General features: G+C 44.1%; 35 protein-coding genes (2 of these 35 only partly in view). 13 read left to right on the top strand and 22 right to left on the bottom strand.

The genetic code is table 11. The annotated features are described in order from the left end of the window. The 15 genes from susR to dapB all read right to left on the bottom strand — a co-directional run. Positions 1-1,361, bottom strand: the 5' portion of a protein-coding gene (gene susR / locus H8744_RS05155; RefSeq protein ID WP_262433812.1) for a SusR family glycan utilization regulator. Its footprint begins 274 nt before the window's first position; only the first 1,361 of its 1,635 coding nucleotides appear in the window; the start codon lies at positions 1,359-1,361; the stop codon falls past the left edge of the window. Between the two features lie 238 nt (positions 1,362-1,599). After that, positions 1,600-2,094, bottom strand: coding sequence for a hypothetical protein (locus H8744_RS05150; protein WP_262433811.1), 495 nt, complete (start codon positions 2,092-2,094; stop codon positions 1,600-1,602). A 37-nt stretch (positions 2,095-2,131) separates the two neighbouring features. Next, positions 2,132-2,686 (bottom strand): hypothetical protein, encoded by a 555-nt coding sequence (locus H8744_RS05145; RefSeq protein WP_262433810.1) that lies wholly within the window; start codon positions 2,684-2,686, stop codon positions 2,132-2,134. 1,010 nt (positions 2,687-3,696) lie between these two features. Further along, the gene (locus tag H8744_RS05140; RefSeq protein WP_262433809.1) at positions 3,697-5,985 is read right to left on the bottom strand and encodes an endo-alpha-N-acetylgalactosaminidase family protein; all 2,289 of its coding nucleotides are present in this window, start codon (positions 5,983-5,985) and stop codon (positions 3,697-3,699) included. A gap of 109 nt (positions 5,986-6,094) precedes the next feature. Then, positions 6,095-8,332 (bottom strand): T9SS type A sorting domain-containing protein, encoded by a 2,238-nt coding sequence (locus H8744_RS05135; protein WP_262433808.1) that lies wholly within the window; start codon positions 8,330-8,332, stop codon positions 6,095-6,097. 22 nt (positions 8,333-8,354) lie between these two features. After that, complete coding sequence (locus H8744_RS05130) at positions 8,355-10,343, bottom strand: retaining alpha-galactosidase (RefSeq protein ID WP_262433807.1); 1,989 nt, start codon at positions 10,341-10,343, stop codon at positions 8,355-8,357. Positions 10,344-10,346: 3 nt separating this feature from the next. Then, entirely contained in the window at positions 10,347-12,575 is a 2,229-nt protein-coding gene (locus H8744_RS05125; RefSeq protein WP_262433806.1) for a GH92 family glycosyl hydrolase, read from the bottom strand. A 26-nt stretch (positions 12,576-12,601) separates the two neighbouring features. Then, positions 12,602-14,269: a RagB/SusD family nutrient uptake outer membrane protein gene (locus H8744_RS05120; RefSeq protein WP_262433805.1), complete on the bottom strand. Its 1,668-nt coding sequence runs from the start codon at positions 14,267-14,269 to the stop codon at positions 12,602-12,604. Between the two features lie 13 nt (positions 14,270-14,282). Beyond that, positions 14,283-17,540, bottom strand: coding sequence for a SusC/RagA family TonB-linked outer membrane protein (locus H8744_RS05115; protein WP_262433804.1), 3,258 nt, complete (start codon positions 17,538-17,540; stop codon positions 14,283-14,285). A 204-nt stretch (positions 17,541-17,744) separates the two neighbouring features. Beyond that, positions 17,745-18,731: a FecR family protein gene (locus H8744_RS05110; RefSeq protein WP_262433803.1), complete on the bottom strand. Its 987-nt coding sequence runs from the start codon at positions 18,729-18,731 to the stop codon at positions 17,745-17,747. Between the two features lie 128 nt (positions 18,732-18,859). Further along, positions 18,860-19,384, bottom strand: coding sequence for an RNA polymerase sigma-70 factor (locus tag H8744_RS05105; RefSeq protein WP_262433802.1), 525 nt, complete (start codon positions 19,382-19,384; stop codon positions 18,860-18,862). A 223-nt stretch (positions 19,385-19,607) separates the two neighbouring features. Beyond that, positions 19,608-20,231: a WbqC family protein gene (locus tag H8744_RS05100; RefSeq protein ID WP_262433801.1), complete on the bottom strand. Its 624-nt coding sequence runs from the start codon at positions 20,229-20,231 to the stop codon at positions 19,608-19,610. A gap of 14 nt (positions 20,232-20,245) precedes the next feature. Then, entirely contained in the window at positions 20,246-21,181 is a 936-nt protein-coding gene (gene lepB, locus H8744_RS05095) for a signal peptidase I (protein ID WP_262433800.1), read from the bottom strand. Between the two features lie 35 nt (positions 21,182-21,216). Beyond that, positions 21,217-22,647, bottom strand: a complete 1,431-nt coding sequence (lepB, locus tag H8744_RS05090; RefSeq protein ID WP_262433799.1) for a signal peptidase I — start codon at positions 22,645-22,647, stop codon at positions 21,217-21,219. Between the two features lie 19 nt (positions 22,648-22,666). Beyond that, positions 22,667-23,395 carry a 4-hydroxy-tetrahydrodipicolinate reductase gene (dapB, locus tag H8744_RS05085; RefSeq protein WP_262433798.1) on the bottom strand — a complete coding sequence of 243 codons (729 nt, stop codon included), beginning with the start codon at positions 23,393-23,395 and terminating at the stop codon, positions 22,667-22,669. 84 nt (positions 23,396-23,479) lie between these two features. On the opposite strand from dapB, the gene H8744_RS05080 reads away from it, so the two are divergent. Together H8744_RS05080 and H8744_RS05075 are read left to right on the top strand one after the other, a co-directional pair. Further along, a complete protein-coding gene (locus tag H8744_RS05080) occupies positions 23,480-24,748 on the top strand; it encodes a DUF2851 family protein (RefSeq protein ID WP_262433797.1) in 1,269 nt (422 codons plus the stop codon). 54 nt (positions 24,749-24,802) lie between these two features. Next, entirely contained in the window at positions 24,803-25,357 is a 555-nt protein-coding gene (locus H8744_RS05075; RefSeq protein ID WP_262433796.1) for a hypothetical protein, read from the top strand. 274 nt (positions 25,358-25,631) lie between these two features. Here the strand turns inward: H8744_RS05075 and H8744_RS05070 are convergent, their stop codons facing one another. Next, positions 25,632-26,567, bottom strand: coding sequence for a tRNA-dihydrouridine synthase family protein (locus H8744_RS05070; protein ID WP_262433795.1), 936 nt, complete (start codon positions 26,565-26,567; stop codon positions 25,632-25,634). A 112-nt stretch (positions 26,568-26,679) separates the two neighbouring features. Between H8744_RS05070 and H8744_RS05065 the strand changes: the two genes are divergently transcribed. Both H8744_RS05065 and H8744_RS05060 read left to right on the top strand, forming a co-directional pair. After that, positions 26,680-27,321: a carbohydrate-binding family 9-like protein gene (locus tag H8744_RS05065; protein ID WP_262433794.1), complete on the top strand. Its 642-nt coding sequence runs from the start codon at positions 26,680-26,682 to the stop codon at positions 27,319-27,321. 246 nt (positions 27,322-27,567) lie between these two features. Beyond that, positions 27,568-31,578 (top strand): hybrid sensor histidine kinase/response regulator transcription factor, encoded by a 4,011-nt coding sequence (locus H8744_RS05060; RefSeq protein ID WP_305067446.1) that lies wholly within the window; start codon positions 27,568-27,570, stop codon positions 31,576-31,578. Between the two features lie 712 nt (positions 31,579-32,290). On the opposite strand, the gene H8744_RS05055 is transcribed toward H8744_RS05060, so the two are convergent. Then, complete coding sequence (locus H8744_RS05055; RefSeq protein WP_262433792.1) at positions 32,291-33,373, bottom strand: PDDEXK nuclease domain-containing protein; 1,083 nt, start codon at positions 33,371-33,373, stop codon at positions 32,291-32,293. Between the two features lie 524 nt (positions 33,374-33,897). Here H8744_RS05055 and H8744_RS05050 point away from each other — a divergent pair. The 5 genes from H8744_RS05050 (at position 33,898) to H8744_RS05030 (ending at position 43,032) form a co-directional block, all read left to right on the top strand. Beyond that, positions 33,898-35,265 (top strand): sulfatase family protein, encoded by a 1,368-nt coding sequence (locus H8744_RS05050; protein ID WP_262433791.1) that lies wholly within the window; start codon positions 33,898-33,900, stop codon positions 35,263-35,265. Between the two features lie 154 nt (positions 35,266-35,419). After that, entirely contained in the window at positions 35,420-36,499 is a 1,080-nt protein-coding gene (locus H8744_RS05045) for a glycoside hydrolase family 43 protein (protein WP_262433790.1), read from the top strand. A 23-nt stretch (positions 36,500-36,522) separates the two neighbouring features. Next, positions 36,523-37,998, top strand: coding sequence for a sulfatase family protein (locus H8744_RS05040; RefSeq protein WP_262433789.1), 1,476 nt, complete (start codon positions 36,523-36,525; stop codon positions 37,996-37,998). Positions 37,999-38,350: 352 nt separating this feature from the next. Next, positions 38,351-41,500 carry a SusC/RagA family TonB-linked outer membrane protein gene (locus H8744_RS05035; protein ID WP_262433788.1) on the top strand — a complete coding sequence of 1,050 codons (3,150 nt, stop codon included), beginning with the start codon at positions 38,351-38,353 and terminating at the stop codon, positions 41,498-41,500. A gap of 20 nt (positions 41,501-41,520) precedes the next feature. Then, positions 41,521-43,032: a RagB/SusD family nutrient uptake outer membrane protein gene (locus tag H8744_RS05030; protein WP_262433787.1), complete on the top strand. Its 1,512-nt coding sequence runs from the start codon at positions 41,521-41,523 to the stop codon at positions 43,030-43,032. 416 nt (positions 43,033-43,448) lie between these two features. Here the strand turns inward: H8744_RS05030 and H8744_RS05025 are convergent, their stop codons facing one another. Continuing rightward, entirely contained in the window at positions 43,449-45,095 is a 1,647-nt protein-coding gene (locus tag H8744_RS05025) for a glycoside hydrolase family 32 protein (protein WP_262433786.1), read from the bottom strand. Positions 45,096-45,642: 547 nt separating this feature from the next. Between H8744_RS05025 and H8744_RS05020 the strand changes: the two genes are divergently transcribed. Both H8744_RS05020 and H8744_RS05015 read left to right on the top strand, forming a co-directional pair. Next, a complete protein-coding gene (locus tag H8744_RS05020) occupies positions 45,643-46,440 on the top strand; it encodes a polysaccharide biosynthesis/export family protein (protein WP_262433785.1) in 798 nt (265 codons plus the stop codon). A gap of 22 nt (positions 46,441-46,462) precedes the next feature. Continuing rightward, positions 46,463-48,781 (top strand): GumC family protein, encoded by a 2,319-nt coding sequence (locus tag H8744_RS05015; RefSeq protein WP_262433784.1) that lies wholly within the window; start codon positions 46,463-46,465, stop codon positions 48,779-48,781. Positions 48,782-48,913: 132 nt separating this feature from the next. Here the strand turns inward: H8744_RS05015 and H8744_RS05010 are convergent, their stop codons facing one another. After that, a complete protein-coding gene (locus H8744_RS05010) occupies positions 48,914-49,324 on the bottom strand; it encodes a BT0820 family HAD-type phosphatase (protein ID WP_262433783.1) in 411 nt (136 codons plus the stop codon). 226 nt (positions 49,325-49,550) lie between these two features. Between H8744_RS05010 and H8744_RS05005 the strand changes: the two genes are divergently transcribed. Both H8744_RS05005 and H8744_RS05000 read left to right on the top strand, forming a co-directional pair. Then, entirely contained in the window at positions 49,551-51,086 is a 1,536-nt protein-coding gene (locus H8744_RS05005) for a sulfatase-like hydrolase/transferase (protein ID WP_262433782.1), read from the top strand. 20 nt (positions 51,087-51,106) lie between these two features. Continuing rightward, positions 51,107-52,096 carry a glycoside hydrolase family 43 protein gene (locus tag H8744_RS05000; protein WP_262433781.1) on the top strand — a complete coding sequence of 330 codons (990 nt, stop codon included), beginning with the start codon at positions 51,107-51,109 and terminating at the stop codon, positions 52,094-52,096. 927 nt (positions 52,097-53,023) lie between these two features. Here the strand turns inward: H8744_RS05000 and lpxA are convergent. The 3 genes from lpxA to H8744_RS04985 form a co-directional block, all read right to left on the bottom strand. Then, a complete protein-coding gene (lpxA, locus tag H8744_RS04995; RefSeq protein WP_262433780.1) occupies positions 53,024-53,794 on the bottom strand; it encodes an acyl-ACP--UDP-N-acetylglucosamine O-acyltransferase in 771 nt (256 codons plus the stop codon). Positions 53,795-53,884: 90 nt separating this feature from the next. Beyond that, the gene (locus H8744_RS04990; protein ID WP_262433779.1) at positions 53,885-55,270 is read right to left on the bottom strand and encodes a TolC family protein; all 1,386 of its coding nucleotides are present in this window, start codon (positions 55,268-55,270) and stop codon (positions 53,885-53,887) included. Positions 55,271-55,309: 39 nt separating this feature from the next. After that, on the bottom strand, positions 55,310-57,671 hold the 3' portion of the coding sequence (locus tag H8744_RS04985) for an efflux RND transporter permease subunit (RefSeq protein ID WP_262433778.1). It continues 842 nt past the right edge of the window; the window shows 2,362 of its 3,204 coding nt (coding positions 843-3,204); its start codon lies off the right edge, out of view — the gene reads right to left on this strand; its stop codon occupies positions 55,310-55,312.

Raw genomic sequence — 57,671 nt, 5'->3', positions numbered from 1 at the left:
TCAAAGCTTTCATAAAAGGCATCCAAGTCATTTTTCAGGAAAGAAGGCTTGCGGAGTGCCTTCATTACTTCGTTTGCTCCTCCGTTGCGGGCTATGTTATTCAGATTGTTCCTGTATTCTTCTACTTTGTTGATATAGGTAGAACATAAGTCCATATAGTAACCGATATACGCCTCTTTGATGTTGTTGGATTCTTGCAGGCACGTATTGGTATAAGTCAGTTTGCTGTTTACCTCTTTCAGTTCCTCGTTCACCTGGGCGAGTTGATGTTTGGCATCGGATACTTTCTTCTTATTTTTATAAACAATAAAAATGGTAACCAATAAGCAGACTGAAAGTAAACTGATACCAGTGATCAAAAGATAAAGTTGTCTGCGTTTCTCTTTCATCATCTGATCATGCGATTGCTGGATGATGGGAAGCAGGCGTGTGATGGAATGTATGTTCACTCTTGAATTTACGTTCAGTGCATCTCCCATGGCATAGTTGATATAACTGTATGCCCGTTCGATATCTCCTGTTTCGAAAAGCAAGTTTGCCAAGCGATGGAGGGAGGTATGTTTGTGAGTTGCCGTCTTTACATCATTGATAGCACTGAGTGTATAGTAATAAATCGTCTTCTCCGGTTCGTTTTGTTCCTGATAAGAAGAGGCGATCATATAGGCTAATACAGCCTGTTGCTGTAACGAGGTGCCCGGTTCGTGAAACCGTTGGAGCAGGAGTTCGATAGCCCTCTCGTTTTGTTGCTTGTTTTGCAATGCTTCGACTTCGGAATATAAGTAGTCGCTTGATTTCGGGTCTAAAATATCCTTTCTTTTCTGTAGGTATTCCAATCCTTTCTTCGTATAGTTCTTTTTCAACGAATCTTCTATGGCGATGGAGGCCATTGCCCGGTATAAGGAGCGGTACAGGTAATAATATTTCGGCAGCGAAGTAGAATCTACTTCCTCAGGAATGATTTTGTCCAAAACATCGGAACATTCCTTGAACATGCCGGCAATCAAGTGTACCTCCGCCCAGTCCAGGTCGCTGTCGATAGCCTGTTCGGTAAGTCGGTTTTTCGTCACCAGTTGCCGCTTGATGTTGGCATAAAAGAAGGCAGAGTCATTGTTGTAGTTGTAATAATCGGAATATAACTTATCCAATATCATATAAAGATTCTCCGGTGTGTTGGCATTCGCTGCCAATTTCTTGATGCTTTGCAGGTGTTGCTCTTTATTCTGCTCATAGTCTGCCTTATGGCTCAATGTTTCATCCAATTCTTTCAATGTAGCTTCCACGGGAAGCTTGTCTGAACTGGCAGGTGTACATGACACGGTAAAACTGGATAATATAATAAGTAGAAACCAGACGCTTTTCATCTTAAAAATATTAGTTCTGCAGTTACTTTGTTTTCCCCTTTTATCATTTGTTTAATACACATTGGAACAGTACTTTATTACTTCTTCTTTATGTGTCCGTAAAAGTATGAAATATTTTTCTATTTACCATCATTTCTCCAGTTCCATTTTATCAATATGACGGATTCTCACTTGGATTTCATTTATTATACCGTTCAGGGCAGATTGACGAGACTGGTAAAGGGATGGATATGAAGGGCTATTCGGAAACATCAAGAATTCCGTAATTATTTTCTATTATTGTATGTGAATTGAACGTGTTCTCCCATCCTTGTCCTTTATTTCCCAACAAATTAGTCCCTTTTAAAAAGATATTCCCGGTAACATGTACTTCGGCATCAAACTGGCAATCGAAAAAGTCCATAAAACCTTGAAAAACATTGTCTTTCATTATAAATGGCATTTGATTATGTACACCGGCTTCGTAGACAGCATCATTGGTAATCATATTCCCGGAAAAATCCAAACCTTGTCGGAACCAACAAAAATTCAGATATAAGGTATTGATGATGCATTTGTTGATTGTTACACTTGAATGTGTTTCTAATGCTACAAGATCGAGGGTTCCAATAATGGACTGTTCAATTACAATAGGAGAAAAGAAGTTATCCACCTTATCATATTTCATGTCAGGGAAGGTTTTCAAAGTTTCTCTATCGATTTTTTCTATGTATTGTTTCTCAATTCTTATCATAATATATTTCCATAATTTTAGCTGTGTATTTTGGAGACTATAAATAAACATTCTTAAAATACATTCCCTTTAATCCATAGGCTTTCATTGCAGTTACTGTGTCCAATCCAACAATTATTAATAGATTTTTCTGCCCATAGGAACCAAAAGCCCATTTAGAACGGCATATAAAATCATTGGTATCTATTGAAAAATCGGGAGCTTTATACGAGGGAACTGATCCGATAACCTCGTCATAGCTTCCACAGCAGTTTCGTTTATTAATAAATTCAACTTCTCTGCGGCTGTAATCTAATTCATAAATATCCTGTGGCATGAAAAAATAAAATCCTACAGATTTAGTTAATGCAATGAAAGTCAAATTTGGATATTCCCTTTCATCACAAAAGCTCTTAAACCTCTCAGACACGATACAAAATCCGTCATAAGTGTAAAACATATCTCCTTTTTTTTTCGGGACTTTGTACATGCTATCTGGTATTTTTTCAATTGTATTATGACAGACAGGACATGTACCTGGACGAGTTTTATTATCATCATACATGTGTTTAATATTATATGCATAAATTATATTTGCTACTAACTTTTCCATAATTGACATTTCTTGATTGATGTTATAATTAGACTATACTTTAATTTTTGTTTATTAAGGTCGCCACAGTTTTATAATATTATTGTTCCTGTAAAAATCTAGTCTTGCATCCCAATATTTGAAAAGTTAACGTTGTTTTCAAAATTACAAATAATGTATAAGAATTCCAATCATTTAGAGAACTAATTATGCTTTATTAACGCGGTGGAGGCCGATTAGGTTGTAAGAAGGGCAAATAGATACTTATCATATGCATAACTGCCCATTTACTATTGTCGATTTTAGTGGCAATAAGGAACGTTATAGGAGGGTAGAAATTCACTAAAAAAGGCTGTAAAAACTTGAACGGTACTTTGAACGGTCATTGCCCTTGCAATGATTTATATATCAGTGTATAAGAAGGAAACTTAAAAAAGAGTTTGAACGGTAGTCTGAACCAATAAAATATATATTAATATAAAGATATGTGCATTTTCGATGATCAAGATGAACAATCCCCGGAGAAAAACGGATTATTCCCCGAGGATAATTTACTTTCCTTTGAGGAAAAAATCAACTTGATTTGTGGTATTTCTATTGGAAAAAATGTGTTTTCACGATCATGCTTTTATAACTATTGACTGATTCTTAAAATACTTAATGTGCTGAATGATATGCTAGCATAAGACATATCTTTAAGAATGTTGTCGTAGGTTTTGTTTGACAGGTATTGTTATCCAAAACAACGATCCATAAGATGTAGCAAATGAAAGCCATATTACGGATATGTCAAGGATTAAATGGAATGTTCGGAACATCCCCATGTATTATCAAAAAACATCCGGGTGTTCTCTATCAAAACATCCCCATGTTTTGTATAAGAACATCCGGATGTTTTTGTTGTATGATAACCCTTTTTTAACTGTAAGATATGGATAACCAGTCTTTTATATATCCTTTTTTAGTCTGCTGAATTACTGCGTCTGAAAAGCCGGTGATTGGGGTGTCAACTGTCTCTTTATCAGATGGAATTAATATTGCATGAGTTTGCCTCCTTCCAGGAAGGTTTCCGTCCGAATGGTGTATAGATAAAGGCCATTGGGGGAATGACCTTTACTTATGTCCGTATCATGAAGGATGAATTCTACAGTCCCGGCACTACCGGCATGGCAGGAGGTCTGGAACAGGAGATTTCCCTGGGTGGAGTAAACCGAGAGCTGAATGCTCTGCGGTTTGTCCACGGTCACGTAAAAGGTGGTTTGCTCCTTGAAAGGATTCGGGTAGTTTCTTACTTTCACGGGATCGTTTGCCTCCGGTTCGTTGAGGTTTATTCCGGTGGAGTTGTCTTCGTCTATGAACACGCCTGAACAAACGGGGTAGGAGGGGTCGCTGTAATAATCGTAGAAGAAACGGGTAAGCCGTACCTGTAAATGACCTTTTATGGAATAGGACAGGTAGACACCTTCTGCAAAATCGTTCAGGAGGGTGGAGTGAAGCACCTTCTTGGTGTTCACATCAATGACATCTACCAGCATCTGGATGTTTTTGTTCTCATAATCGGCAAAGTAAAGAGAGATTTTTGAAGGTCTCTCTTCATTCACATTGATATCTATCAGTTGGTGCAGCTTTGAAGTCCTGACTGCCTGAATACGTTTGGAAGCATCTTCGGGACTGCGCAAGGCGTTGCTGCCGGCAGCATCCTTACTGGCGATAAGCAATTCATCGCCTATATAGTCGATCTTCACATTGTCTTTCTCCTGTCGGGTGTCGCAGCCGAAGATGTCATATCCCTGCGTGCCGTACCGGGTATTCCAGTCGCCCCGGGTCGTTTCGTCTTTTCCTAAGAATACGACATTGCCCGAAGCGGGTTTTGAATAGATGGTTTCTTTGGAAGCCATATTGGTTCCGGTGGGAACAATCAAGAGGGCTTTATTGGCTTCCATCGCGAGGGAGATTCGGTTGCCGGTTATGCTCCGTCCGGACTCTACAACGGTCAAACCGTTGAAACTCTCGTTGAAAGTGTATATATCTACTTTTTGTATTTGTGACCATTCTTTGGGGAAGTTCCAGTCGAAGTTGCCTCCGTTCAGCGAGTACGCCATGATCTCGGGATGATTCTGCCAGTATACGGGGAGGAATACGTCGTATCCTTCTTTTACCAGTTTGCCGTCACGGAATATCTTGTGTACGTCGTTGCTGTATTCACTGACCACATTGTCCGATAAAGTCAGGCGGTATAAGGAACCTTCCTGTATGTAGTTTTCGCGGAGTAAGCGGTTCAGATAGAAATAGGCGAGTGTGTGGTGGGTAAACTCCCTTACCACTCTGTCCGGATAGTACTGGAACTGGATATCTTCCAGTTGCAGGCTGGTTCCAAATACCTGCAAGTGGGGTTTCAGGTTGATTTGCTGACCGAGAAGGGTGTCGTGCGCAATGTCCCTGCCACCGCACATGATGTAGGCGGGAATCTCCATCTGGTTTACTTCGAGCGACTTGTTCCAGTCCCAGGTAATCCCTTGGGTAAGGAAGCCGTACAGCTTCGGGTCGGCATATTCACCGATCAGTTGGATGCCGTACTCCTGTTTCAGGTACTCGGTGCATTTCTTTACCGCATCCCGTTGGTCGTCTTTCGTGATGCCGTGATAAGGGCTGGCGGGATACTGCGTGATGTTGTCGAAATAGAGTACTCCCGTCTCTTTGACCAGGGGGACTTCTTTCAGGAATTCGTCTATCTTCTGCTTGGTGACTCCGCTTTCCCACTCTTTTACGAGATTGACCATATAGCTCTGACGGTTCCACCATACACCACCGGGAACGAAGCTACCCGACTCTTTCCGGCAGATGAGGTCTTTCTCCTGATAAAGTGCCCATTTGGGAGAGTCTTTGTAGGCATCGAACGGGTTGACGTGAAAAGTACAGTTTGTGTTGTAACGGCGTGCTTGTTGCATCAGCCACAAGAGGGCTTCCTTCCCGGTCAGTCCTCCGGGAGCTGTAAAGGTGTCATTGATGGGTGTCCACCACGGATATTGATGGTCGTGCCCGTCTTGCTGGAATCCTCCCAGTATGACTATCTTGGGGAGTCCGCGGGTGATGCAGTCTATCTGTTTGATGTAGTTCAATACCCGTCCCATATCAAGGTTCGATACGTCCTGAGGACGCGCACAGCGCAACATGATTTTGAAGGTGAGTGTTTGTGACAAGTCTTTGCCGTAGGGATATTGAGGATAGGTATATTCCATTCTTTGCTGTGCTACCACCGTTTGCAGGAATAGGGTGGACGAAAGTACCATCAAGAGTATGATTTTGGATATTGTTTTCATATAGTGTCTTTGCTTTGGTTTTCAGAAAGAGAGTGTGTGCCAGAAGTTAGTGCCTACCTTCTTTTCGACAGTGGCGTTTCGTTCCGGCACACTCTCAGGTTGTTCTCCTTTATTTAACAATCAATTTACCTGTGCGGACTGCTTGGTTCGTCTCTACCATAATAATGTAGTTTCCTGAGGGCAAGTACCCTTTGTATACGGCTGTGCCGTTGTCCATTTGCATAGCATCCTTTTGTACGAGCTGTCCCATATGGGTATAAATCAATATGCGGGCGTTGTTGGCTTTTCCGATGTTTGCTTTCACCGTAAAGTCACCCGTGGCAGGCATCGGGTAGATCAGCAACGATTCTGTTCCGTCAACGGTTCCGATCTCGATACCCGATTCGTTGGAAGGTTCGCAAGCTCCCATGCTTGGAGCCTCCGGGCGAGTCTTTCCCAATTGGTCTGTCGTTCCTGCCAGTGTGGGATTTCCCGTTTGGATGGCAGGGTTGTTGTCGCCCGTCAACAGATGTACCATCTGTGCGTTTACTTCTTGCAGTTCGCTGAGGGTAGTTCCGATCTGGATAGGAGTATCGGAGATGTCTTCGCCATAGTAATCGTCGGCATCGATGAAACGTTTGTCGTTCCAGATTGAATAAAGATGTACGAAAGACATGAAGTCTCCGGTCGAGTAATCCGTTTCGTCCGGATTTCCGCCTACGGTGTTCAGCGCATAGATTGCGTTGTTGAGGGTGATGGAACAGTCGCCTCCAGTCTTGAAGAAGCTCTGTTTTCCTTCGGCAGACTCGTTACCAATGATGGTGGCACCTATCAGGTTGATTTCCGAATAACCTTCCCAGTTACCGTTCATGATGGCTCCGTTATTGACCGATCTGTTACCGCTGATCGTGATGTTGCGGATGTCAGCGAAAGCATTCTGGAAAGCCAGTGCGGTGGCTGTGTTGTTGTAGATGGAGATGTTCTCCATGTTTACCCGTGATTCCCATCCGATGCCGAGAATGGAATTGCCCACATTCTCGAAGAAACGGCAATTGGAGACGGTCAGGTCTTTAATCTGTCCTTTGAAAGCTGTGCCTTCCGCATTTCCGGTACTGGTGTTCTTCCCGAAAGTACAATTGCTGACGGTGGCTACCTCTGCATCCAGCCATCCTCCGGCATGGTCTCCGGCAATGTTGTTATAGAAATCGCAATGATCGAGGTTGAACTTACCGTTGATGCGGAGTGCGCCTCCGGCATTCCCTACCGTATTTCCATCAAACTGGCAATTGGTGATTTCGATGGTAGAGTTCCATGCGGTATAGTTGATGGCTCCACCGGAACCGTTACCGTTCGATTTGGCATCTTTGTTCTTCGTAAAAGTACAGTCTTTCACCTGAATGCTCATTTCTGCCTCGTCAGCGTTGGTATAACGGATGGCACCGCCTTCCCAACCGGCATTCTCGTTGAATTGGCAGTTGAGTACGGTCATGTCCTGTCCTCCTTCTGAGAAAAGGGCACCACCGTTACTACCGGCAATGTTTTTCTGGAAGATACAGTTCTCCGCGCTGATGGTCGATTCATAAGCGGCTAATGCTCCACCGTTGTTTCCCGAAATCTCGGCGGTGTTGTTGATGAATTGGCTGTCTTTAAGTTTGATGTTATATCCCCATGCAGCGATGGCTCCTCCGTTCTGGTCGGATTTGTTGTTTGCGAACGTACAATTTTCCACTTCAAGCACCACTAACGCTTGCTGATTGTCGGGCCGTTGAAGTTTCAAGGCTCCTCCCCATGCAGCGGTATTGTTCTCGAAGGTACAGTTGGCAAGTCTCAGCCCCATTCCTGCGGGCGAACCTCCTTCAGCTTCACTTCCGCCTTTCAGGATGATGGCACCTGCGCCACCGCTGAAGTCACCGTAATGTTCACCGTTTTCACCGTTTCCGTTTTTGAAAGTAAAGCCGTCCACTACTGCCATCTGATCACCCAAGGTAACGTAGGCGATGGTGTATACACTGCTGCCATCATCGATTTGACCGTTCAGGGAAGTGACATTGGTTTGCGGGTCTCTTTCACCGTTGCCACTGGCCGGATATCCACCCAATAGGTTAACGCCTCCGGCAATTTTAAAGCGGAACTCCTTCGGATTGCTGTTCTCTCCTTTGAAATTCAGGGTCGGTTTATACTCTCCCGCTGCTACATGCACCGTCGATCCGGCAGTAGCATTCAACAGAGTTTTAGAGAGGTCACCGGAAGCTTGCTCCCAGGAATCTCCGTTGCCGGATGCACCGACTTTCACATAAAAATCTTTTGCAGACATACTGCTTGCCATGAATGATAGGCAACATGCGATAAATAAGTTAGAATGTTTCATTTTACTATGAATTAAAAGGTTATTAATTGGTTCTTCTGATGATGGCAGCCATTCCACCGCCCGGTGCAAGTTGCACTTTCAGTTTGCTTGCGGCATTCACGTTGAAGATTTCCCGTTTGTAGTCGTTACCATTCCGGTCGGCATTGATTCCGTCCTTGAACAGTTCTATCTGCCAGTTACCGGATTTCAGGAAAGAACAATCGATAATGATCTCCCGTGCATCCCAGTTGGTAATAGCTCCCAGATACCATGTACCCGCTTCCTCTCTGGCGGTGACAGCGTATTCTCCCACTTTTCCATCCAGGGCAACCGTCTGGTCGAATACGGTTGGTATCTGACGGATGAAATCGGTAGTCTCCTGTTCCTTCATGTAGTTGTTGGGGCTATCCGCCAACATGTTCAAAGGAGACTCAAAAACTACATATAAAGCAACCTGATGGGCGCGTGTTCCTTGGCTCATGGGCATTGCATGAATACCTCTGTAACTCTCTTTATTGGCATTGAACATGGCTCCCGGTGTGTAATCTACCGGGCCTGCCAGCATTCTGATGTAGGGGATGGTCACATCGTTGAAAGGCATGTCGGGATAGTCTCCTTTGAGATATTCCAGTCCGTAGACACCTTCAAAGTTGATGACATTCGGGTAGGTGCGTTGCAGACCGGTAGGTTTGTAAGCACCGTGAAAGTCGATGATGAGCTTATGTTCCGCGGCTTTCTTTGCCAATCGGTAATAGAAATCAACCATTTTCTGGTCGTCCCTGTCCATGAAGTCCACTTTAAAACCTTTGACTCCGAGTTTGGAATAATGGGCAAGGGCTTCCTCCATTTTCTGATTCAGGGGCAACCATCCTCCCCAGAGAAGGATGGACACACCTTTGGATTCGGCATAGCGGATGATGGCTGGAAGGTCGATCTCTGGTACTACCTTCATGATGTCGGTACTCACCGCCCAGCCTTCATCAAGCAATACGTATTCAATACCGTTTTTAGCGGCAAAGTCAATGTAGAATAGGTACGTATTCGTGTTGATTCCAGCGCGAAAGTCCACTCCGTAAATGTTCCATGCGTTCCAATAATCCCATGCCAGCTTGCCGGGCTTGATCCATGAAGTATCACCGATCCGGTTCGGGCTTGCCAGTTTGTATACCATGTCGTTGTTCAACAAATCTTTATCGGCAGCGGCAATGATAACCGTTCGCCAGGGGAAAGTCCTGTTACCTTTGGTCTTGGCGATGTAATCTGCCCGTTTCACTACGAGCGATTGCAGATTGTTGTGTCCTCCCTGCACCTCTTCGACTGGGTAGGGGGCAAAGTCGCCCGTCAGTCCCTGTCGGGTCTTTGGGTTGAGGCGGAGGAACATGCCCGGATAATCTTCCAGATCGGCTTCCGTGATTCCGCATTTAATGGTTCCCTGTTCCACCAATACCGGTGCAAAGGCGGGCCAGAAATCGGACATCTCTTTCAGGGGGATGTGTTTATAAGTGTTCTCGAAAGAACATGCATACACGTCCTGCTCTTTGGCATTGACATACCCGATATACGCTTTCGAGTCGTCTTTCGCAAAATTGAATTCCGCTTTTTCCGATAAGATAGTGATATCCCCCTTTTGTGAACTAATCCACCGGTAAGCTACTCCGTCATCGTAAACACGGAATTGAAGCGCGTAATTCCCGGTGAAGGTAAGGCTCAGCTCTTTGTAGTGGTCGGCAACTTCTTTCTTCTTATAGACCGGGGCTTCAATCGTTTCGTTGACGGTGCGGACATCCGATTTACGGATACGCGGCTCCTCTCCCCATGTCTTTTTATCCGTCCGTAAAGAGACGAAGGAAGGGGTGATGACGGGAGTGGAACCGTAGTTCACACTCCAACTGATCCCCTTGTCCACACTCACGTTCAACGTAATCTTGTTGTCCGGGGAAGCTACTTTGAAATCTTTGCTGTACAGGCTTGCAGAGCAAAGGAGGAAAAGCCCGATTAAATATTTTCCTTTATTTGTCATATGCTGTTTCATAAATTAGTTGGTAGACAAGGATGGTGGTAACTCTCCCGATTTCCCCCATTTGGAAGGTTTGCTGCCCATGATGAATTCAAGGCTTCCTCCGTTGGCGATGTCGGTATGGCGGAACCAGCATTTATCCAGTTCTTTTCCATTCAGTCTGACCGATTGTACATAAATGTTTTTGTCGCTTGCATTCTTGGCAGTGATCTTCAGCTCTTTCCCGTTTTCGAGTGAAAGGGTTGCTGCCTGGAACAGGGGGCTTGAAATCAGATATACATCCTGCCCCGCGTTAGGGTAAAAGCCCAGGGCATGGAAGATATACCAGGAAGACATCGAACCGGAATCATCATTCCCCGGTATGCCTTCGCGGGTTGTGTTGTAACGGGTGCGCAGGGTTTTGCGGACTACTTCTGCGGTTTTGTCAGGCCGTCCCGCATAGTTGTAGAAAGTAGGAACAAGGAATCCCGGTTCGTTGGAAATCTGGAACAATCCCATAAACCAGCGTTGATCCCAACGTTCATGGGTGAAGTAGGTGTCCAACCGGTTGATGAATTGTTTTTTCCCTCCGCATTTCTCTATTAGCTTGTTGACATCGTGGGGTACGTAGAAAGACATCTCCCAGGAGAATGTTTCATACAGGAAGTCCGGCCATGTGCCGCTTGTAAAGACAGAGAATTTATCTTCGGGGCACCAGCTACCATCAGCGTTCTTCGGCCAAAGGAAACCTTTGTGCCCGAGACTCTCAATCCCGTCGTTCCAGATGTTCTGCCAGTTATTGGAGCGTTGGTAATACTTTTCAGCGATCTCCTGTTTGCCGAGTCGTTTGGCTACCGTTGCTATTGCGAAATCGCAGTTGGCGTATTCGAATGTACGGCTTCCTGCGCGTTCGTGACGGGTCGACACGTATCCCAATGTGTTGTAATCGTCTATTCCTCCTCTGCCTTCTTTCCGTTCATCACCTCCCGGAGCGATTTCGGCATTCTTTATCATCGACTGCAAAGCGGTCTCGTAGTCAATGCCTTTCAGCCCTTTGACCATGGCATCGGCAATCAGGATATCACAGTCGCTGCCTCCCTGTACCCTGCCGTTGTCATTTCCGCTGCGAGCATCGGGCATGTAGCCGTCATGCTTGTATATGTCGATGAGGGAGCGTATCATATCCGTCTGTATGGAAGGAACCAGCAGGGTGAACAGGGGGTGGGTGGCCCGGAACGTATCCCAGATGGCAAAATAATCATCGTAATACGGTTCGTCGGAAGCCCATTTCGGATTCTCCCCGGTGCGGTTTACAGGTTGTAGGAAGCTATGATACATGGCTGTATAGAAGATTTTCTTGTTCTCTTCCGATCCTGTAAGTTGAACCTTTGATAGAATCTCGTTCCATTGGTTGACAGCGGTGTTCCTTACCTCCTCAAAGTTCCATGACTTCATCTCTTCCAAGTTGGCTTTTGCCTTGTTGGTTCCCATGAACGAAATGCCGACCTGCGCGCATACTTTCTGTCCTTTCACTGTCTGGTAGGTGAAATAAGCACCGGTCTTTTCATTCGTATCGGTTTGGGAGAGCTTACCCGGATACAACCGGTTGCTTTTCCAAGTTCCCGTTTCTTTGGCGGGGGTATCGAAGCGGGCATAGAAATAAACCGTATAGGGACCGCCTTCATTCCATCCTCCCCTGATCCGGGAGTATCCTTCCACTTCCGTATCCGAAAGTATCCTGACTTCCGATCCCACTAACATCTGTTTTTCATGGGACTGCAAGAAGCTACCCAGGTCGATGATAATTTTAGAATCGTTGCTCTCCGGGAAAGTATATTCATGGAAGCCACTTTTGGAAAGTGCGGTCAGCCGGGCTTGTGTATTATATCTGTCCAGTTTGACAGAATAGGAACTTAAGGCTATTGCCTCTTCCGAACGCGGGGAAGAATAATCGTTTAGTTGGATGGCTCCTGTTATCGGAAGCATCAGGATATTACCATACTTGCATCCTCCTCCCGTACCGCTGACGTGGACATGGCTGAACCCGTGTATGTTGCCCGTAGGATCCCAACCGGCATTCCAGTCCTTGTTTCCACAATCGGGTCCGAGTTTGACCATTCCGAAGGGTACACAAGGTCCCGGAAAGACATTTCCGCCTCCGTCCACTCCGATATACGGATCGACATATTTAGATAGATCTACCTGCGAACAGGCATATGACACCCCTGTAAACAGGGTTATAACGAATATTATAATTCTGTTCTTCATAAAAAAACTATATGTAAGTTAGTTATTTAATTCCAGCCCGGATTATTGGGTAATAAATGGGGATTAAGTTCGGTTTCTCTTTGCGGGATAGGCCATAGATAGTGCTTGTCCGGATTGAATGTCCGGATTCCGGCACGTACATGGCCTTCACTGTTCACGATGTAGTTGTCCGGGTTATTGAGCTTCATGCCCAATATCCATCCGTTGTTTCGGTTAAGGACCTCGTGGGCGATGTGCCAACGGCGTATATCGAAGAACCGTGTACCCTCGAAGGCAAGTTCCACTCTGCGTTCATCGCGGATGCGTTCTCTCATCTTGTTTTTATCAAGATCCTTTTCCAGCTTAGGCATCTGCACTCTGAGTCGTACGGCATTGACTGCATCGTAAACACTTTGGTCGGGTGCTGCCAGTTCCTCATTTTTGGCTTCCGCATAGTTCAATAATACCTCTGCTAACCGGATGAGGGGGAAATCTTTTCCGGTATCCCATGTGCCGAGTAAGGTCGGGTCGAGGAATTTCTTCCAGCCATAGCCGGTTTTTGTACCGTTATGCTGATCCATCCGGTCGGGGGCACCTTCTCCCGGCTGACTGTTGTAGGTCAACCCTTTCAGAGTCGTATTGCCCGGATAATAGACGGTCGCTTTCAGGCGCGGGTCTCTGTCTTCATACGGATTTTCGGGATCGTATCCCGAGCCTTCTTCATCGATGCGTTTCCCCGTACTTTTCATATAGTAAGCATCTACCATGTCCTGAGTCGGTGACCATGAATTCCATCCACCGTCACTGACGCAAGCCAGTTTGACGGTAAATCCGTAAAGCGGTCTCTCAAGGGTGGTGAATTGGGCTTCATAGATCACTTCCGAATTGGGTGCGCTGGCGTCGTTGTCGTAAAACAACTTGGCATAACTGTCGGCACCGGAACTTCCCTTTCTATAAAGTTGGTGTTTGCTCTCTTTCCATACTTTATAGGCGGCATCGGCTGCCATTCCCCAGTATTTACTGTCGGGATTCTCCCGGTAATCTCCTGCCATTAAGAGACATACTCTGCTTTTCAGAGCCAGGGCAGCCCATTTGGTAGCACGGCCGTCATCGTCTCCGCTATAAGATTCGGGAAGTACGTCGATAGCTGCATCCAGATCTTTGAGAATGAAATCGGCAACTGCTTCTTTGGGGGTACGGGTCACTTTACCGGCTTCCTGAATGGTGAGTGTCTTATCCACCAAAGGGACATCTCCGAACAGGGAAATCAGGTAATAATAGGCATAAGCCCTTTGGAAGCGTACTTCCCCGGTGTATCTCTCACGTAGGTTATCGTCCATGGACACCCTTGCTATATTTTCCATGAATTCATTGCATTTACGGATGCATTCGTAACGCAAATCCCACATTTTCTTGATAGCGGCATGATTGGACTCATACGCTCCGAGGGCGATTTGCTGGAAGTTGCCGAACTGGTTGCTATGCTGGTTGTATGAATTGTCCGAAGCCGATTCGTAGAAAAGCAAGTCCAATCCGTATTCGTCCGATTCGGGAAAAACGTATTGATAGGTAGCATTGACACCCTTCAATGCATCATCCGGTGTTTTCCAGAAGTTTTTGGAAGATATTTTATCTGTAGGATATAAATCTAATCCGTTTGTGCAAGAGCAAAATGCAAGGCATAGGCTCAGGCAAGTCAGAATGGTATGTTTCATAATATGTATCAATTTAATTTTTTCCGATTGTTATGTCAACGCCAAATGAGAAGGTTCTCAGTTGTGGATAATATGCCCCGCTCGAATTGCCTTCCGGGTCTACATAAGGGAACTTGGTAAGGGTGAACAGGTTGTTTCCCGAGAAATAGAAACGTACCTTTTCCATCGTTACCTTGCTTGTCCATTTCTTGGGAAGGGTATAACCTATCTGGAAATTCTTGAGTCTCAGATAAGCTGCGTTATGTTTCCAGAAGGTGGACATTTCGTAATTGTTTCCTTGGCCATCGGTCAGGCGCGGGTATTTGGCATGTTGCAGATTGTCTTCTACGGAACGGTTCGGGTTCCACCGGTCTTCCTGGATATGTTTGAAACCGCCACTCAGATAGATGATTTGTCCATGAACGTATTCGTCACGTTTGCCCACTCCCTGAAGGAAAGCACGTACATCCAGCCCTTTCCATTCGGCTGTCAGATCAAGCCCGTACATGAATCTCGGGGCACTCCATCCTACATAAGTCTTGTCATAACTGTCTATTTTACCATCGGGCACTCCGTTGGGGCCTGAGAGGTCTTTGTACTTGATGTCTCCCACCTTCAATTGGCTGGCGTAGCCTTCAAACTTCGGGCTGTTGGCTATTTCTTCTTCGGAAGTGTAGAAGCCATCGGCTACGTAAGCATATAAAGTATTCAGGGCATAACCTTCCTGAGTGATGGTGCGGTCGCCTTTGAAAGGACCGGTGCCTTTCAGGTCGAGAACCTCATTCCGCTGGTCGGAAAGTGAAAAGGTAGCACTGTAATTGAACTGGTTGATATGGTCTTTCCAGCCGACTAGCAGTTCCCATCCCCAGTTTTTCATCTTTCCTGCATTCTGTACGGAGACGGGGATACCGATGACGGAAGATACCGGAACATCTAGAAGGATGTCATTGGTCTTCTTGTTATACCAGTCGAAAGTAGCGGACAGGCGGTTATTGAAGAAGCCCAGATCGATACCGATATTGAATATGTTCGAGATTTCCCAGCCGATCTCCGTATTAGGCAGTTTGCCGATATACGATCCCGGAACCCATTTGTGGCCGAACATATATCCTTTGGGATCGGTGGTGATGACCTCCGCATATTGGTATAGGGAGATGCTCTGGTTTCCCAACTGTCCGTAGGAAGCACGCAGTTTCAGGTTATCCAGATACTTCCGGGAGAAGTTCATGAAAGGTTCTTCCGATATTCTCCATCCCACCGAACCGGAAGGGAAGAAAGTGTAATGATGTCCCGGAGCCAACCGTGATGAACCGTCGTATCTGAAGTTTCCTTCCACAAAGTATTTTCCTGCAAAGTCATAGTTTACACGGCCGAAATAGGAACGCATTCTCCATTCATCGGACGAACCCCAGGTGCCCTGTGCATCGCCTGAGCCGGTGGCACCGTCTATTTCTTCCATGTTATTGTCCGGTACATACCATCTCCATCCGCCTACCCATGAACTCGTATAGTGTTCGTCCGAGTAGCCGAGCAAAGCATGTACGTTGTGTGAACCGAATTGCTTTTCGTAATCCAGCAATCCTTGCAGGACGATCAGATTTTTGGTGATTAGCTGGCGGCTGACACCGTTCGGGTTGTTGATCAATGATTGGGAACCGTCTTCATTCGTCATTTCGATGGTCTTGGATATTTCCGTATGTCCCGGTGTCCAGTGATTGTAGGCAGCCTGTCCTCTCAATTTCAATCCTTTGAATATCTCCCAGTTTGCAGACATCGACATGGACAGGTTCTCATCATAACTTTTCCTGTAACCACCGTCTTTGATCCAGGCAATCGGATTGGTCGTCTCGTTGTTGAGGTGCCCCCAATCTCCGTTTTGCTTTTTTACGGGTACGTAAGGAGCCATGTTCATCACTTCGCCGAAGAAGCGGTCGTAATTGTAAGGCACTTGCGTCTCATCGCGGTAGTAGGAGATACTGGCGGAAGCGTCTAGGTTATCGATGATCTGGAAATTTAAGTTTGCTCTTGCATTGTATTTCTTGAAATCCGTATAGTCGATCAGTCCGGTTTGGCTGGTATAGCCTCCCGACACCATGTAGCTCATCTTGTTACCGCCCCCGGAGATTCTTAGGTTCACATTCTGCATGTCATTATGGCTTTTTACTGCTTGATCCCACCAATTCACATTAGAGAAGTTATCCGGGTCCATCCCGTTTTTCATCAGTTCTATCTCCTCCGGTGTGAACTGTATCATTTTGTCCGAATTGGTCAACTGTTCGTTCCGTAGTTCGGCATATTCCCATGAGTTCAGCATCTGAGGAACTTTGGTAGGCGCTTGTGAGGAATAGTTGTATGAGAAGTTGATGACGGGCTTCCGTTCTTTATTCCCTTTCTTGGTGGTGACTACCAACACACCGTTGGCTGCACGCGATCCGTAGATGGCTGCCGATGAGGCATCTTTCAATACGGAGATGGACTCGATATCGTTCGGATTGAGTATGTTGAAATCTCCTATTCCTGTTGGGATACCATCGATGACGACCAGAGGTTCCGTGCTGCCCAGCGTACCTTGTCCTCTGACGTTGATAGAGAGGGATGTGCCCGGCTTTCCTCCTCCATCGGTGATGATAATGCCCGGTACGCTCCCTTGAAGGCTTTGGGTGATGTTAGATACCGGCATCTTCTCGAGCGATTCGGATGAAATGACATCGATGGCTCCGGTTACATTCAGTTTTTTCTGAGTACCGTAACCTACCACTACTACTTCATCCAATGCTTTGGTGTCCGCCTCCAATATGACGTTGATTGTGTTGTTCTGACCGATCTGTAACTCTTTCGGATTCATGCCGATGTACGAGAACGCAAGCATGTTATGGTCGGAAAGGTCTCCGTTGAGGTGGAACATTCCATCCAGGTCGGTGACGGTTCCCATAGTAGTCCCTTTCACCAAGACACTGACGCCTATCAGGGGTTCACCCGTCTCGTCTGTAACCTTTCCGGTTAACAGACGTTTTTTGGTTACGGGTGCTTGTGCCTTTACTTTTTTCAAGACAATCTGTTTGCCTATGAACTCGAAAGTGATATCCTTATGATCGAGGGCTTTCTTCAATATGGAAGAAATGTCTCCGGATGTGGTGTTGACTTTTTGTTTCAGGTCGATGGAGCTGTCAAAGACAAAAGTAAAGTTTGTCTTGCTCTCTATCTCTTTTATCAGCTTGTCCAAAGAAAATTCTTTTGCCGAAAGCTGAACTTTTGTTGTACTTTGTGCCATTAACGGTACGGAACTTACCATGTAAAATAAGGTTAAAATACCGCATAATAACTGTTTGATGTTAGACATTGTAATTTGATTTAATGTATAATAAAAATTTAATATTACCTTTGCCTACAAAATACAATACGCTCTTTCCTACCACCATTGGCAGGATAGTATTTTGCTGAAAGTGTTTTGTGTTTAGAGCACGAGGGATGGCCGTCTTTCGTGCTCATCTTGTTTTTATTTGTATGATATATTCACCTCCTCTCCGTCTATTTTATAGTCGATCGGGGTTATCTTATTGATAACCTCAAGCATTTCGGTTAATGATTCTGTTTTAATGGTCAACCAGTAATGTTTATGTTTCGGAGAACCGGAGAGTTGGATGTGTACACCATACCAACGTTCCATTTTGTGCAATACGGTTTCCAAGGGTTCATTTTCTATTTTAAGTTTATTGTATCTCCATACACTTTCAGTATCGGCATTGCAGGCGATGAGCCGGTTCTGTGAAAAGTCATCTTTCCGGATGATGGCTTTCTGGTCGGGTTTCATGTCGGCTAACAAGTTTCCTTGGTCGTTGGCGATGCTCACATGACCTCTCAGGAGAGAGACTTCAATGGAGGCATCTTCTTTGTATCCGTTGACATCGAAAGCTGTTCCGTGAACGTTGATTTGGATGTTGCCCACACCAACGGTAAATGGGTTTCTGGTGTCCTTTGCCACATCGAAGAATGCTTGTCCTTCCAGTCGGACTTTCCGGTTACGGAAATTGTAATCTGTATTATAAGTCAGGGTTGAACCGGAATTTAGTAATACCACCGAACCATCCGGCAGGCTGATTTCCGCTTTTTCTCCCCAACGTGTCCTGAAAGTGATATTCTCTTCTGGCTTGCTGTCCGTTAAGGTGAAAAGCCAAGAGGCAGAAAATCCAATGATTAGAGCGAACATCGCTGCAATGCTTGCCGTGCGGATCAAAAGACGGTGGGTATAGGTTTTTGTCATCTTTACCTGTTTGATGTTCGTTGTTATCCGGTTCCATACTTTTTCTTTGTCAGGATAGTAAGGAGACGGAGCATCACCGTTTGCCAATTCCCAGCTTTCTCTGAGTTCCTGAAAGACTTTCTCATTCTCTCCGTTGAGTTTTCGCCAGTTTGCCAACTCGTTGTTCTCCGCTTCCGAGCTTTCGCCTGTTAGATATTTCGATATGATTTCGTATATGTCCATCCTATTTTTAGTTGCTTTTATAGAATAGACACATGACTTTGCAGATACCCCCAAAGAGAATTGAAAAAAAACAGAGAAAAAATGAAAGAATGTTATGATCTGTCTTTTGAAGACAGAAGAAAGGGAAATTAAAGGAAAAAGAAAATGAATGAGAACGAGTAAGATGTCATAAAGTCACGAATCTTCTTTAGAGCGATACCCATCTGGTTCTCAACTGTTTTTATGGAAATACCTTTCACCTCCGCTATTTGTTTGTAGCTTAGGTTTTCTTTGCGGCTCAGGATAAAGATCTCTTTGCACTTTTCGGGCAGGCAATTGATTGCCATGTCCAGTACGGAAGAGAACTTTTCCAAGTCGAAACATTCTTTGTTATGTTTGTCTTCTATCTGTTGGTCGAACCACCTTTCCAGAAGGTAATGCCTGTTTTGTTCATTCCGCAGATAGTTTAATATCTGGTTTTTGGCAGCGTGGAACAGATACGTTTTCACGTGTTCTACCTCCACGGAGTCGCGGTTCTCCCAAAGTTTTAGGAAAACTTCCTGTAGCACATCTTCAATGATCTGCGGATCGTGTGAATATAGATTCAGGAAACGGCACAATTGTTCATAATATGAATCGTAATACTTGCGGAATGATTCAAGATCAATAGTCATCTCTTTGTTTGTAAATTAAAATAGGATGGGCAAATTAAGGCAAAAAAAGTGGAACTAACAAATATCTCTTTGTGTACATGTGGTAGTCTATGGTGAATCTATATTTCACTTTCATACCATAAACATAATGTAGTTTCTTGGTTTATACTTCTACAGGTATAAATAATTTATAGAATGATATTCGATATTCGTTGAGATATAAATTAATCAGTCATAATGGGGCCTATTTTAATATCAGTAAACTTTCCGGTCCCATGTTAAACAACAGGTCGATGATGCTCAGGTTGGGACGGAATCCGTTGCGTGCTTCAAAAACTTGATAGTAAGGGCGGGGAATAAATTCTGGGTCTGTCAGGTGGTAGTCCTTTTTAGGATGGATCGCTTCCCGGAAGTCATATTCATCCGGAGTAAATGTTGTTTTATAATCTGAGGTTCGTTCCATCACAGGCTGGATGTCTATCAGCTCGCATACAAGGTTGCAAAGCTCTTCGTTAAAATCGGCTAAGAACTCGTATTTCTTTTCATAAAAAGGTTGGAAATCATCTTTATAATACTCAAAAAACGGAGTACTGTTATAAGCCGATTCTATGGAATTCCAGTGCAGATGCCGCCAGTTTCCGTGGTCGGATATGCGGATATCTTTCATCGGGCATTTCAGGCTATCCGGTTTCACAGTAGGAATGCTGAGGGCAATCTCGCCATCGGGACCGGCAATGGTGCAACGATTCCGGTAGGTTTGCTTCATATAATGATCATGTTGTTCGATGAAAATACGGTCGTATGTGAGCAACTTCGTGTAATACTCGACAGGAGCCAGGTAAGCGGAGGAAAGATAAGCTGTTTTCATTTACAAGGGTTGATTTAATGGATCGGGCGGAAGAAGCGGTTCCATCTGTATCCGTTGAAAGGGTTGGTTTGGTTTTCTTTGGAGAACAGGATGAGGGAAGCTTTTCCCAGGATATGGTCTTGTGGCACAAATCCGAAAAGACGTGAGTCGGAGAGGTTGACGGAATTGTTGGATGCCATCCAATAATAATCTTTGGTGAAATAACAATGTTGGGCGGGGGCTCCGTCAACATATAAAGTGTCATTTTTGATTTCTGCCTGTCTGCCTTCGTGAAGAACAAGCGTATTTCGCAGCAAGGTTCTGTTCCAAGGATACACGCGAACGGCTTTTCCCTTCCCGGGGATGACCAAAGGATAAGCAACGCTGCTTTCCGGGTTGGTTTGCAGAGGGTGTATCCAGTTCTTTCCGTTCATGGCTTGTTCCAACAGATAATATTCATAACGGCTGAAACTACGAACATGGTTCACCGAATCCTGCCCCATTAACTCATTGGGAGCGATAGAGAGGAGTGCTAAGAGTGAATCCAGTTGCTGCTCGCGCATCTTGGGATAGGCATACAATTGTTTCAGATCGGGTGCGGCTCCCTTTTGGGACGGAATAACCGTGAAGAGTGAGTCGACCAGTAAGGTGTCCCCCGGAGTACCTACGCACCGGCTGATAAAAACTTCCCGCTGGTCGATCACCGGTTCGGAGGTATTGGCGGGATTGTTGAAAACAACGATGTCTTCTTTCCGCACTTTCTTTTCACCCCATCTGTGGTAAGAGAAAAGCGATATGAAAGGCAAACGCAGTCCATAACTCCATTTATTGACTAATATCCGTTCGCCACGGAAGAGTGAGTTCTCCATGCCACTGGACGGGATGAGGCAGGAAGTAAAAGCGAAGCCACGGAGCAAAAGTACAATGACGATTGCTCCTGACAAAGCTATTGTCCACTTCCATCGCTTCATGCTGTTAAGCCTCTTTTATTTAATTGTTTCAAGGATCATCCCACCCATTTGAAAAGACGGTTCCAACGGATTTTTCCATTGAACCAACCACGGTCTTTATCCAATGACAACCATACGACAAGCGGTTTCCCTACTACATGGTCTTCGGGAACGAAACCCCAGTAACGCGAATCCTGCGAGTTGTGACGGTTATCGCCCATCATCCAGTAGTAATCCATCTTGAAGGTATATTTGTCTGTTTTCTCTCCATTGATATAGATGTCACCGTTTTCTTTTACCTCCAGCTTGTTGCCTTCATAAGCGACAATGCAACGTTCATAAAAGGGCAGATTGTCCATTGTCAGCGTGATAGTGGAACCTTTGGAGGGAATCCAGATAGGACCGTAGTTGTCTACCGTCCAATCAGTGTACTTGTTTAACGGATAGAGGTTATGTGCCGGTACCGGAACGATCGGCTCGATGGATGTTACCAGATCTTTGCGTCCTAAAAGTTTGTCGAATGCTTTTTTTGTGAGGGGCAGATAAAACTTTTTGGCATTCGGACTGTAAGATTGGAGGTCTTCGTTGCTCAGTCCTAACTCGTCATGAAAGAATTCATCCGGTATCAATTTACCCGTAGGATATACTTCGTACTGGAATTGAATATCTTCCGGTTCTTCTTGCGCTACACCATCGATGTAGATGATACGGTCTTTGATTTGCAGGGTATCTCCGGGGAGACCTACACAGCGTTTTACATAGTTCTCACGGCGGTCAACCGGACGGTAGACTATCTTATCGAATTCTTCAGGATGAGAATTGATATATTTTCTGCCTGCATCATAGTATAAATCATAAATGATGCGTTGTTGAATACTTGAAAGACTGTCCATGTTGATATCCTTGGAATAGATCTGTTTGCCAACATTATATATAAGGCTTTCATAAGATTCGGTTTGTTGATATTTCAATGAGACAGTGTCGCCTGCCGGGAAATTGAATACAACGATATCATTCATTTTCACTTTCCCGAATCCCGGAACCCGTTTGTATTTCCATTGTGGCCATTCGATGTATGATTTGGTATTGATGATAGGTAGCGTATGCTGAGCCAGCGGCATTGAAAGAGGAGTGTTGGGAACGCGGGGACCATAACTCATCTTGCTGACATACAGGAAATCACCTACCAGCAAGGACTTCTCCAGTGAAGAAGAGGGTATCTGGTAATTCTGGAATACGTATATATTCACAAAATAAACAGCTACCAATGCAAATACGATGGCATCCACCCAACTCATAATACTTCGTACAGTAGGATTCTTGGACTTCTTCCAGAACGACCAGGGAATTTTCTTCGTGATGTAGATATCAAAAATGAAAGGTACTACAATTAATCCCCACCAACTTTTTACCCATACCAGGAATGCCAGGTAGAGTATGATGGCGATCGTACATTTGATCCATTGCGCGCGCGTTGCTTTTCTCATGATTATCGATGTTTTATTATTAATCTTTTAGAAACGGAAACAGGTCGCTCATACCCAGGAATCCTTGTTTGTCTGACGTATATTCGGCTGCAAGGACTGCACCCAGAGCAAAACCTCCACGATTTTTTGCATCATGAGTTATTGAAATACTGTCTGCCACCGAATCATAACGGACGGTGTGGATGCCGAATACCTCTCCTTCCCGGACGGAACGGATAGGAAGTTCGTCTGCGGAAGTTGCCTCTTCCTTTACCCAACGGTCTTTACGATCCAGATTTTCCAGAATGCCTTCCGCCAGCGTGATGGCGGTACCGCTTGGCGCATCGAGCTTATGCACATGGTGTGTTTCGCTCATCGTTACGTCATATCCGGGGAATCGGTTCATTATCTTTGCCAGATACTTGTTCACTGCCGAGAAGATAGCTACCCCCAAACTGAAATTGGACGACCAAAACAATGTCTTTCCTTCTTTCTGGCAGAGTGCTTTTATCTCTTCACCATGCTCCGCCATCCAGCCCGTACTGCCGGAGACCAGCTTCACACCGGCTTTGAATGTGCGTATATAGTTATTGTAGGCTACTTTAGGATTGGTGAATTCGATCGCTACGTCCGCCGAACGGAAAGCCTCGGATTCAAAATCCTCCTGATTGTTGATATCGATGATGCTGACAATCTCGTGTCCGCGGCTTAGGGCTACTTTTTCGATCTCTTTACCCATTTTTCCGTAGCCGATTAATGCTATTTTCATTGTTTTACTGACTTATATTCAAAATAATAGTCGCAAAGATAAGATATTTATTACATTTGCCGTATACATTAACGTCTTGTTAACATGGAACATCTATTACACTATGTCTGGAAACACAAAATATTTCCTTTGAAAACATTGCAAACGACCGGTGGCCTGCCTGTTGAGGTGATCGATCCGGGACTGCATAATTCGAATGCCGGTCCCGATTTTTTCAATGCCAAATTGAAGATAAACGGAACGTTATGGGTAGGAAATGTGGAAATTCACTCCTGTTCATCGGATTGGTTCAAGCACGGGCACGATCGCGATAAGGCGTATGACTCGGTTATTCTGCATGTGGTGGAACAACCCGATTGCGAAGTAGTGCGTCCGAATGGCGAAACCATCCCCCAATTAGTGCTGGGCTGCCCGGAACATGTATCGGAACATTACGAAGAGCTTCGCCGGGCAGATATTTATCCGCCATGCTATTCCATACTCGGCTCCTTACCGAAACTGACGGTTCATTCGTGGCTGACAGCTTTGCAGACGGAACGCTTTCAACAAAAAAACGAAGCCATCCGGCAGCGGTTGGAGAGGTGCAATAACAACTGGGAAGATGCTTTTTTCATCACATTGTCCCGTAACTTCGGATTTGGCCTGAATGGCGATGCTTTTGAAACATGGGGTACTCTTCTCTCTTTCCGTGCGATTGATAAACACCGGAATGACTTGGCACAGGTGGAAGCTTTTTTCTTTGGGCAGGCCGGTTTGTTGGAGGATGAAGCGGTTGATGACTATCAGACGCGGTTGCAGGCAGAGTTCCGTTACTTGCAACGTAAATTTGAACTGCCTGCGCCAATGGATCTTTCACTTTGGCGTTTCTTGCGCATTCGTCCGGGTAATTTCCCGCATGTACGCCTAGCTCAGTTGGCATATTTATATCATAACGGATTTTCTCTTTTCTCTCGCGTGATGGAAGCGGAAACTTTGCAAGCGGTGAGGGAAGAGCTTGTCACCCGAACTTCCTCCTATTGGGAAGATCATTATCTGTTTGGCAAGGTGTCCCCGAAAAAAGAAAAGGCTGTGGGGCATGATTCACAGAATCTGCTTATCATTAATACGGTGGTACCTTTTCTTTACGCCTACGGTCTTCATAAAGCGGACGAAAGGCTTTGCGAACGGGCTTCCCGTTTTCTGGAAGAGTTGAAGGCGGAAAACAACCGCGTGACCCGTCTTTGGGATGGTGCAGGGCTGTCTGTACAGACGGCTGCCGATAGTCAGGCTTTGCTGCAACTTCAGAAAGAGTATTGCGATAAGAAGAAATGTTTGTACTGCCGTTTCGGGTATGAATATTTACGTAGGAAATGATAAAAACATCCAAACTTCTTCTATCTTTGCAGCCAATTCAAAACTCCTATTTTTATGAAAACGAAAAGGTTTGTATTATGTCTGTTTACAGCTCTCCTGTTGGCGGGCATTTGCTGTATTTCATGCGGAAACATTTCCCGGGCGAAAGCTGAGAATAACTCTTCTATGGAAGTGGAGGATTTCAATACCTTCCTTGAGAAATTTACCTCTAGTGCCGCTTATCAGTATGAACGCATCAAATTCCCTTTGAAAACCCCTATCACCTTATTGACTGACGACGGGAACAGTGAAAAGACTTTTCCGTTTACCAAGGAAAAATGGCCGCTTTTGGATGGAGAAACGTTGAAAGTGGAGCGTATCACTCAAGATGAGGGAGGAATCTACGTCTCTCAGTTTACGCTGGACGAACCAGCCCATAAGGTTTTTGAAGCCGGATATGAAGAATCGGAAATCGATCTGCGCGTAGAATTCGAGTTGATCGGTGACAAATGGTATGTGACCGATTGTTATACCGGTTGGTATGGTTTTGACCTGCCGATTAGCGAGTTGAAAGAAACGATCCAGCAGGTGCAGGAAGATAATAAAACGTTTAAAGAGATTCATCCGTAGTCTGTCAGAAATTGTTATCTTTCTGGCAACTGAGATGATTGAGCGATGATTGAGATTTAAAGTAAATCTTTGTGTTTGTAAGTGGTTGATAACCAATGTTTATGATGAGTCGTTTTTACCTCGGTGATCAACGACCTGTTCCTCGGTGATGAAGCCCCCCTTCATCGGTGAGGAAGGGGGACTTCATCGGTGATCTCCAAGGTGTTTCCCGGAGCTGGGAAATATTAGCAATTTTAGGCAGTAATTATGTAAGATAATCTTCCTTAATCCTTCCTCAAATCGTTCCTATTGCCGCCTGATACTTTGCAAGGCTTGTACTCTTATGGATCGTTTTCCATGCTTTATGGCCGATCTGAGGTTCCAGATATTCCCAGAATACTTTCATCTTATTGAGAAGTTGCGATTCTCCACCTTGAATTTGCGCGTCATAATCCTTAAATACGAGTTTGTGCAGAGTGAAGAGCTTCTCCTTCATTTCTTCCGAAGATAACACTCTTCCTTCTTTATATTCCAAAGCAAGTGCCGGATTCGCTAATAATCCGCGTCCTATCATGATGCCTGCCAAGGAAGGGAGGCGGTTTTGGATTTGTTCTATGTCTTCCAGCGTTTTAATATCTCCGTTGTAGATCAATGGATGGCGACAATCCTCTGCAAAAGCACGGAAGCTTTCGAGGTCTGTTTCACCTTTGTACTGTTGTTTTCCCAGCCGGGGATGCAGAGTGATATGTGTTAGCGGGAGTTCATTCAATATCGGAAGCAGGCGTATACACTCACCGGGATCTTCCCATCCCAGACGCATCTTTATGGAAAAACGGATTTCAGGATGCTGCCGTACCACATCCATTATTTTGTCAACTTCTTCCGGGAAAGGAAGTATTCCTGATCCGTTGCACCGTTTGGCTAAAAGGGGGAAAGGACAGCCCATGTTTATATCCGCCTCTTTATAATTCCTTTCGATGAATTGGCCCAAAATCTTCTCTATCTTGTCTTTTTGGGCACCGATAAGTTGAGGTACCAGATGGGGTACACGGTTCTGTGCCGGATCAATGTCCCGTAAGTCTTTATTCCGGAAATTTCCTTTCTCCAAACGTACAAAAGGAGTATAATAAGTATCTACTCCACCAAAAACGGTGGCATGTGCATTACGGTATATTGCCTCGGTATATCCTTGTAGCGGGGCAAAAAAAATGGGGAGTGCGGTAGCGTTCATTAGAAATTATTTTAGGAATAAAGAATGATTTTCTTCACTTTTTATGAGGTATTAAGATGAAACTAGTTACAAAAGTACTATTTTTGTCTGAGTTATTGAAATGGGAACTACTATGAAAGTAAAAAAAATAAGTGCTGCCAATGTGGAAGTAGATTCACTTCCTAAATTAATGGATAAAGAGAAGATCGCTTTTCAACCTGTCGGCCATGTAAATTGGAAGGAATATCCTTATCGTCCGAAAGTGGAATTTCGGATTGCCCACACGGATCGTTCGTTCCTTTTGAACTTCAGGGTGACAGAAAATAGCGTCCGTGCCCGTTATGGGGAGGATAACGGCTCGGTATGGACGGATTCTTGTGTAGAGTTCTTTTCTGTTCCTGCAGGAGATGATATCTACTATAATATAGAATGCAACTGTATCGGAACGGTTCTGGTGGGAGCCGGTGCCCAACGTAACAACCGCGAACACGCTCCGGCAGAGGTGACTGCACGGATTCAGCGCTGGTCGAGCCTCGGACGTACACCTTTTGAAGAGAGGATGGAAGATACCTCTTGGGAGGTGGCATTGGTGATTCCTTATTCGGTCTTCTTCAAGCATCAGTTAGACTCTTTGGACGGGAAGACCATTAAAGCCAATTTCTATAAATGCGGTGATGAATTGCGGACTCCCCACTTCCTTTCCTGGAATCCGATCAATATAGAGAAACCGGACTTCCATCGCCCGGATTTCTTTGGAATGTTAGAGATGGAATAATAACCAATTGTTTGTTTAATTTTTAATGGGTAATTGCCTTTGTGCAATGTGCTTTCTATTGTTAATGGAAATGCGGGGCTTCCTTAAGCGTTCTTTCTGAGATTGTTTTTTAGTTTATAGAAAGACGTATGATGATCCGGGTGATCCCCAAAAGGAAGTGCAAGCCCAAAAAGATAGTAAAAGGAAACCGAATAAAAAGCTTTGGAAAGAAAACTTAAACAGGCTAAGAATCTCCGAATACGAAATATGATTAAATCCCGATTTTTCTTTTTATTACTTGTTTGCATCTTCTCATTGAACGTGCAAGCCGTTTTGGCTGAAAGACAATATTATTTCCGTACGCTGGATATTAATAACGGACTCTCCCAAAACACCGTATATGATATCATTCAAGACCGGACAGGATTTTTGTGGTTCGCAACCGCCAATGGACTGAACCGTTACGACGGTTTGTCCTTTCAGGTATTTGTGAAAGAGAACGGGGGGCTTGGAAATAATTTTGTCACTGCCCTTTATGAAGATGCTTCAGGGCAGATATGGGTGGGTACGGATGACGGAGTGTATATTTATACTCCTGAAACGGAATCTTTCCGCTATTTTGATATGAAAAGTGATTTGGGCACTACTATGCGATCGACCGTTTCGGTCATCCAGGGAGATGAACAAGGAAACGTCTGGATATCTGTCAGTGCGCAGGGATTGTTCTGTTATAATCCTATAACGGACAAGTTGAGGGAAATAAAGATAGAGGATTACAAAGAACGATTGCTTCATGCCTCCAGTCTTCTGTTCCTGCCGGACGGGACGGCCTATATTGCTTTGTTCGGAGGAGGGATTTTCTATTCGAACGATAAGTTTAAGACGATGCATTCCTTTAAGGATCCGGACGGGAACGATCCTTTTGCCAATTTATTGGGACGGCAAATGACTCTTGGAAGATATAACCGCTTATATGTAGGTACGAATAAAGCCGGATTACTCGAGATTGACTTATCTACCAATAAAGTCCGTTCGTTGCTGCAAAAGGACGAGAATGGAGATGCTTTGTTTGTCCGTGAGATCGTGGAATATTCGGATGATGAACTTTGGATCGGTACCGAGTCCGGGTTGTATATTTACAATACTCGTACGGGACAGTCCGTACATCTGATGAAACAGATTGGTGATGCCTATTCCTTAAGTGACAATGCCATTTATTCGATCATTAAAGATCAGGAAGGAGCCATGTGGATAGGCTCCTATTTCGGTGGTGTCAACTACTATCCCAAACAGTATTCTTATTTCGAAAAACTCTATCCGAAAGACATGGGCATGGATGAAGTCGGTCAACGTGTTCGCGAGATAGTTGAAGACAATTCGGGCAATCTCTGGATTGGTACGGAGGACAAGGGGCTGTTTTGCTATGACCCGGTGACTCGTACGATGAAAGCGTTTCAACATCCGTCTATTTATCATAATGTACATGGCTTGTGCCTGGACGACAACTATCTTTGGGTCGGTACTTTCTCGCAAGGATTGAACCGGATCGATCTGCGTACAAAAAGCGTGAAAGCCTATCTCCGGGGCGATAACTCTTCTCCTCAAAGTGTAAAGGTGGATCACATATTCACGATTTGCCGTCTTGCCTCGGGCGATATGCTCATGGGTTGTCCCAACGGTATGATCAGATACGACCGGGCTAAGGATGATTTTTCTTGGATACCGGAACTAAAAGGTATCTTTTTTTATGATATACTGGAAGATTCGGACGGAAACATTTGGGGCGCTTCTTATGCACGGGGAGTGTTCCGGCTAAATGTGCATACGGGAAAATGGGAGAGCTTCACGCACGATGCGAAAGATCCCGACAGTCTGCCTTACGACAGGGTGTTGAGTGTCTTTGAGGATAGTAACAGGCAGATATGGTTCACTACACAAGGGAAAGGCTTTTGCCGTTTCGATCCGGTGAAGAAGGGGTTTGTCAATTACGACTTGGCGGATGACCTCGCAGGAAATGTCGTTTCGCGCATCGTGGAAGATGACCAGGGATTGTTCTGGGTCACGACGAATAAGGGCTTGGTACGTTTCAATCCTAAAACGGCTGAGATGAAGGTGTATACAACTGCCAATGGGCTGGTAAGCAACCAGTTCAATTATCAATCGGGCTATAAGGATAAGAACGGAACCATCTATCTAGGCAGTATCAAAGGGATCGTATCCTTCAATCCCAAGACTTTTACCGATAACACCTTTCTGCCTCCGGTGGTTATCACGGATTTTATGATTTTTGATAAGAAGGTGACGGTCGGTGCGGAAGGCTCTCCGTTGAAGGAAAGTATTACTACTTCCAAGGAAATCGAGCTTGCTTATGACCAGAACTCTTTCTCGTTCCGCATTGCCGCCCTGAGCTATCAGGCTCCGGAGATGAACAAGCTGATCTATAAGATGGAAGGGTTTGATAAGGAGTGGTATACGGCTATGGATCACAACCTGGTGACTTATTCCAATCTTCCTTACGGGGACTATACGCTTATGATCAAAGGCTCGAACAGCGATGGTGTTTGGAACAATGACGTGCGTACGCTGAAAATTCATGTCCTTCCGCCTTTCTACCTGTCCGTATGGGCCTACCTGTTTTATTTTGCATTGGCCATCGGAGGGATCGTTTTTGTAATAATCTATTTCAGAAAGCGTTCACAGTTGAAACACCAGATGCAAATGGAGAAGTTTGAACAGGAGAAAGAGCGTGAGTTCTATACCGCCAAGATTGATTTCTTTACGAATGTAGCCCATGAGATTCGTACTCCTCTGACGCTTATCAAGAGTCCCCTTGAGAACATCCTTCGTAAACATTCCTTTGCGCATGAAGTGGAAACCGATCTGAAAATCATGGATCAGAATGCCGAACGGTTGCTGAATCTGACCAATCAGTTGCTCGATTTCAGGAAGACGGAGAGTGGCGGATTCAGGCTGAATCTTGTGGAGAACGATATTGTGGCTCTTGTAGAACGTACCTTCGTTCGTTTTACACCGTTGGCAAAGCAAAAGGGATTGGACTTCACGCTTGAATTGCCTGAGACGGCTTTCTCGTCCTTGGTCGATCGTGAAGCTTTGACGAAAATAATCAGTAACTTGCTGACGAATGCTTTAAAATACTCCTCAACGTATGCACATGCACGCCTGTCGGTAGAAGGGGATGCTTTTTGTTTCAAGATTTGTAATGACGGGGAGGTGATACCTCGCGGGAATCGCGAAGAGATCTTCCAACCGTTTGTCCGTTACAAAGAGGGCAAGAATGTTGCTACGGGTACAGGCATCGGGCTTGCTCTTGCCCGTTCGCTGGCGGAACAGCATCAAGGAACCTTGAAGATGGATGACTGCGAGGAACGCAATTGTTTCCTGTTGATGGTTCCTATCCGGCATTCGGAAAGTAAGGAGGCGGATGATGCGGCAAAACCTGTATTGACCGGAACGGGAGAAGCGGTGGAAGAAGAACAAGTCAAAAAAGTAAATACGGGAGCTGACAGGAATCGCAAACCTATCGTATTGGTGGTGGAAGACAATCCTGATATGCTGTCATTTATATCCCGGCAATTATCGGAAGATTACCAGCTTCTGACCGCTACCAATGGGCTGGAAGGTCTGAAAGCATTGGAAGGCGAAGGGGTAAATCTGATTGTAAGCGATGTCATGATGCCGGAGATGGATGGACTTGAACTGTGCGAACGGGTCAAATCGGATATTAATTCAAGCCATATCCCCGTCATATTGCTTACTGCGAAAACATCGGTACAATCGAAAATCGAAGGTCTGCGAACCGGTGCAGATGCTTATATTGAGAAACCTTTCTCTGTGGAGCATCTGAAAGCCAACATTGATAACTTGTTGAATAACCGTGAAAAGCTTCGTCAGGCATTTGTCAATTCTCCTTTTATCTCCTTCAACTCGATGGCGATGACAAAGGCAGATGAGCTGTTCATAAAGGCATTGGACGAAGTAATGCAGGCGAATATATCCGAATCTGATTTCAGCGTGGACGATTTGGCAAGTGCCATGAATATGAGCCGTTCGAGCTTGAACCGTAAGATCAGGGGAGTTCTAGACATGTCGCCCAATGACTACATTCGTATCGAACGGTTGAAGAAGGCAGCTTGCTTGCTGAAAGAGAAAGTTTGCAAAGTGAACGAGGTGTGCTACATGGTTGGTTTCAATACGCCTTCTTATTTTGCGAAATGTTTCCTCAAGCAATTCGGAGTATTGCCTAAGGATTTTGAATAAAACCGAAGCCTGTTTATGTCCTTTGCTTTCTTTTACGGGAGCTTTTAGCAAAATGACACTTTGGGTTTTCGATATGCTCTACGCTGCGTTTTTTACGCCTCATAGTCCATCTGCCAGGAAAAAATGCAGTGTAGGGCCATCCGGTTTATCTGTTTTGTCAGCAAAGGTGGAGTAATGACTTGAATGTTGCCGGGTTTTCCTCCCACCCGTTGACAAGTGGTAGATTTTATGGCTCTATCGGTTCATTCTGTCAAAATAGAATGTGTCAGCTTTGAGTATGAAATAGAGATGAAAGCGATAAATAAAGTGTTTCCCGTCCAGAATAAAGTTTTAGTTTCAGGGAAAAGGTTGCTTTGTTTGTTGATAATGGTTACTTCATTCGTTGGCTACGGCTACTCAACCCGTTGGTGATAGCTACCCAATTCGTTGGCAATGGCTACTCCATCTGCTGGTAATAGCTACCCGGCACGCTGATTATTACTATTCCATCTGTTGAACAAGGTAATTTTATGCCTTAATCAGTATGATTCTTCCTTTTTCGATGCTGAAAATGACTTTATGCCAATCTGTTTCATCTTATTTTAAAGATGGATGGGTTAGTAAAAAGGAGATATAGGAAGCATATTGGCAGGTTAGAATGGATATTACTGTCAGTAAGATTAATGGGATTACATGTACAACTCATTGTTTTTGTAATCCCAATACTATGAGATCAAACCGTATCCTCGTCATTTTGTAACTCCTGACTGAGTTTACTTTCTAATTCTTCAATGGAAGGCAATCCCGATTTGATATTTTTAGGTAATATCCTTCCTAATTCGTAGTCAGAAATACCAATGGGCTTGTGTACGTCACGCAATGCATATTCAGCCATGATTCGATCTTTATTCTGACATAGGAGTAAGCCAATTGTTTGGCTATCCCCTTCCCGGCAGAGAATATCGTCCACAGCGGAACAGTAAAAGTTTAATTTTCCGATATATTCGGGCTGGAACTCACCTTTTTTTAATTCCACGACTAAATATCGGTGCATAAAAGCGTTGTACATAAGGATGTCGATGTAGAAATCTTTTTCAGACACTTCGATGTGGTACTGTCTCCCCATGAAAGCAAAGCCTGCTCCCATCTGAATAAGGAACTTTTCAATATGTTTGATTAAGCCTATCTCCACATCCCGTTCATCATATTCTTCCGTGAATGTCAGCATATCGAAGATATAAGGGTCTTTCAAGGTTTCTTTTACTTGCTTCGCTTGTATTTCGGGGAGCGTGGTGTCGAAATTATTTGCCAATGCACCGTAAGAGTTGTAGTAGTCCTGATTGATGGCTTCGATTAGAAAATCACGTGTCCAACCGTTTTTTAAGCATTGTATCATATACCAATACCGGGCTTTTAGGTCTTTAACTCTTTGCATCAGTGCAACATTATGTGACCAACTTAGTTGTTTGATGGGTAATGTTATAGCAGCCTTTTGTAAATGCGCAACGGCTCGTTGCGTATTTGTAAGTTGTTGATTATATTCATTATAGAACTGTATCATCACTTGACAGTTCCTTACGGAGAATCCTTTCACCTTCGGATAATCGTTCTTTAAGTCTTTAGAAAGCTGTTCGAGCGCATTGTTACCCCACCCAATCAGTTTCTGGCTTTCGTATAGTAGTTTGCCGATATCCCAATACATGGATAGCATTTCTTCATTAGCTGCATAAATAGCTTTTTTCTGGGCAAGTGCTACTCTTGCCTTAACCTCTTTAAGTAAGTGGGTGTAGTTGAAGGCATTGATTTGAGTTTCCATTTTATTGTTTTATTTGAGTTTAAATAGGTTAAGGAATCCTTTTCCCTTAACCTGATCAAGAAAAACAGCCGATCAGCTTTTGTGAAAGGACTGATTGACAAAGATAATGATAATAAAAGGATTACGGTCATAATCTTTGATGTTTCTCGCTATTCTTTCATCTATTTATCCACTTCCATGCAATCATTTGTAAATTACGGTTATTTAGTTCGTCTTCTGGAAATCATTCCATCCATCGTCCTTTTTGAGATATGAATGCCTTGATTACCTGGCTTATCATCAATGCTTCGAATAAAACCCCGGTTTCATTCGATTACCTGTAGTTTCTTACACTTAAGATGAATTCTTGACCGGATTATTCTATTTATTGGCTCGAACTTTTATCCTGTATACCTTGTGAACCGATAACTTTGCGTTCATCAAACCCGAAATTAAATAGATTATGAAAAACTTGAAGGACTCCTCTGAGGCAACCGTCTCGATCTTGTTCCCATCAAGGTATATAAAATGATAAGAGGAATATTATGAAACGATTTATTATGAGCGCTGCTGCCTTGGGATTGGCATCGGTCTCTTTTGCACAAAGTGCGGAAAAGCCCAATTTTGTCTTGTTCATAGCCGATGACTGTTCGCATTACGACTTAGGATGCTACGGCAGTCCGGATTCGAAGACACCTAATATCGACCGTTTTGCTACGCAGGGAGTTCGTTTTACGCAATGCTATCAGGCAGTCCCTATGTCGTCCCCGACGCGCCATAACCTTTATACCGGTTTGTGGCCTGTACATAGCGGTGCATACCCCAACCATACGATAGCCGATGAAGGAACCAAGAGTGTGGTTCACCATTTGGGAGCGCAAGGCTACCGGGTGGCATTGATCGGCAAATCGCATGTCGAACCGGAGTCTGTTTTCCCCTTCGATCCTTATGTGCCCTCCATAAAAGGAAATGATATCAATTTTGAAGCAGTTGAACAGTTTATAAAGGAATGTAAGGCAAGTGGTACGCCATTCTGTCTGTTTGTTGCCTCCCACCAGCCGCATACCCCTTGGAACAAAGGCGATGCCTCCCAGTTTGATGCCGATAAACTGACGCTTCCGCCTATGTATGTCGATATGCCCGAGACCCGTACGCAACTGACTCATTATCTTGCAGAGATCAATTACATGGATAATGAATTCGGGAAAGTGCTGGACATCATGGATAAAGCGGATGTGACCGATAATACGGCCACCGTCTATCTCAGTGAACAGGGAAACAGTTTCCCGTTTGCCAAATGGACTTGTTATGATGCGGGAGTACATTCTGCATGTATCGTACGTTGGCCCGGTGTGGTGAAACCCGGTACGGTCAGTGATGCTATGGTAGAATATGTCGATATAGTTCCTACGTTTATAGATATTGCCGGAGGGAAACCTGTTGCTCCCGTGGACGGTAAGAGTTTCAAACCGGTGCTGACCGGCAAGAAGAAAGACCATAAACAATATACGTATTCCATGCAGACTACCCGTGGCATCTTTCATGGAAGTGACTACTACGGCATCCGTTCGGTGGCCGATAAAGAATACCGCTACATCGTTAATCTGACTCCCGAGATGGAGTTCAGGAATGCTATGACGCACCTGCCTATTTATGATAAATGGCGTCAAAAGGTAGCGAATGATCCTAAGATGAAGCCCATTTTCGATAAATACCAGCACCGTCCGGCAATCGAACTTTATAATACGAAAGAAGACCCGTATTGCCTGAACAATCTGGCGGACGATCCTAAATATGCATCTGTTATAAAAAGGATGGACGGTAAGTTGAAAGCATGGATGAAGTCATGTGGCGATGAAGGGCAGCCTACTGAAATGCGGGCTTTGGAACATCAGGCGAGGAATAAAAAGTAAATAGGTAAGTGCATAGTTCTCAATAGGTTTTTATTCTGTAGCTTGCTCCCTTCACCATTCAGTTGTTTATTGATAAGTAAGACTGAAAGAGTGAAGGGGGTTCTTAAGTAATCCGAATATTTTTTATAAGGTATCAATCGATAAATTAAATGCTATGAGATATACGATTCATTTTTTTATGTGCTTTGTGCTGAGCTGCATGAGCCTTTACGGACAAGACAAAGAAGATGTCCTGATCTATATGAATCCTTTGTTGGACAGAGGACCCGACCCGTGGACTTGGTTTTATGAAGGCAAGTATTACTATATAAATTCCGGACAGGGTAAGTTATGGTTACGCGCTACGGAAGATATTACTGATTTGCGAAATGCCGAAGCGAAAGCTATTTGGACACCTACTGATCCGTCCAATTCAAAACATCTTTGGGCACCCGAGATACACCGTATTAACGGTAAATGGTATGTCTATTATGCTGCGGACGACGGCAATACGGATAATCACCAACTGTACGTATTGGAGAATTCCAGCAACGATCCTTTTGCCGGAGAGTTTGTCATGAAAGGACGTATCAGTACCGATAAAGATAATAACTGGGCAATTGATGGCTCCGTTTTTGAGCATAACGGTGAGTTGTATCTGGTGTGGTCGGGCTGGCAGACCAGAAGGGTAAACGTGGAGACCCAATGCATCTATATTGCTAAAATGTCAGATCCCTGGACGTTGAGTTCCGAGCGTGTACTTCTTTCCAAACCCGATTTGGAGTGGGAGAGAAGGTATATCAGTCCGAACGGCCAGAAGCCGGGGCATGTGATCTATGTCAACGAAGGGCCACAGCCTTTGAAAAGTCCGAAAGGTAAATATATTCATATTGTTTATTCAGCCAGCGGTTGCTGGACACCTTATTATGCGTTGGGAATGCTGACTGCCAGGACGGATGCAAATCTATTGGATCCTGGTTCATGGGAGAAATCGGTTGAACCCGTTTTTAAGCAATCGCCCGAGAATGGTGTATACAGTACGGGGCACAACAGTTTCTTCAAATCTCCCGATGGAAAGGAGGATTATATTCTTTATCATGCCCGTGACAGAGTGACCGAATCGCCTAGCTCCGGAGAAACACGCTCACCGCGCGCCCAGAAGTTCGTCTGGAAAGAGAATGAGTATCCTGATTTTGGCTCGCCGCTTCCTACCTCTATGAAGCTGCCAAAACCTTCGGGAACAAAAAGCAAATAACGGAACTTTTTAAAACAGATGTAATGAAATCATTCGCAAAAGTAGCGGGTAGCTTATCAACAATCGTCGTGCTGACGTTACCGTCAGGGCATGTAGCATCTCAGACTGTTCGTATGAACAAACCCAATATTGTTATTATTCTGGCAGACGATCAGGGTTACGGGGGAGTTAATTGCTATCCGCATATAAAAAGAATTGTCACACCGAATATCGATGAATTGGCTGAAAGCGGAGTGAAATGTATGCAGGGATATGCATCTGGTCACCTTTCAAGTCCGACCCGTGCTGGTCTTATGACCGGAAAATATCAACAGAGTTTTGGCTTCTATGGGCTGTCTACGCCACATGTGGGAGGTATTCCGAAAGACCAGAAAATGTTGAGCGAATATCTTTTGGAAAATGGATACAGCACGGCTTGTATCGGTAAGTGGCATTTGGGCGATTATATCCGGAGCCATCCTAATAATCGCGGTTTCCAGACTTTCTACGGATTCATAAACGGTTTGCATGACTATTACGACCCGCTGGTGGGTGGTTCGTGGGACGGAGTATACAGTGGATTGGCTTTTACTTTGGACAACATGGATCCGGTAGTCGATATGGAATACTCTACTTATGAGTATACCAACCGGGCTATCCGCTTTATTGAAAAGAATGTCGATAACCCCTTTTTCCTCTACCTGCCTTATAATGCTATTCATTCGCCTTTACAGGCACCTGAAGAATTGATAGGCGAATTGGCGAATAATCCAGCGGAAGTCGGTAAGGATGATATCGCCCGTGCTATGACTTTTGCACTCGACCAGGGAGTGGGTAAAGTGGTAGAAACTTTGGAGCGCCTCGGTTTACGAGAGAATACGATCATCTTCTATCTGAGTGACAACGGTGCGGTGGATTACAGTGATAAATGGGAATTTCGTGGGAAGAAAGGTTCTTATTATGAAGGAGGCATCCGTGTTCCGTTTATTGTTAGCTATCCGCCAGAGATAGCCAAGGGAACGGTTTATGATCAACCGGTGATGAGTATTGACATCGCTCCCACTATCATGGCTCTGGCTGGAATTTCCCAAGACGACATGCATGGAGTGGACTTAATGCCTTATCTGACTGGTAAGAATAAGGACGTTCCGCATGATGTCCTCTATTGGAGTACTGAAAAGGAAAGTGATACTCAAGTAGAGAAGAATTCGTTTGCCATCCGGCAGGGAAAATGGAAACTGGTTTCCGATCCCGCCATTGAAAAAGACTGTAATCTATACGATATCGAGACAGATCCTCAGGAAATGATCGGGCTTAAAGAAAAATATCCCGAAAAGTATAAGGAGTTATATGCTATGTATCTTGAATGGATCAATCAGATGCCCGATGAATTGGCTAATGGTGAAAATGCGCGGTTGAAAGGGATGGAATTGATGAGAAAATATCAGAAGAACTTGAAGAAAGCCGGTAAAAAGGCTGTTCCTTTATCATTTGGGGAACAGGTAAGTAGAAAAAAATAGAGAAAAAGGGTCGTCTTTCTCCTGACAGAAATCAGATAGCGGTTTTTATCCTATTCCTGTCTAAAGTGATTAATAATATCTGTTCAACTATTGTTTTTTAACACGTTAAAGGGCTTTTTGGCTTGTTTCTTCTATTTGTTGAACAGATATTTTTCTAATATTCAATCTTCATTGCCTATGTTTGCGATATCAAAAAGAAGTTAACTGCAAATACATATGTTTCATTTTAAAAAGGGGATGCCTATGAATTAACATCATATTGGATAAAACTACTTTACTGGATAATTATATTTATTATGCCAGTATCCACTAAGAAAATCAATTAAAGTTATTACTTATTATCTATACAATTATGAAAATAAAACATTTGGATGGATTATATAATAGATCCGTCTTCCGTATCATGACAATGATCCTGTTCTTTTTATTTCTTGGGGTCGGTAATACATTTTCTAATGTAAATGCTTCGAATGCTCCTGATGAGCAATTGCAACAGGGAAAGAAAATCAAAGGTGTTGTAAGAGATGAGACCGGTGAGCCTATTATCGGTGCCAATGTTATTGAAAAAGGTACCAGTAACGGTCTTATTACTGATCTTGACGGTGCTTTCTCTCTTGAAGTTAAGCCGGGATCGACACTCGTCATCTCATATATTGGTTATATCAGTCAGGAAATTCCGATAACAGACAATACCACTACGTTGAACATTAAGCTTGTGGAAGATTCAAAAACACTCGATGAAGTAGTGGTGGTTGGTTACGGTACGATGAAAAAGAGCGACTTAACAGGTTCCGTATCTTCTTTCCGTAAGAAGGATATGAATCAAGGTGTGAACTCTTCTTTGTCAGGATTACTGCAAGGTAAAGCTGCCGGTGTACAGGTGACTCAGGCAAGTGCCGAACCGGGTGGTGGTATCACTATTCAGGTGCGTGGTGCCGGTTCTGTGAATGCAGAATCAGGTCCATTGTACGTTGTCGATGGTTTGCCTATTGAGACAAGTAATGTAGTTTCCGGTAGTGGTAATGGTATGCCGGGTATGCGTGTGGCAAGAAGCCCCATCAGTAACATAAACCCTGCTGATATCGAATCTATCGAAATCTTGAAAGATGCTTCTGCAACAGCTATCTATGGTGCCCGTGGTGCGAACGGTGTTGTTTTGGTGACAACGAAAAAAGGTGCTTCCGGTAAGATGAAGGTAAACTATAGCGGTTTTGTTGGAATGCAGGTAAAGAAAGATATGATTGAAGTTTTGAATGCGGAAGATTACAAACGTATTCTCAACGAGATACAGGCAACACCGGGTTCCAACGTATCCGATAGTGAGATCGTAGGTGAAATACAAGATGGAGGTACTGACTGGCAGAACGAAATGTTGCGGACTGCTGTCGTACAAAGCCATAGCCTCTCGTTTACCGGTGGTACTGAAAAGACTAAATTCTTTACTTCTTTGAACTACTTCGATCAGGATGGTATCATGAAAAATACCAATTATAAGCGTTATGATGGTCGTGTCAATTTGGATTACAAAGAGGACAGATTCAACTTCGGCACAAATATCACAGCGTCCTATACGCATGATGACATTGTTCCGATCGGTTTCTCAACGAATGAAGAAGGTAGTGCGCTTTATGCAGCCAGAGGCTTTGACCCGACTTTAAGAACTTTCAATGATGACGGAACTTACCAGACTTCTTCACTGATCAATCTGGATAACCCGTTGGCTTTGTTGAATGGTAAAACTAGCCAGACATCAACTTACCGTACTTTAGGAACTGCTTTCTTGGAATATACTATTTTGAAGGGTTGGACGGTAAAGGCTAATTTAGGTTTTGACTATATAAACAGTCGCCGTGATTCTTATGTTTCTGAAATTACTAAATCGGGTAAGGCTAAGTCCGGTATCGCTTCTATTCTGACAGGTACACGTAGTAATTACCTGACTGAGTTTACAACCAACTATAACAGAGATCTGCCACATAACAGCAGTATTAATGCAATGGCCGGTTTCACCTACCAGAAGTTCTCTTATAATAGTTTTGATGGTAATGGTTCGGGTTTCCCGGTCGATGAAATCATGACAAACAATATGGGCATGGCCGATCCGTCTCTGTACGGCATGGGTAGCTCTAAAAACAATAACAAGTTAATGTCTTATATCGGTCGTGTCAACTATAATATGTTCGATGTGTTATTGTTCACTGCTACATTGCGTATTGATGGTTCTTCCCGCTTTGGTAAAAACAATCGTTTCGGTTATTTCCCTTCGGGAGCCGTTGCATGGAAATTGCATCAGCATGACTTTATCAAAAACCTGAATGTTTTCAGCAACCTGAAAGCAAGAGCTAGTTTCGGACGTACAGGTAACCAAGACATTGGTAATTTCTTGTCAATCGTTACTTACGGAACAGGAGCCAAGATGGTTTTGGATGGCAAACCAGTCGTATCATTCGGCCCTCAGCGTATTGCCAATCCTGATTTGAAATGGGAAACAACCGAGCAGATAAACGTAGGTCTGGATATGGGGTTCTTTGATAACCGTTTGAGCGTTTCTTTGGATTATTTCCAGAAGAATACATTCGATATGTTGTTCAACAAACCGATTCCTGCTTCTACGGGATATACTTCCATCATGCAGAACGTGGGTAACATCAGAAACCGTGGTTTTGAACTCACACTTGACTCACGGAACTTTGTCGGAGCATTCACATGGAATACCAGCTTGAACTTAAGTACGTTGAAGAACAAGGTAACTGATTTGTCCGGTCTGGCAGAAATTATCCACGGAGATGCCGGTCAGTCTACAAGTGATTTTGCCATTATCCGTGAAGGAGAAGCCTTGAACTCCTTCTTTGGTTACCAAACTGCTGGTATCTGGCAATCTGAAGAAGAAATCCAAGCTGCCGATCTGAAATATGCAGTGAAACCGGGTGACGTTCACTATGTTGACCAGAATGGTGATGGTGTGATTAACAGCGAAGACCGTGTGGTTTTGGGCAAATCTATCCCTTCATTCACATTCGGTTTGACGAACGAGCTTTCTTATAAGAATTTCACATTGAACTTCTTCATCGACGGAGCTACAGGCTTCAAGATATTGAATAATGCAATCGTTGAAACCCTTTATCCGGTCAGCCACCGTCGTAACCGTCTGGCAGAACCTTATCTGAACAGATGGACGGAGGATAATCCTTCTAATAAATGGCCTTCGTTTGTCAATCTTGCCGGTCGTCAGGGAGGTAAGGGTGTTTGCGACCTGAGTGTTGAAGACGGTTCTTACATCCGTTTGCAAACTGTACAGTTAAGCTACAATGTTCCATTGAAGAGCAATAAGATATTCAGCAAACTTGGTTTCTATATTTTGGGACAGAACCTTTTGACTCTGACTGGATACAGTGGACAAGACCCGACGTTGAACTCTAATGGAAACAGTACGTTGAAAGTAGATTTCAATGCTTATCCTTCTTACAGAACATTTTCATTTGGTGTAGAAATCGGTTTTTAATCTTAAATAAGTATACTATTATGAAACTCAAATATTTTTGTTTATCACTGTTATTGGGAAGCAGCCTTACATTTACCGGCTGTACTTCCTGGCTTGACGAAGATGTATATTCTCAATTAGGCAATGGTACGGTAGCCAATTCGTCCAATGCGATTGAACGTGTGCTTTTTGAAGCGTACCGTAATGCTCAGTTCCATGGGAACTTCGGTGGCAATATCGAATATCATGAAGAGTGGACTTGCGACCAGTTCTGGGAAACGGGTGGTGCGGTTAACAATCACGCATCAGTCATGTTGCAGTTCACTTGGGATGCTTCTTATCCCGATCATGCAGTGAATTTGTGGAATCAATGCTATCGTTCTATTCGTAACTGTAACCTTGTTTTGGAACTGATCGACGGTTCAACTTTGCCGGATGATGAAAAAACACGTATAAAGTCGGAGGCTCGTTTTATCCGTGCCATCGTTTATTATAAGTTGTATATGCGTAGCGGTGGTGTTCCTTTGCGATTGAAATCGGAGGGAGAACAGGCTTTGGCAAGAGCTACCGATGAAGAGATGAAGACTTTTATCGAAACAGAACTTTCGGAAGTCGCTCCATTGCTACCCGATAGGGGGGAATTGTCCAGCTATCAATACGGACGCGCTACCCGCGGTGCTGCTTATGGTTTCTTATGTAAGTTCTATCTGAATACAAAACAGTGGGCTAAGTGCGCACAAGCTGCTCAGGAAGTAATGGATCTTGAATTTGGTTATGAATTATGGCCGGATTACAATACGCTGTTTACGGTAGACAATAAGATGACTAATAAGGAATTTATCTGGGCATTTACTTGCAGTACTCAGGCTGACGGTTGTGAAATAATCAATGGTTGGTTCCCGGCCGACTTCAAGAGGGTTCAGACCAATACGGCAGTTGGTGAGATCGTGTTTACAAGCAATATGAGAAACTGGGCTCGTATGGACCGTATCTATGATTCGTTCTATAATTCTTTCGATCCGAAAGATAAGCGTAAGGATTTGATCATCACTGAATACGAAAATACAAAAGGAAACACTGTTTCGTTGTTGAACGATAATAATACTCGTATGTTCAAGTATGTTCCCGATCCGAATGCAGTGGAAAATGCGCATGGCAATGACATTCCTGTCATCCGTTATGCCGATATTCTCCTCTCACGTGCGGAAGCGTTGAACGAATTGAATGGTCCTACACAGGATATCTTCGACAACCTGATTCAACCTGTCAGAGATAGAGCCGGATTAACAGACAAACTGTATGCTTCGGACTTTACGAAAGAGACTTTGCGTGACTTCTTGCTGAAAGAAAGAGGTTGGGAGTTCTACGGTGAGAATCTTCGCAGACAAGATTTGCTTCGCCATGGTAAGTTCATCGAGCAAGCAAAAGAAAGACAAAAGATTGGCAAGCCGTTTGAAATCAAGGCAATCATTGATGATCATTTCAAACTGTTCCCGATTCCCCAGACTGAAATCGATGCTAATCCACTTTGTGAACAGAATCCTGGATATTAATATTGGCTGAGTAGCGCAATTTAATATAAAATTTAGAACCGGATCTCATATCAAAGAGAGGTCCGGTTCTTTTTGTTTTCATATTAGAGCTATTAGTTTAGACTTGTTACTTACGATGAATCTATTACTTTAAAAGGAATGAAGAAATACTACAGAAGACAAGAATAGCCGATTGAGAAGGAAGTTTCTCATTGGGGGGATGATAAGCACATCCACATTTTCAGAAATCCTTGCTTTCTTCCTTGCGGATGCAGGAAGGGAAAAGAAGGAGAAGGAAAGCAAAAGACAGAAGCGGAAAATAGGTGTGTCTTCCCATGATAGTCCTGTTTTAAGGTGTGTTGTAGAGAGAGTGGACACATCCCGGCTTTGAACGTCAGATGTCAGAGCCGGGGTGTGTGGATTTCCGGATTACCGTCTTACCAGATGGACTTCACGGCTTCTACTTCCAGGTTTTTAACCTCTATGCGGTTTCCCCAGAAGTGGAATCCTTCCTTGTTGTCTTCGTAAGGGCGGCGTTCCATGGAATAAGAGTACAGGCCTCCGTCGATAAATACCTCAATGGTAGTGCGGTCGATATAAATATCAGCGGAAAGTTCCATGCTTGTAGGATCTTGCGGGGAGTAAAAATGCCCGTTGATCAGATTGGAATTCATGTCATAGCCGATGATACGTTGTCCGAATAGGTTAAAGCCTGCGTCTGTGGCATGGGATAGCTTAAAGGTGGTTTTAATCCGGAGGCAATCGGCATCATAGAATTCTTTTAGTTTTTGGTTGGCTTCGTCCGAAGTCAAGGAGTGCCATTTGCGAATGGGCTGGAAGAGTTGTTCAGTCTCTTTTACAGGTACACTGACCAGGCGGATTCCATCTTTCGTGGTACGTAGCGTCAATTCTGTCGGGAGCATCATCATTCCGTTGAACGGCATTCCGGGATGGGAAACTCTTCCCCAGCCGATCTGAATCCGGCGACCATCGGAGGCAGGAATATTCGTGATGGTTTGTGCGGCATAAATGCTTCCCGTGGTATAGCAATACTTCCCAGCTTCGGGTTTGAACACTTTACCGTCAAATGAGCCGATCATGTATGTGCCTGATGCACCGTACATCACCCATTTCGTGTTGTCTTTATTACCGTCCACCGCTAGTTCGAACAGTTCGGGACATTCCCAGAAGCCTGTTACATGGCTTTCGTATTTCCAGTCTTTCAGGTTGCCGGATGTATATATGGAGTGCCCGTCACGTTCGTTCAGTACCAATACCCAGTGCTTGGACGGTGCATACCAGAAGACTTTCGGATCGCGCGTATCCCCGCTGTTCCATTTTTCCTTTGAATCGATCACCGGATTATGGGCATATTTGGTAAAGGTACGTCCGTTGTCGAGACTGTAAGCGATTCCTTGTACTTGCCTGTCGGGGCTGGCAGCCGTGAAAGCTGCTACCATGGCCGGTGTCTTGCCTTTGTTAAATCCTGCTGTGTTGTCATAATCGATAACAGCGGACCCGGAGAACATCGTTCCCAGATGATCGGGGTACAAAGCGTCCGGCAGCTCCTCCCAGTGTACGAGGTCTTTGCTGACAGCATGTCCCCAATGCATGTTTTCCCAATCTCTTTCGAAAGGATTGTGTTGATAGAACAGGTGGTATTCTCCGTCATGGTATATGAGTCCGTTGGGGTCGTTGATCCATCCTCTGCGGGTGGTGAAGTGGAATTGCGGGCGATTTTTCTCTTTATACAGACTGTCTTGTCCGGCTATCTCATCCGCCTGATAAATCTGGCTCAGTCCTTTTTCATTCCCCTCATAAGTGATCTTGACCGTTTTTCCCTTATAGGCGGACATATCCTTGAATACCCAGTAATCTGCTTTGTCTGGTGCCAGACGAACTACTACGGACAGTTTGTCTTTTCCATCCGCTTCGAAGGTCATCCTGCCTCTCTCCTGTTGGTGGGAGATAGGGAAGTTGAGGTATCTCTTCGTTATTTTGAAAGAGACGTCTCCTGCAAACAAGGTAATGTTTGCGAATAAAAGAATACCAATAGTTAATGTCGCTTTACTTAATGCTTTCATGATTTATTTTAGTTGGTTAATAAAACTTCTTGCACAAAGTTAAGCGGTTATTTTTATCCGTGATATAACAGACGATACAAATGTTATAAAATTGGATACATTATTTCCATTTATACATCCCTTTTGCTTGTTGAAGGGAGGAAAGCCATTTTATTCTATTTGGAGGGAGAAGGGTGCCGCAATTTTTTTCCGACATTTTTATATATGTATAATTGGCGTTTATGTTTTGTTTATTAACTTTGCAATCTCTTTAGAGAGCAGCTCTATTGTATCTAAAGAGATTTTTAATTATATAGTTAGAAGCGTTTACGATATTATTCTTGTCAAGGAAATCGCCAATTTCAAAAGAGACACGAGAATAATAGGCAACAAAACGCTCATGCTCGCTGTATATCTACAAATATATAGTTGGGCGTGGGCTGTTGTCTTATTATTTGTGTTTCGGGTGTTTGGCGATACCTCTTGACAGATAATAGCAACAGTTCCCACGCTTTTCTGTTAAAGTAACGAACCGAATAGGGAATGATCGGTTGAGGGATATACAAACATGAATAAGTTTTTTTATGCTGTCTCCAGCATGGCTTTCTGCATTCTTCTTTGTACTTCGTGTGCATCAACCAGACGTATCACTTACCTGCAAGTAGAACCTGGTGCGGTAAATGATACGGTGATTTCTTCTAATTTTGATGTGAAGATCATGCCGAAAGATCTTTTGACTATTTCGGTTAGCACTTCAGATCCGGAAGCATCCATACCTTTCAACCTGATTATACCTTCTGTTCAAACGAATAATACGACCAATCTATTGTCGCAACCTACCCTACAGAATTATTTGGTGAGTAGCCGTGGAGAAATTGTGTTTCCTGTGCTGGGAATACTGAAAATTGCTGGATTGACTACTCAACAGGCTTCTGATATGATTGTCAAGAGGCTGAAAACTTATCTGAAAGAAACTCCCATCGTTACCGTCCGTCTGGTAAATTATAAAATATCCGTCATCGGTGAAGTGAATCGTCCCAATGTATATACCGTCGATAATGAAAAGGTAAGCATCCTCGAAGCCATTGCGATGGCGGGAGACTTGACGATCTATGGAAAACGGGATAATGTGAAGATCATTCGTGAGGATGAGTATGCGCACAGGCATATCATTTCTATGAACCTGAATGACGCTAATCTCATTTATTCGCCTTATTTCTACCTGAAACAAAATGATATTGTCTATGTGGAACCCAATCGGGCAAAGAGGCAAAGTGCTAATATCGGTTCTTCCACCAGTTTATTGGTATCGGCTACGTCGATACTCATTTCTCTTGCCGGTCTTATTGTGAATATACTTCGTTGAATGCTTATTAAAAAATGATAGAATGGAAACAAGAAAGGATGAATCTATGCAAGAACAGGAAATAGACCTGATCGAACTATTTTACAAATTACTCATTCATTGGAAATGGTTCGCTGTAACAGTTCCTTTTGCGCTATTTATTGCACTGATTTATGTCAATTTATCTATTCCTATTTATAAGGCATCCGCTTCGATTATCATTAAGGATTCCGATACTAAAGACAAAATGCTGGATGAACTGTTTTCAACCAACAGCCCGGCCCTCTCTGCTGCGGGCACTCAAATGGAGGATGAGATGGAGATTATGCGTTCGCGTTCCATACTTTCACAGGTAGTGGATGAACTGAACCTGCATACTATTTATAAAGTGAAAAAAGGAGGCAGATACTTGGAAGAGGTCTATTGCCCGTTGCGAGCCACTCTCGATAAGGAAGCCATGGATACGCTATCAAGTACTTTGTCGATAGAGATAGAGGGAACAGTATCCGGATTCGAAGTCCGTTCCGAACAGGCGAACAAACAGCAAACAACTACTTTTACCGGATTCCCGGCTTTTATCGATACTCCAGCGGGTAGGCTTACTTTACGTTGTCTATCAGATGAAGAGTTTCCGGAGGAAATGGAAATTTCTATCCTCTGTTTGCCGGATGCCGTACGGGCTTGTTCCAGTAAGCTGACGGTGGCAACTACCTCCAAAAAGACATCTATCATTGGTTTGTCTTATACCGATATTGACAAAAGAAGAGCTGAGGCGTTTTTGTCGAAGTTGATTGAAGTATACAATCGGGATGCTTTGGCGGATAAGAATAAAGTGGCTGGAAACACGCTGGTGTTTATTGAGGAGAGATTGGATAGTATCAGTGGAGAGCTTGGTTTTGTAGAGAAACATATGGAGCAATACAAGGTACAGGAGCGGGTGAGCGATATAAAAACGAATATGGCACTTGATTTGAGTACTAATAATGAGTATGAGAAGAAACTGCTGGAAGTGGAAACTCAGTTAAATATGACGAATTCTATTTATAATTATGTAGAGAATAGTAAGCATTCATATTCTTTGTTACCGGTCAATACGGGGATTTCCGATACGGGATTGCTGAAGCTGATTGATGAGTACAACAAAGAACTTCTGGAACGCGAGCGGTTGCTGTATGCTATGAAAGATAATAATCCAGCGATTATCAATCAGAATATTAAGATAGATGTCTTGAAAAGAAATGTGGTCAGTGCTTTGGCAGGTGTGAGAGAAGGTCTGCTCATTGAGCGGAATGATATCATGCAGAAAACGAATTATTTTAATTCCAGAATCATGAGTATACCTAAACAAGAAAGAGAATTTAATAATATCAATCGGCAACAGCAGATTAAAGCTAACCTCTACCTCATGTTACTGGAGCGGAAAGAACAAGCAGCTATCTCGTTGGCAGCTACCATCAACAAGGCTCGGATCATTGATGCTGCATTGGCAGAAGATGTTCCGGTTTCTCCCAAACGTAAGGTGATTTATGTGGGTGCGGCTTTTTGGGCACTTTGTCTTACTGCGGGATTTATTTTTTTGAAGGATGCTTTCCGTACAAAGATAGGATCTGCCTCGGAAGTAGAAAAGACCCAACTGCCTATTATGGGGATGATACCGCAGATATCTGAGTCAGAAAAACAGGTGATGGAAGGTCGCAATAATATACTGGACGAAGCTTTCAGGAGAACACGAACCAATTTGCGTTTTATAACCGAAAGCGAAGAAAAGAGATGTATTCTGGTTACTTCTACTGTAAGTGGAGATGGCAAAAGTTTTGTGAGTATCAATCTGGCATTGACATTTGCGTTTATGGGTTGTAAAGTGCTTCTTGTCGGACTGGATCTTCGCAAACCGAGATTGGCTGAATATTTCGGATTGAATACGAAACAAGGCATGTCCTATTATTTGTCGGGCAATGAAACTCAATTGGACAATCTGATCCTGCCGTCCGGTCTACATCCTCTCCTGTCTGTGGCTCCGGCCGGACCTATTCCACCCAATCCTGCCGAACTTCTTGAGACAGATAAGTTGAAAGAGGCTTTTGTTTATTTTCGTGAGCATTTCGATTATGTGATTGTTGATTCGGCTCCTGTAGGAATGGTTAGTGATAGCTTGTGTCTGGGTAGAGTGACGGATTTCACATTGTTCGTTTGTCGGATGAATTGTACTCCGAAAAGTGCCTTGTCATTGGCTGTTGACTTAGATGTATCGGAGCAGATCAATAGTGTTTCTTTTATTATAAATGGATGTAAGGTTTCCGACAAAAAATACAGCTATGGTTACGGCTATGGATATAGCTATGGTTCTGGAAATACAAAATAATAAATACCGCCATTACCACCCAGAGTTTGATATAAGGAAATACTCATTACTCGTTGGGAATACGCTAAATGCTTGTGTGGCCAGTCTGTGTGCCATCGGATGAGATCAGGTGCTTGGTTTGTGTGGTATTTTTCAAAACCACCATTTTCTCTTTTTCTTTGTAGCACTACCGATTATCCATTTATCCGGATTTGTGGAATCGCTCTTCCCAATAATTGTTTGGTAGATTGTTCCCCAATCCGGAAGACCTCCAAAATTCCGATCATCGATAAAGATATCAGCTTTTATTTTTCTTGAATAATGCTCGTGATCTGCTTTCTCTTCAGGATAGTTTCTGTTGATCGCATAGAATTCGATCCCTCTTTTTTTGCACCAGTCAATAGCTTCCTCAAGTCGCTCTTTTTCGCGGACTGTCCATAAAATCAGGTAATGTTTCTCTTTCTGGAGAAGCTTTAGTGTTTCAATTGCAAATGGAATCTCTTTGCCTATACGAGGATAACAATCTTCTACGATGGTACCATCAAAATCTACTGCTATAACCATGCTTTGTATTCTACTTTATACAAATGTAATTAAAACGAACAGATAAACAAAGATTGTTGTTCGAAATGTTGAATATTTCTTCATTGATAGTTCTTCTCAAAGTAAATGGCTTCATCCTGTCTGGTAACTAAGCATTAGAAACTCATTTATTGTTTATCGTATTCCTCTGAAATAAAATAGTTTGTTTATCTTTGTCTGTCATAAATAAACCATAAAATAATAACCGATGAAAAGACATCTATTTTATCTGCCTGCCGTGGCCGCTCTCGCAGCTTGCGGCAGTAGCAATGAGGAAGCTCCCCAACGACCGAATGTGATTGTGATTCTTGCCGACGACCTTGGCTTTGGGGATGTAAGTGCTTACGGTTCCACTACTATCCATACTCCGAATATCGATAGTCTTGCCCATGGAGGCGTTTGTTTCAACAATGGTTATGCCACTTCGGCAACTTCTACGCCGAGCCGTTATGCCTTGATGACCGGAATGTATCCGTGGAAAAACAAGGATGCCAAAATCCTCCCGGGAGATGCTCCCCTCATTATCGGGGAAAACGAGTATACGCTTCCTAAGTTTATGCAGAAAGCGGGCTATCGTACAGGAGCCATCGGTAAATGGCATCTGGGCATGGGAAGTGGAAATGTGAACTGGAACGAGACCATCAAACCGGGTGCTAAGGAGATCGGATTTGATTATTCCTGCCTGATAGCTGCGACGAACGACCGCGTGCCGACCGTATATGTGGAAGATGGCAATGTAGTTGGTCTGGAGAAGGACGATCCGATCGAAGTGAGTTATGAACATAATTTCGAAGGAGAGCCGACCGCTTTGGATCATCCCGAAATGTTGAAAATGCAGTGGGCGCACGGACACCATAACTCTATTGTAAACGGTATTCCCCGCATCGGATTCATGAAGGGCGGGCAGAAGGCACGCTGGGTCGATGAGGACATGGCGGATTACTTTGTAGGCAAAGTGAAGAACTTTCTGGTTGAAAACAAGGACAATCCTTTCTTCCTTTATTATGGTTTGCATGAGCCGCACGTACCTCGTGCCCCTCACAGCCGTTTTGTAGGTTCTACGTCCATGGGACCCCGCGGTGATGCTGTCGTTGAGGCGGACTGGTGCGTTGGTCAGTTGATGGCTGAGTTGAAGGAACTGGGCTTGTTGGAGAATACGATGGTTATTTTTACGAGTGACAATGGTCCGGTTCTGAATGATGGTTATAAGGACGGCGCTCCCGAACTCGCTGGTGATCATAAGCCGGCAGGTGGACTTCGTGGCGGTAAGTATAGCTTGTTCGACGGTGGAACGCACATTCCTTTGTTTGTTTACTGGAAGGGAAAAATACAGCCTGTTGTTTCTAATGCTTTGGTTTGCCAGATGGACTTGTTTGCTTCTCTTGCCAAATTGATTGACCAACCGTTGGAACAGACGCTCGACAGCCAGGAATTGCTTGCCACTTTCATGGGTGAAAGTCAGAAAGGACGTGAAGATTTGGTTATCGAAGCTCAGGGTAAAATGGGGCTTCGCATGGGCGATTGGGTCATGTTACCTCCCTACAAAGGTCCGCAACGTAATGAAACCGGTAATGAATTGGGGAATATGCCTGAATTTACTCTGTATAACGTAACCAACGATCGTCAGCAGACTGAGAATCAAGCTGTGAACAATCCCGAACAACTTGAAAAAATGAAGGAACGTTTCTTTGACTTGACCAAAGGCTATTACAAGGCTGAAGTAGAAGAAGTGGAACTGAAATAAAACCCTATAAACAGAATTTTATGAAACTGATTAATTGGATGCTTGTAGGCTGTAGCTTGGCTATGGCTTCTTGTGCCCCACAGAAAGAGCAACAGCAAATCACCTTTGCCGACCCGACCATTGCCTGTTTTGACGGCATGTATTATATGTACGGAACCGAACCCAAGCCGCAGACGGGAATTCCTGTGTTGCAGTCGGCCGATCTGAAGACGTGGGAAGTACCTGCGGGAACATTGAAAGATGGGCACGCCCTTGAAGGGGGAGTGTCTGCATACGGAACCAAGGGTTTCTGGGCTCCGCAGGTAGTTGAGCATAACGGGAAGTATTACATGATTTATACTGCTAATGAGAATATTGCCGTTGCCAAGAGCGAACGCCCTATCGGTCCTTTCGTGCAAGATAGCGTAGCTGCCCTGAAGTCGGATGTGAATCAGATCGATCCATTCCTTCTCTTCGATACGGACGGCAAGATGTATCTGTATCATGTGAGGCTGCATGAAGGAAATTCTATCTGGGTAGCTGAATTTAAAGAAGATATGAGTGGTATTAAAGAAGAGACATTAACGCAATGTATCACTGCTACCGAACCTTGGGAGGATACACAGACTTTTGAATCGGCTCCGGTGATCGAAGGGCCGACAGTGGTGAAGCGTGACGGAATTTATTATCTGCTCTATTCTGCCAATCATTTTGCTTCTAAGGATTATGCGGTAGGCTATGCCACTTCCACTTCTCCTTACGGACCGTGGAAGAAACCTGACGGAAATCCTATCATCAGTAAGGAAAACATTCATCAGAACGGTACCGGGCATGGCGATCTGTTCCGCGATGCCAAAGGGGATTGGAAGTATGTATTCCATGTGCATAATAGTGATACCGCCATACATCCCCGCCGTACGTTGATGGTCGATGTAGAGTTTGCTCCCGATCAGGCTTCCGGTGAAGAGATCATACGGATAAAACCTGAAACCGTGGTTGTTCCTGTAATGAAACCTGCAGCTTCCAACTAAAGCTGCTTTCAAGATTCATCTTCCGTCCTTTTTGGTAAATCTATCCATGCTTAGATTTCGAAAAGGGCGGAAGATGCTGTTTCTTAGCCGTTCGGCTTTTCTATTCAGAGTCTTTTCTTCTTACCGATAATGATAATCAGGGATATCTTTCACAGAGATTACCTCTATTTCTACTATGATATAAACCTGTGAATATCAATACTTATACTCTTTATTATCTTTCAACTGGGTAATAGCTTTCCATTCGGTGAAATATAGCCATTCAATACTTTGAAAAGCAGATTCTTACAGGTGAAATATACTAATCGTATTAGAAAAACATGGGGATGTTGTATATCAAAACATCCCCATGTTTTGTACTAAGACATCCGGATGTTCTTAAGTAGGACATGGGGATGTTCTTGAATTTTGATCTTAATGTTCCATTTCTGCGAAATAGACCATCTTTCAATTGTCTATTGATGATTGGACACTCGGTTATTAATACTTTATTGTTCGTTTTCTATAAGTCAATATTTATTTCCTTTATTATAGTTCATTTTGTGGCGAAGGGTAAGATAAGTGATCTTTTTTAAGGGAAGTCGTATGTAATCACTTTCATTGTGTTATTCGTTTAGATGAAGTGAATCCGGAGTAAAGATGTGCCTTATACAGATAAAGAAAGGAAGAATTCACCTACAGATTCCCGATAGAGTGGTCTTGTCTGTATTTAAGTTTCGTAAAGATGGCATATTTTAGAAAGTACTGTTAGAGAGGGATTCTGAAGTTCTATTATTATCTATTTTCAGTGCGACGAATGGCGTTTGTTGTAGCATGTCTGGCTCTTCGGAGGTTGTTGCTCTTTGCAATTATCATTTTGCTAATAAAAAAGCTCCGTTTACCTCGAATGGCAAACGGAGCATGCTGTAAATAGATTTATACCTAAAACTATTTCACAATTCCTCGTTCAGAGTTTTTAACGAACTTGACAATGTTCTCTATTTCTTCACTCATAGGAACCTGGTCTACTATTTTCTGTACGGCATCTGTAACGCTGAAATTGCCTTGATAAATCAGACGATAAGCATTGGCGATGTGGCGCAGAATTCTCTCTGATGTCTTTTTATGCTGGGTCAACACTACTGCATTTACCCCATGATAGGTGGTCGGATTACCAGACATGATGATGTATGGAGGCACGTCTTTAGAGATGCGGCATCCACTTTGTATGAGTGTCCAGCTACCTACATGGCAATATTGATGCAGTATGACATTGCCGCTCAATATGGCACAATCATCCAAGGTGCATTCGCCTGCTATGGTAGTCTCGATACCCACTACGCAATTGTCTCCTATCTGCACATCGTGGCAGATATGCACCTTATCCATCAGAAAATTACCATTGCCGATCTTTGTTGCATTTTCTGAAAATGTGGCACGGCTGATAACTACATTCTCTCGTATGTGGTTGTTGTCACCAATGATCAGGTTGCTGTCCTCACCGGAATAATGGAAGTCCTGAGGTTCGGCACCCAATACGGCATGATGGTGAATGTGGTTACCTTTACCCATTCGTGTGCCTTTCAATACGCTGGCATAAGCCATGATTATACAGTCATCCCCGATTTCGACATCTTTTTCAATATAAGCGAAAGGTTGGATGGTAACGTTTTTACCAATCTTTGCTTCGGGATCTACGTAAGCTAATGGACTAATCATGATATTTTCGATTTATTCCCTATGGTGATGATCTCTACCGGATCATCACACATAAGTACGTTAACGATTTTACTATTGAAACACATTCACTTAGTTCTCTCTGCCTCCGCCTAAAGCACTGTAAAGGCTGACTATGGCCTGCATGCTGTCAAACTGGTCGGAAACCTGTGACAAGCGTGCGCTGAGCAGGGACTGTTCTGCAGACAATACTTCAAGATAAGTTGAATTACCCAACTGGAACAACTCCTTCGTATACTCGGAAGCTTTCTCTGCCGACTCTACCTGTAACTTGCGGGCAGAAGCCTTTTCGGAGGTTGTCTGATATTTTGATAGCGCGTTGCTGACTTCACTGCCTGCATTGAGAAGAGATTGCTGGAAAGCGAGTTTTGCCTCTTCCTGTTGCGCCTTAGCTATCTTCAGACGAGCTATGTTTGCCCCCCTGTAGAACAAAGGCTGGGTCAGTGAACCGATTGCTGATGCCAAGAGTTTGCCCGGGTTGACAATCACGCTACCTGCACTGTTTGTCCATCCGGCAGACCCGCTGAGAGTAATCTGCGGATAAAAAGCTGCACGGGCTTGGTTGGCGTTGTAATATGTGCTTGCCAGCGACATCTCGGCTGCTTTTACGTCCGGACGGTTGGACAATAATTGTAACGGAACACCTACGGAGAATTCGGTAGGCAATTGTTGACCGGCCAATGTGCTACGTTTGATGGCTTGCGGAGCTTGACGGAGCAACATGCAAAGTGCGTTTTCTGTTTCACGAATACTCTGACGGATAGCAGGGATGGAAGCTAGTACTTGTGCATAAGCGGCCTCACTTTGAGCGACTGCGGCTGCATTCGTCATGGCAGCATCTTTCATGGCACGCATGGTTTCCACATTGCGCTTCATGATGTCAGCGGTCTCTTCGGTAATGATCTGTTGCTGGTCGAGCATCAACAGTGTATAGTAGGTGTTGGCGATACCTGATATGATCTGTGTCTGTACCGCTTGACGATAGGCTTTGGTCTGTAACAAGGTCACTTGTGCCCCTCGTTTTTCATTCAGCAGTTTACCGAACAGGTCGATCTCCCAGCTTGCCGTGACGGGTAGTGAATAGGTTTTCGTTGCAGCACTTTTGTCGAAGCTGCTGATCGTTCCTTGCGGTGATAAAGCCAGCATGGGTGCATAAGCCAGCCGGGAAGTAGTTAATGCAGCTTTGGCCTCTTCTACTTTCAGAATTGCGGTCTGGAGGTCAGTATTATTGGCCAGCCCCTGTTCGATAAGCGCTTGTAACTGTGGGTCGGTGAAAACCTCTCTCCATGGCAGGTTGCCGAAATTAGCGGTGTCCGAGGCAAGCGTATCACCGGTAGACAGTGTGTCTCGATACAAGCCGGCTGTTTGTATATCGTCGGGTCTGTCATACGATTTATAGATGTGGCAACTACTCAGAAGAGCAGTTGCACACAACATGCATATAATTTGTTTTTTCATTCTTACAGTTTTTAGTAGTTAGGGCTCTGATTCCTAATCTTATTTAGCATATTGTTCTATTTCCGTTTCAGCATCAGAGTTGTCGATATCATCCCATTCCATCGGCTTGATCTTCTCTTGCAGATATTGGAAGATAACGAACAAGGCCGGTACTATGAAGATCTGGCAGATCATGCCTATGAACATACCACCTACGGCAGCTGTACCCAAGGCACGGTTACCATTAGCACCTACGCCCATAGCCAGCATCAACGGAATCAGTCCGACAACCATGGCGAGCGAGGTCATCAAGATAGGACGCAGACGGGCTCCGGCTCCCAAAACGGCAGCCCAAGTGATACTCATACCCATTCTGCGGCGGTCGAGGGCAAACTCTACGATCAAGATGGCATTCTTAGCCAAAAGTCCCATCAACATGATCAAAGCGATCTGTACATAGATGTTGTTCGTGGCTGCTCCCAAAATAGGAAGTATGTTATTCGCAAATCCCATCAGGTGCAGGAAGATGAAGCTACCTGCCAGACCGAATGGAATAGAAAGCAATACGGCCAACGGCAGAATGTAACTTTCGTATTGGGCACTTAGCAAAAGGTATACGAATACGAAGCAGAGAATGAAGATCATAGCCGTCGTGCTACCACTTGAACTTTGCTCTTCACGAGTCATACCGGAGAACTCAAAACCATAACCGGTAGGCAGGCTTTGTTCGGCTACCTCCTGCATCGCTTGGATGGCTTCACCGGAGCTGTAGCCATCAGCAGGCGAGCCGTTGATCGTCATGGCGGTAAACATGTTGAAACGTTTGATGTTGTCCGGTCCGTAGATACGTTTCATGGTCATGAACTGGGTGATAGGTGCCATTTCGTTACCATTGCGCACTTTGACGGAATTCAATGATTCAAGGTTGGCACGGCTGTTCGGGTCGGCTTGAATCATAACACGGTATAACTTTCCGAAGCGGTTGAAGTTGGACGAATACAAACCACCATAATATCCCTGCAAGGTCGTCAGAATGTCGTTCGGTGAAAGACCTGCTTTCTTACAGGCCGCTGCATCGATATCGATCATGTACTGCGGGAAGTTCGGGTTAAAGGATGTCTGGGCAGACTGAATTTCGGGACGTGCCTGTAACTTGGTGATAAAGTCTTGGGCAACTTCGTAGAATTTGTCCAGACTACCACCGGTCTTGTCCTGCAAGTTTAGCTCGAAACCGTTGGAAACACTGTAACCGGGGATCATAGGAGGTGCGAACAGTAGTACGCGGGCATCCTTGATCACTTCGCGCGCTTTGAGGTAAAGCATACCCGATACGAAGTCGGAGCGTTGTTTGATGCTACGTTCTTCCCAAGGTTTCAGCTTACAGATGAACGAACCGTAACTCGGTCCTTGTCCGGCAAGGAAGCTGTAACCCACAATCATGGTACGGGTGTCGATAGCCGGATCTGAGCCGAGCAGGCTGTCAATGCGTTCCATTGCTTCTGTGGTGCGCTCCATGGAGCTTCCCGGTGGCATATCCACTACCGCCATGATCGTACCGGTATCTTCGTTGGGAACCAAACCGGTCGGGGTAACATTCATCAGGAACAGCAGCAAGGCAATACCGATTATCACACTTCCAATGGTCAGCCACGGCCTATGAATGAAACGTAGGGTGCCTTTTTTGTATTTCTTCAGCAGATTGTCGTAATAGACATTGAATGCAGTATGGAAACGACTGACGAAAGTCGATTTCTTCTTTTCGTCTTCTTTGTGAGGTTTCAACAGGATGGCGCAAAGTGCCGGGGTCAATGTCAATGCATTGACAGCGGACAGACCGATTGCAATCGCCATTGTCAAACCGAACTGACGATAGAATGTACCGGAAGTACCAGTCATGAAACTTACAGGGATAAACACGGACATCATCACCAGAGTAATAGATACGATGGCACCGCCCAACTCATTCATCGCATCGATGGATGCCAACCGGGAAGATTTATAACCTTGGTCGAGCTTGGCGTGTACACCTTCGACGACCACAATGGCATCATCGACCACAATGGCAATGGCAAGCACCATGGCACAAAGCGTAAGCAAGTTGATACTAAACCCGATGATGTAGAGGACGAAGAACGTACCGATCAAAGCTACCGGGATGGCGATAGCTGGAATTAAGGTAGAACGGAAGTCCTGCAGGAAGATGTATACTACAATAAACACAAGCACGAATGCTTCGAGCAGCGTCTTGATAACTTCGTGGATTGAAGCAAAGAGGAAGTCGTTGGCATTCTGTGAGATATTGACTTTGACACCCGGAGGGAATGTCTCGCTGGATTTATCCAAAAGCTTTTCGATGTCTTTGATAATCTGTGTCGCATTAGAACCTGCCGTTTGGAAGATGATACAGGTTACACCCGGATGA

The sequence above is a fragment of the Jilunia laotingensis genome (genome assembly GCF_014385165.1).
GTDB classification, from domain to species: domain Bacteria; phylum Bacteroidota; class Bacteroidia; order Bacteroidales; family Bacteroidaceae; genus Bacteroides; species Bacteroides laotingensis.
The sequence above is the reverse complement of the archived record's forward strand: the minus strand, read 5'-3'. Positions and strand labels throughout refer to the sequence as shown.

Excerpts from the sequence above, each read along its gene's own strand:
- dapB (WP_262433798.1), bottom strand. The coding sequence starts at position 23,395 with ATGAAAATAGCATTAATCGGCTACGGAAAAATGGGTAAAGAGATCGAA.
- H8744_RS05100 (WP_262433801.1), bottom strand. The coding sequence starts at position 20,231 with ATGAAAACAGCTTATCTTTCCTCCGCTTACCTGGCTCCTGTCGAGTAT.
- H8744_RS05075 (WP_262433796.1), top strand. The coding sequence starts at position 24,803 with ATGAAAACGAAAAGGTTTGTATTATGTCTGTTTACAGCTCTCCTGTTG.
- H8744_RS05035 (WP_262433788.1), top strand. The coding sequence starts at position 38,351 with ATGAAAATAAAACATTTGGATGGATTATATAATAGATCCGTCTTCCGT.
- H8744_RS05145 (WP_262433810.1), bottom strand. The coding sequence starts at position 2,686 with ATGGAAAAGTTAGTAGCAAATATAATTTATGCATATAATATTAAACAC.
- H8744_RS05130 (WP_262433807.1), bottom strand. The coding sequence starts at position 10,343 with ATGAAACAGCATATGACAAATAAAGGAAAATATTTAATCGGGCTTTTC.
- H8744_RS05150 (WP_262433811.1), bottom strand. The coding sequence starts at position 2,094 with ATGATAAGAATTGAGAAACAATACATAGAAAAAATCGATAGAGAAACT.
- H8744_RS05030 (WP_262433787.1), top strand. The coding sequence starts at position 41,521 with ATGAAACTCAAATATTTTTGTTTATCACTGTTATTGGGAAGCAGCCTT.
- H8744_RS05065 (WP_262433794.1), top strand. The coding sequence starts at position 26,680 with ATGAAAGTAAAAAAAATAAGTGCTGCCAATGTGGAAGTAGATTCACTT.
- lpxA (WP_262433780.1), bottom strand. The coding sequence starts at position 53,794 with ATGATTAGTCCATTAGCTTACGTAGATCCCGAAGCAAAGATTGGTAAA.
- H8744_RS05050 (WP_262433791.1), top strand. The coding sequence starts at position 33,898 with ATGAAACGATTTATTATGAGCGCTGCTGCCTTGGGATTGGCATCGGTC.
- H8744_RS05105 (WP_262433802.1), bottom strand. The coding sequence starts at position 19,384 with ATGACTATTGATCTTGAATCATTCCGCAAGTATTACGATTCATATTAT.
- lepB (WP_262433799.1), bottom strand. The coding sequence starts at position 22,647 with ATGAGAAAAGCAACGCGCGCGCAATGGATCAAATGTACGATCGCCATC.
- H8744_RS05020 (WP_262433785.1), top strand. The coding sequence starts at position 45,643 with ATGAATAAGTTTTTTTATGCTGTCTCCAGCATGGCTTTCTGCATTCTT.
- H8744_RS04990 (WP_262433779.1), bottom strand. The coding sequence starts at position 55,270 with ATGAAAAAACAAATTATATGCATGTTGTGTGCAACTGCTCTTCTGAGT.
- H8744_RS05005 (WP_262433782.1), top strand. The coding sequence starts at position 49,551 with ATGAAAAGACATCTATTTTATCTGCCTGCCGTGGCCGCTCTCGCAGCT.
- H8744_RS05140 (WP_262433809.1), bottom strand. The coding sequence starts at position 5,985 with ATGAAAACAATATCCAAAATCATACTCTTGATGGTACTTTCGTCCACC.
- H8744_RS05080 (WP_262433797.1), top strand. The coding sequence starts at position 23,480 with ATGGAACATCTATTACACTATGTCTGGAAACACAAAATATTTCCTTTG.
- H8744_RS05120 (WP_262433805.1), bottom strand. The coding sequence starts at position 14,269 with ATGAAACATACCATTCTGACTTGCCTGAGCCTATGCCTTGCATTTTGC.
- H8744_RS05045 (WP_262433790.1), top strand. The coding sequence starts at position 35,420 with ATGAGATATACGATTCATTTTTTTATGTGCTTTGTGCTGAGCTGCATG.
- H8744_RS05115 (WP_262433804.1), bottom strand. The coding sequence starts at position 17,540 with ATGGTAAGTTCCGTACCGTTAATGGCACAAAGTACAACAAAAGTTCAG.
- lepB (WP_262433800.1), bottom strand. The coding sequence starts at position 21,181 with ATGAAGCGATGGAAGTGGACAATAGCTTTGTCAGGAGCAATCGTCATT.
- H8744_RS05060 (WP_305067446.1), top strand. The coding sequence starts at position 27,568 with ATGATTAAATCCCGATTTTTCTTTTTATTACTTGTTTGCATCTTCTCA.
- H8744_RS05000 (WP_262433781.1), top strand. The coding sequence starts at position 51,107 with ATGAAACTGATTAATTGGATGCTTGTAGGCTGTAGCTTGGCTATGGCT.
- H8744_RS05125 (WP_262433806.1), bottom strand. The coding sequence starts at position 12,575 with ATGAAGAACAGAATTATAATATTCGTTATAACCCTGTTTACAGGGGTG.
- H8744_RS05040 (WP_262433789.1), top strand. The coding sequence starts at position 36,523 with ATGAAATCATTCGCAAAAGTAGCGGGTAGCTTATCAACAATCGTCGTG.
- H8744_RS05070 (WP_262433795.1), bottom strand. The coding sequence starts at position 26,567 with ATGAACGCTACCGCACTCCCCATTTTTTTTGCCCCGCTACAAGGATAT.
- H8744_RS05110 (WP_262433803.1), bottom strand. The coding sequence starts at position 18,731 with ATGGACATATACGAAATCATATCGAAATATCTAACAGGCGAAAGCTCG.
- H8744_RS05135 (WP_262433808.1), bottom strand. The coding sequence starts at position 8,332 with ATGAAACATTCTAACTTATTTATCGCATGTTGCCTATCATTCATGGCA.
- H8744_RS05015 (WP_262433784.1), top strand. The coding sequence starts at position 46,463 with ATGGAAACAAGAAAGGATGAATCTATGCAAGAACAGGAAATAGACCTG.
- H8744_RS05055 (WP_262433792.1), bottom strand. The coding sequence starts at position 33,373 with ATGGAAACTCAAATCAATGCCTTCAACTACACCCACTTACTTAAAGAG.
- H8744_RS05025 (WP_262433786.1), bottom strand. The coding sequence starts at position 45,095 with ATGAAAGCATTAAGTAAAGCGACATTAACTATTGGTATTCTTTTATTC.
- H8744_RS05010 (WP_262433783.1), bottom strand. The coding sequence starts at position 49,324 with ATGGTTATAGCAGTAGATTTTGATGGTACCATCGTAGAAGATTGTTAT.